The sequence below is a fragment of the Zavarzinella formosa DSM 19928 genome, assembly GCF_000255705.1.
GTDB lineage: Bacteria > Planctomycetota > Planctomycetia > Gemmatales > Gemmataceae > Zavarzinella > Zavarzinella formosa.
This window is the reverse complement of record NZ_JH636446.1, coordinates 101,731-159,401: the sequence shown is the minus strand read 5'-3', so window position 1 is coordinate 159,401 and position 57,671 is coordinate 101,731. Positions and strand designations below refer to the sequence as shown.

The window sequence follows — 57,671 nt, the reverse complement described above, 5'->3', positions numbered from 1 at the left end:
CTGGAACGTGCCTCATGGTTAAATGCGCAATTGTTTGATTGTTGATGTCCGCTTGCCTCCTTGCCTCGACACCCGCTTGCGTATTTCCAAAAAATCCAAACCCGGTGACAAACTTGGCGAGGGTTCTGTCCAACTGATTTTGTCGCCTTCCTGCAACCTGCTTTTGACAGTTTCTTCCCGGCGATTTGAATCCGTTGACTGTCTTTTTCACCGACTATTATTGAAGAGCTTCTCCCATGCTCACGATTCTTGACAAGGCATTCTCCCGGAACGGCCAAGCCGTCAGTCGGCGTGAATTCATGCGAATCGGTGGTTTGGGTCTCGGGCTGTCGGGACTGTCGCTGCCCGGATTACTGGAAACGCGTGCCCTGGCCGGGACGAGTCCGACGGTCGGCGACAAGGCGGTGGTGTTGCTTTTCCTTCAAGGCGGGCCGACACAACATGAAACGTGGGACCCGAAGCCGGAAGCGCCCAAAGAGTATCGAACCCAAGCCAACTGCATTCAAACAGCGCTGCCCGGCGTCTCGTTGACCTCTTACTTTCCGAAAATGGCCGCCGCCGCCAGCCAACTGGCGATTGTCCGGTCCTTTGCCTCGGGCAACGGTGGACATACCTATGAATCGGTCACCACCGGGGGCAATCTGGCGAAGGCGTCCATGAGCGCCGTGTACGGCCATCTGGCCGGCGCCACCCACCCGCTGACCGGTCTGCCCAGCAATATGCTCGTTCTTCCGGAGGCTGTTCAAGATGGCTTGAAACTTGGCAGCAATTTCGAGACCGGAGCCCTGCCGACGCTTACCCAAGCCGGCGCGCTCGGGCCGCAATACGAGGCATTCAGTCCCGCCGGGGGATCGCAACTCAAAAAATCCATGACGATGACGTTGCCCCGCGACCGTTTCGATGATCGCCGGGAATTGCTCTCCAGCTTCGACCATTTGCGTCGAAAAATGGATCGGACAGGTTCGCTGGCTCGTTCGGACAAATTCCAACAGCAAGCCTTCGACATCATCACTCGCGGCATCAAAGACGCCTTCGATCTGGGCAAGTAAGACCCGAAGACACTTGCCCGTTACGACACCAGCGGCCTGTTCAAGCTGGAGGACGCGACCCGTTGGTACGACATGAAGCGGGCATCGAACCAACTCGGCAAGCAAATGCTGCTGGCCCGGCGACTCTGCGAGGCGGGTTGCGGATTCGTCACCGTTTCCGATTGCGGCTGGGACATGCACGCCAACGAAAACAGCCCGAAGAACATGGAAGGGTTGAAGTGGCTGGCCCCGCAGGCGGATCACGCCATTGCGGCCTTCCTGGAAGACATCAAGCAACGCGGCCTGTCTGATCGCATTCTTTTGGTGGTCACGGGAGAGATGGGTCGGTCACCCCGAATAAACAAGAACGGCGGCCGCGAACACCACGGCGACCTGACTCCGCTGGTCATCGCCGGTGGCGGTTTGAAAATGGGCCAGGTCATCGGCCGGTCGGACGGGTTGGGCGCCCGCCCCGCGACGGACGTTTACAAACCGGCCCATCTGTTTGCCACGGTCATGCAATATCTCTTCGATGTCGGCCAGTTGCGGCTCCGTTCCGACATCAACCGCGAGTTGAAGAACGCCATTGAGAACACCGAAGGCATCAAGGAATTGTTCTGACGAATTCCTCAGATTTCCGAATAGGCCGCCGGCGTCAAAATCTTGTTGGTGATCTTCGAGACGATCTCCTTGTCCGCGTATTCCGGGATGGCTTTTAACTTGAGCCATTCCGGGGCCACCCGAAACGTGTCCCAGGCCGACTTTCTTCCGGCTTCGTCGGGGAAAACAAGCAGGTAGGTCAGGTTCGGCATGGCCGCCCCGACCAGTGAGGAAGCGAAAAACACCGGCGTCAGCCCGACCTTTTTGAAGATGGCCAATTCGCCTTTCTCGAACATTTCGACCTTCTTGGCCGCTCCCCGTTCATTGTGGCTCTCGTAGATCCGCAAATTGAGCAATCGCGGCTTGGTGGCATCCGGCTTTTCCAATTTGGGCATGCCGGAAATGGCGGTCAGCAACGAACTTTCGATCCGCTGATAAACCGGGTCGTCGGCTTTCGCGGCAAGATACGCGCTTGCCGCCTTCTGATACTCTTCGTCGGCCGTCAGTTTCGCGGGCAACGTGGCAACAGATTCAGCGGTTTTGTGAACAACGAGGACATAAACCCGAAGCAACTCCTTTTCGGGCGGTTCGACAAACACGCCCACCGGCCCGATGCCCAGTTTCTTCAACGCCGGCAAATAAGCCTTGGCGAGATAGTCATCGAGCAGTGGTTGTTTGCCCGGCTTCAGGGTGTACGTCCGCAACTCAAACAATTCGGGAGTCTCCGGCTTCGGTTCGGCGGCGAATCCGGCGGCCGTCGCGCAAAGGGTGGCCACCGAGGCTTGGACAAAGGTGCGTCGTTCCATGAACATCTCTCGGAAAAGTGACGGAAGTGATCTTGGCCGCAGTTTATGCGAGAACGGGATGATCGCAAGACTGATGTTTGAGATCGAGTTGTCGGCTTGCCGCGAAAGCTATTTGATCGTCATGACTTCTTCTGACCAACATAAAGAGTGGCGACTCCGAAGGTGAACGGTGTGTATGTCACCTCGATCAGTCCCGTTTTCCGCATATGGTCGGCCAGTTCTTCGCCATCCGGAAATTTCATGACGCTTTCCGGCAGGTAGGTGTAGGCGTTTTCATCGCTCTTGGAAAACATCTGGCCGACTCGCGGAAGCAAATACCGGAAATACCCGCGATACATTCGCCCCAAGAACCAATGCCGGGGCCTGGAAAATTCCAGAACCGCCACCTTCCCGCCCGGCCGGCAAACTCGCGTCATTTCCGCGAGCCCTCGCAACGGGTCCGTGACGTTCCGCAATCCAAAAGCGACCGTGACCACCTCGAACAGATCATCCGGAAATGGCAGATGCTGGGCGTCCGCCTGCACATAATGAACCACCCTGTCCGCCTGCTTCTTCACGGTCTTTTTGACGGCCAGTTCCAACATTTGCCCGGCGAAATCGGCCCCGATAATGGGGACCTTCCCGCCGGTCGCCCGAAAATATTCCAAAGCCAGATCGCCGGTGCCCGTGCACATGTCCAGCACCGGCCCGTTGGTGGCGGGGACCGTCTTCACGACCCGTTTGCGCCAAACCTTGTCGATGTTCAGGCTGAGCAGGTGATTCAGCAGATCGTATTTGGGGGCGATGCCGTCAAACATCCGGCGTATCCGCGCCTCACGACGGTCCAGCAGGTCATTCATCGTTCACTCGCGGGGCGGGCCATACACTCATCTTTACCGTGAAACCCGCCCTCCCGACAACGAGGGGGCGAACTTTTTCCTGATTCCACGACAGGGGCCGCACTCATGCTCACCGCCGACGGCTGCCGATCCCGCCGCCTTGCCCTGATCTCCCGGCTGAATCTTTCGACCGATTTGGTGTTGGCCGATCCAATTCACCTGAGATATTTCGCCAACTTTTACGTCGATCCGTTTAGCCTTGGCGCCGACTACGGGGCCGTGCTGGTGATCCGGCCCGATGGCCATGCCACCGTGTATCACGATAAGCGCCTTCCCGAAACCATTCAACAAGCCCGTGTGGATGAGCGGGTAATCCTCCCGTGGTACGACGGCCTTTCGGCCGGTCATGGCGACCGCCGGGCCGTGCTGCTTCCGGTGGTTCAAAACCACGGCGGCCGGGTGCATGACTCCCTCGGCGACCCGCTGGCCGCCAAGATTTACGAGGCAATGCATGACTTGCGGCGTGAAAAACACGCGGATGAAATCGACCAGTTGAAGGAGTGCATGCGCGTCGGCAAAGCCGGCCAGGACTGGGGACGCGCCAACGTGACCGCCGGAATGACCGAACTGGATGTCTACAACGGCATCTTCGCCGAATGCTCCCGGACAATTGGTCGGCCCCTGATTCTCTACGGCGATTTCGCCGTCTCGCCGGGATCGTCTCGCCGGGGAGGCATGGCCACCAGACAGGTGTTGAAGAACGGGGACATGCTGATTCTCGACTTCTCCGTGGTGATCCAAGGCTATCGAAGCGACTTCACGAACACCCTCGTCGTCGGAAAATCCCCGACCGCCGAACAAACCCGCCTCTACGAAGCGTGTGTGCGTGCAATGGCCGCCGGGGAAGCCATGTTGCGATCCGGTCAACAATGCCAGGCGGTCTACGATGCGGTGCGCGGATCGTTCGCCAAAGACAATCTGGCCGACCAGTTCCCCCATCACGCCGGTCACGGCTTGGGTATCGGCCACCCGGAAGCCCCCTATTTCGTCAAACAATCAAGCGAGACTCTGCGTGAGAACGACGTGGTGACCCTCGAACCCGGCGTTTACGTGGACAACCTCGGCGGCATCCGCATCGAACACAACTACCGCATCACCGCCACCGGCTTTGAACGATTAAGCCAGCACGAAATCACCCTGACATGACCCGCTTGCCACCGCGGCCATTCAAACGCCAGTCGTGTGAAGATCCTTCAAGCAGGTCTTCGCAAGACCCGGAAAACGGAATCGTGTGGTTTTCTTTGTCGGAGTTTCTTGAGTTTGGGCTTCGAGAGCCGCGGACGGACGGAATTGGTCCATTTGGGCCGCCAAGTTCCCCGGAGTCGTTGAGGCAGCCATGCTTGAAGCGCTTCCGGTCCGAGGGGCACAAGCAATTGCCCCGGATCGACGGAGGTGAGCAACCCCACGGAAGCGGTCAGTTCGGATCGCACGTCCCGGAACAGCATCTCTCTGGAGAGCGTCTCGGGTGGCCGGTCGTTGGCGACGGCCTCGCACTGGCACACCGTGCGAATCAGGTTGTAAACCACTAGGCGCAGGGACATCTGCAACAGCGTCGCCTCCGGGGTCGAGCCGATCAGCCGCTTCAAATCAAAGACCTCAGTGATTTCCTGAAACACCCCCTCAATGCCCCATCGCCGCCGGTAAACCTCCAGGAGTTCGGCCGCCGGGAAGGCGTCGGCGTCCGTCAGGTTGGTGATCACAATCAATTCATCGGCCTTGTCGAGCGGCAGGGAGATCCGGCGGACCCGGAGGCGCTCGCTTCGTTGCGGACCCCGGCAATTCCAGCCCGTCTCCTCCTCCCACGGCCGGCGGCATCAGCCCCCCGCCGGGATTCCACGGCCGGATCCCGCTCGAACACCGCCGAGCGGTTCAGCCAGACCACAAAATCCCCAGCCTCGGCGAACTGGCGGGCGTATTCCAGAAACTCGAACGCCCGGTCCGCCACGAACAACCGCTGACGGAGACAACCAGACCGTTGCCGAATACGCGCAGAAATGCGACGTGCATTCACCCAAGACATGGACCGAGGCTGAAATGACTGCGGGGAATCCCGTCAAATTCCAGTCCGGAACCATCGTCGCGACCGTGGGGGCGTCGAGCGTCGCGACCCGAGAGGAGATCACCAGACTCGTCCATCGCCACCTGTCACGAGATTGGGGCGACGTTGATGCGGCTGATGCGAAAGCCAACGAGCGTGCAGTGGCATGGCGAAAGCGTTTTGTCGAGTTATCGCGTGAAAGGTGAGAAGCTTTGGGCAATCACCGAGGCCGACAGATCTTCGACTTGCGTGCTGTCGCCGGAGGAATATTGACTTTGCAAGGCGACGGTTTACAGTTTCCGTTCCCATCCCTCACCGTGAGGATCGAATCGCTGCCCGCCCGGTTTTAGCGTTGATTCGTATGAGTCTTGGTTATCAGGCTTCATGTCCGGCTTGAGCGTATTACCCGGTACAATGTCGCCAATCTCAGCCTCGGCGGGATGAGCCACAAGCCAACGGATCTCAACCTGCACTCTGCACTTCCCGGTATTCTCTTCCACGGGGCCTTGTTTTCGGCGATCAATTTGAATGATGTAGCGCCTGCCATCGGTCAGAAACGCCAGATTCCCATGCAATGCCTTTGAGATGAGGTCGTTCTGAACTCCGACGGTGCCACCGCCTGCCAACAATTGCGCTGGGGTGTAATCGACGAAGGTTACATGCAGTGGCATGGGATGCGCTCCTCACATCTCGTTTAATCGAAACTATGTTTGGCAACCGCAAGCGTCTGCTGCCACTCCTCCGGAGTTACATCTTCACCGCTGTTTTCGTCGCGACCGGCTTGCCTTTTCCGGGCTGCCCCGAGTTCAGCAACGGCCAAATGCTTAGAGTCTTCTTGGTGAAACTTTGTGTGATCTTCGCGTCTTTGTGGCTAATGCCTTTTCTTCATTCCGCACCTGCCGAAGTGTCACTTCACCGGTTTCAGTGTCACCAATCGCACATCCATCACGGCGGCGGCCGTTTTCTTTTGCGGCTTGATCGCCAGCGTGTGGCGGCCTGCCTTGTCGATGGTCACCGTGCCGATCTCGCGGGGTTTGAAGTTTTGAAAGCCGCCGGTGTCTTCCACGATGAAGTTGAGCGTCTGCCCGCCGACTTCCACGTTCACGGAACTGCCGCCGTTGCCTTTGCCGCAACCTTGCAACACTTCGACGGTGAACTTGCCCGGCGTGGTGACGGTGAATTCCCACGATGCCCATTCTTGCGGATTCACCCAATAGCCCAGCGTGTTTTTGTGCGGCAACGGCTCATAGCGAAGCGTGACGCCATGCACTTCGGCCCAGCGGGCGGGCATTTGGATCATGCCGTCTTTGTCTTGCGGGTTCGGAGTATAGTTCGGATTTGGGGTCATCATCTTCGCCCCGACTTCCTTTTGCCAGGCAACCAGTTTCTCGTGCAGGTCCTTCACCACATCCGGCTTCTCGGCACTGAGGTTGCGGCCTTCGCCGGGGTCTTTTTTCAGGTCGAAAAGTTCCTGCCGTTGCAGGTCGAAGAATTCAATGAGTTTGTAATCGCCGACACGGATAGCCGCTCCCGGCCGGGCCGTTTGGTTGCTGTAGTGCGGGTAATGCCACACCAGCGTGTCCCGGCTTAGTTTCGTGCCATCGAAAACCGGGCGAATGTCCACACCATCCAAGAGAGTCGTCGGCTTTTGACCGGCAGCCGTTAGAAACGTCGGCAGAAAATCGAGGCAACTCACCGGCGTTTCGATCACCTGTCCGGCCTTGGAAACACCCGGCCAGCGCACGATCAGGGGCACACGAATGCCACCTTCGTATAGATGGCCTTTGCCTTCCCGCAACGGGCTGTTGATCGTCGGCGGCGTGCTCATTCCTTCCAACGTGGCCAGCCCGCCGTTGTCCGAGGTGAACACGACAATGGTGTTGTCGGCGAGTTTCAACTCATCAAGCGTGGCCAGAAGGACGCCGATGCCGTCGTCCAGGCTTTCGATCATCGCCGCATAGTTCGGGTTTCCTTGCTGGCCGGGTCCGCCCGCTTTGTATTTGGCAATTTTCTCGGGCTTGGCCTTGAGCGGCGTATGCGGAGCATAGTGGGCCAAATACAGAAAGAACGGCTTGTCCTTGCTCTCGGTGATGAACTTCTTGGCCTCGGCCGTCAGACGGTCCGTGAGATATTCCCCCTCGGGGGCGTTCTCCAAGCCCGGCATGACTTGAGCGCCTTTGGCCGCCTTGAACGGGGCGAAATAGCTCAGGGCCGTGCCGGTGTGATCGCCGCCGATGTTGACATCAAAGCCCCGGCTTTCCGGCGTGGCGTCTTTGCCGCCCAGATGCCATTTGCCCACCAAGGCCGTGCGATAACCGGCCTTTTTGAGCAAGCCCGGCAAGGTGGGAATGTCGGCTGGAAGATCGGCGACCAGCACGGGCCGCGAGAGCGGTTGATCCGGGCGATCCGGCCGGCCGGGAAGCCAGTCCGTGATGCCGACGCGGGCCGGATGCCGACCCGTCATAATGGCCGCTCGAGTCGGCGAGCAGACCGTCGAACCCGCATAGGCTTGGGTGAACCTGGCGCTATTCTTCGCCAACGCATCCAGATTCGGGGTCTTGTGATATCGGCTGCCATAACACCCAAGATCGGCCCAGCCGAGATCATCGGCCATGATGAACACCACATTAGGCGGCCGTTCCGCAGCCGTGGCCGCAAGGCCCAGAGAAATCGCCAGCAAGGAGAGAAGCCACTTCATCGGATGATCCCACAGGAAACCGGGTCAAGGAAACCAAGAGCATATCCGACCGGGGGGAAGACTCAAAGAAGGAAGTGGTTCCGGCAAGTTCAAAATCAAACCTTTGCCGGATGACGGATTCCAATGCGAAATCAAAGATTGGGATGGTGAAATTCCGACACTAATGCAAATATCGAATCATACTTTCGCCAAACTTTGCTGTTTAACATCAAAACAGGCGTAATCGCCTGATGAAGTGATGAATTGGACTGAGGATTCTTTGGAACACGGATATGTTCTGGACAGGCTTCCCGACGGCGGGTGGTGGCACATGCACTTCGGCCGGTCAGTTTGGACTTATCAGCGTGACTTGCTTGCCTGCCGGACCGATATCTTGGCGTGTGTGCGGCAGTTCGCCATCGGGGATGGGACGGTTGAGCAATGGCGTCAGGCAAAAGAGGGCTTCGACGATGGCGGTTTCAACGGGCATCGAGATTGTCGTCCGTGACTGTGCGGCCGAGCAGGTGTTGGTCTGGCTCGAAGCGGTTGCCGGTCCACTCACCGAGCCGCTGGATGGCGGCGGTGGCGAGGTGGTGTACGGCACCCGTCTGGGTACGTTGATCGTGCAACCCAACATGGAAGGCCCCGGCGGGATTGGCGTCTGGTTTAAGACGGCCGTGCTGCCGTGGGCGACGCCTGCGGCGTGCGCCCGGCAGGCCGCTCGTGAGTTGAATTGCGTCGTCTGGTGCGAACCTGGCGAGGATTACCCGGAGGTGCCTCCGCTCTCGCCCGTGTTTCTTGAGGTTGGCGGCGACAGAGAGCTATTGTTTGAGCCGCCCGAGACCTAACCATGCGCCGCATCTGAACCGGCTCACATTGGCGATTCCGGGAGTTCATTTCCCAGCGTGCCCGCCGGGCGGTGGCCGCAAAATTCCGCACGATGCCCGGCAAGCGATTCCTCATCCCCGACCAACAAGGGGCATTTTGGTGGCCATCACGGTCACGAACAGGACATTGGCGTCGAGAGGAAGGCCGGCCATGTGGATCACGGTGCGGGCCACGATGTCAACATCCATCGTGGGTTCGATCATGGTTTGGCCGTTGGCTTGGATGATGCCGGCCCGCATTTTGGCGGTCATTTCCGTGGCGGCGTTGCCGATATCGATTTGTCCGCAGGCGATGTCATATTTGCGCCCGTCGAGCGACGTGGATTTCGTCAAGCCGGTGATGGCGTGTTTGGTGGCGGTGTAAGGAGCGGAGTTCGGCCGGGGGGTCGTGGCCGAGATCGAGCCATTGTTGATGATTCGTCCCCCTCGGGGGGTTTGTTCTTTCATCAGGCGAAAAGCCGCCTGTGTGCAGAGGAACGGGCCGGTCAGGTTCACATCCACGACCTGCCGCCATTGTTCATAGGTCAGGTCTTCCAGCGGCACGCCGGGGGCGCCCATCCCGGCGTTATTGAATAGCAAGTCGAGCCGGCCAAAGGTCGCCTTGGTTTTCTCAAAAAGAGCCTCCACGGAAGCCGGATTACTCACGTCGGCCGGGACGACCAACGCCTTGGCCGTGTCCGGCCCCGCGAGTTTGGCAGTTTCCTCAAGCAGTTCCTGACGACGGCCGGCCAGAACGACCGAGTAGCCCTCCTTCAACAAGGCGATGGAAGTGGCCCGCCCGATGCCGGTTCCCGCTCCGGTGACAATGGCGATCTTTCCGCTGACGGTCATCATGTGCCCTCAAACAAAACTGGTTCAGATCGAGGATATGTGGTTTTTTCGCGGGGACGATCACGGATCAAAACGGGCGTCATTTCCGGTCTTGATTTTAAGTTCCCGGCGGGGAATCCTTGACCGTCGATTTCGTTTGCGGTACGATTCACATCTGATTGATCCCACCCGCCCGATTTCGCTCCTTTGCGACCTCCCACCGCAAAAAGTCATCCGCTCTCTTCCCGGAGAAGGTACATATGAGTCGGTTTCTCTGGTGCGTCGTCGCCTGTGCATTGACGACGGCCGCGATGGCCCAACAAAATCCCGGCTTGCCGTTGCCCCGGCTCGAAGTCGTCTCCCCGCCGGGGGCCAAGGCCGGAACGACCGTGGCCGAGGTCACGTTCACGGGAACCGATTTGGAGGAAACCGAATCGCTGATCTTCGGCCATCCGGGCATCACCGGCACGGTCATCATTCCTCCGGATCCCAAGGCGGACCCCAAGGTTGATCCGAAGACTCCGAAGATGCCCGCCCCGCCGCGACGGAAAGGGGGCGGCACCCCCACCGCCGTCAAGTTCAGCGTGAGCGTGGCCGCCAATGTGCCGGTCGGGCATTATGATGTCCGGGCCGTCAACAAATACGGGGTGAGCAATCCCCGCACGTTCGTGGTCGGCGACCTGCCCGAAGTGGCCGAAAAGGAACCGAACAACGACGTTCCCGAGGCCATGAAGATTGAGTTGAACACGACCGTCAACGGCACGTTTGGCGCTCCGGCCGACGTGGATTTGTTCATCATCACCGCGAAAAAAGGACAGCGAATCGTCCTGGCCTGCATGGCAGCCGTGCTGGATAGCAAGGCCCGGCCGCTGGTCGAAGTGTATGACCAGACCAACCGAAAGCTGGCCACCCAAAACGGGCCGGACGCGGTGACCGATTTCATCGCGCCGGCCGACGGGGAATACTTTGTGCGGGTGGCCGAGTTCACCTACACGGCCGGCAGTCCCCAGCATTTTTACCGGCTGACGGTGACCACCAACCCGTGGATCGATGCCGTGTTCCCCCCGATGGTCGAACCGGGCAAGCCGACGCCGGTGACCCTGTACGGCCGCAACCTCCCCGGCGGCCAGCCCGATCCGGGGACATTGATCAACGGCCGGCCCGTGGACAAACTGGTCGTGACCGTGAACGCCCCGAACACTCCGGACAAGCTGACCTTTCTCGGTCGCATTGATCCGCGTGTCGCCGGCGCGGATGGCTTCGAGTATCGACTGACCACGCCCACCGGTTCCTCAAATCCCGTGCTGATCGCCTTTGCCCAGGACAAAGTCGTCATTGAAAAGGAACCGAACGACAAACCCGAGCAGGCGATGGACGTTCCCGCCCCGTGTGAGATCGCCGGTCGCGTGGACAAGCGGAGCGACCGCGATTACTACGCGATCAACGCCAAGAAAGGGGAAACCTACCTCGTCGATTTGTGGTCGGACCGTCTCGGCGTGGACACCGATTTTCTCTTCACCGTCCGGGGGCCGAAGGCCACGACGGACATGATGGAAAAAGATGACACGGTCGAAACCCTCAGCACAACGCAGTTCTACACCCGGTCCTCCGATCCCGAACCATATAAGTTCACCGCCACGGAAGATGGCAAATATCTTGTGCAAGTGGCCAGCCGGGAATCAAGTTTCTTGTTTGGCCCCCACGTTTCCTACCGATTGCGGATCACCCCCGAAAAGCCGGATTTTCGGCTAGTGGTGATGCCGTCCAGCAAGAGCCAGCCGGATGTGACCGTGTTACGGGCCGACGGCGCCCAATACCTGGATGTCTTCGTGTTCCGGCAGGATGGTTTCACCGGCCCGGTGACTCTCACCGCCGAGGGACTGCCCGCCGGAGTGACGGCTCCCCCGCAAGTGGTCGGCAATGGCCAAAAAGCCGGCACGCTGGTGTTGCTCGCCGCCCCGACCGCCGCCACTTTTAACGGCACGTTCGTGGTGAAGGGAACGGCCGCCATCAACGGCAAGCAAGTGGTTCACGACGCCCGGCCGGCGACGATTGTTTGGGGAATGCAGCAACAAAACAACACCCCGACTATCACGCGGATGGATCAGGCGGTGATGCTGGCCGTGCGGGACAAGTCTTATTTCAAAGTCACGCTGCAACCGGAAAATGCGTTCGTCAAAATGGGGGAAAAGCTCCCCCAACCGCTGACGGCGAAGCCGGGCGAGAAGATCACCGTGCCGTTCACCGTCACGCGGATTTCCCCCGATGCCAAAGTGGCCATTAACCTGCAACAAATCGTCACCGGCGCCAACCCGCAGGCGATGCCGGTGACCGCCAACAACGGCCAGGCCCTCCCGGCCATCGCCCCGGACAAGGGAGATGGCACGATGGTGTTGGATGTCAAATCAACCGCCCTGCCGGGAACATATTGTGTGGTGTTGAAGGCCACCGCCACGATTCAATACGACAAAGATCCGATGGGCAAGGCCAAGAAACCGGTGACCGTGGAAACAGCCTCCACACCGTTGGTGCTGAAAGTACTTCCCCTGTCGCTCGCCAAAGTCACGGCTGTCCCGGCCGGGGCGCTCAAGGCGGGCATGACGGCCGAACTCGTCGTCAAAGTGGAACGCCAGTTCGACTACGCCGGGGACTTCAAAGTAAAGATCGTGCTTCCCCCGAACACGAAGGGCATCACGGTCGATGACGTGACCATTCCCGCCGGGGCGACGGAAGTGAAAGCCATCCTCAAGGCCGCCATTGATGTGCCGGCCGCCAATCTGCAGAGCATCGTCGTGACAGCCACCGGAACCTACGACGGCATCGCCATCCCGCAAGATGGCAAGTTCAACCTGAACGTGGAAAAGGCCCCGCCACCGCCCGTGAAAAAGGAAGAGCCGAAGAAGCCGGAGCCGAAGAAGGAAGAACCGAAAAAGAAGTGACACGGCAGGCGAAAAGACGACTTGGTGCTTCCATTACGCCCGAAAAGTAGGTCAGGCTTTCCAGCCTGACGGTTGGACTGACCGAGAGAGACGGCCGAAGCCCACGGGAAGGTTTGTCAGGCTGGAAAGCCTGACCTACTTTTCAGCCGCAATTGCATTTTGCCAAAATCATTTGGGAAGGCTTGGCAACCAAACCTTCGACCTTGGACTGGTGAATTTTTTCCGCATTCAAACGCTTTCATTGAGACACCCATATGCGTCGTTTAATATTGGCCATGCTTCTGGCGGCCCTGCCCGGCGGGTTGTTCGCCCAAGAGAAGAAGGACGCCAAACTGGAGCCGATCGCCGAGGTCAAGATTGATCGGAAAGACCCGGTTGTCTACGAAAAAGACATCGAGCCGATCTTTGCGAACAAGTGTTTCGTCTGCCATTCCGGCAAGGAAATCAACGGCAAGCTCGACCTGTCCACCTACGAGAAGCTGATGAAGGGGGGCAAGAAAGGCCCCCCCGTTGTCGCCGGGAAGTCGGCCGACAGCTATCTGTACAAGCTCTGCAGCCGGCAGCTCAAACCAATCATGCCGCCGAAGGATGAAACCCCGCTGACGCCGCCGGAACTGGCGCTCATCAAAATGTGGATCGATCAAGGGGCGAAGCCCCCCGTCGGCATGGGCATCCAGCGGCCGATGGTGGTGCTGTCCCAAATCCCGGCCATCGTGAAGCCGGTCCGGGCCGTCGGCATCAACGCGGACAAGTCCGTGGTGGCCGCCGGTCGCGGCAACCAGTTGCACTTCTACAAGGGCACGGGCGAGTTCATCAAAACCTTGATTGACCCGGCCCTGAAAACGACCGACGGCAAACCGGTTGTCGGCGCCCATCTGTCGCTGGTGGAGTCGCTGGCGTTCTCGCCGGACGGCAAGACGCTTGCCACGGGGAGCTATCGGGAAATGAAGCTCTGGGATGTGGACAAGGGCGAACTCAAGCAAACCATCACTGGCTTTGCGGATCGCGTTTATGCGATTGCGTATTCCAATGACGGCAAGTGGATCGCCACCGGCGGCGGGGCGGCCACGGAGGACGGCGAAGTGAAACTCTTCGACGCCGCCGGGAAATTGATTTTGGACATGAAGCCCACGCACAGCGATTCCGTCTTCGGCGTCAGCTTCAGCCCGGACAACACCAAACTCGCCACCTGCGGGGCGGACAAGTTCGTGAAGGTGTGGGAAATACCCTCTGGCAAACTCCTGAAGTCTTTCGAGGGGCACACCCACCATGTGTTGGATGTGGGCTGGAAGCCGGACGGCAAATTTCTGGCGAGCGGCAGCGCGGACAACAACGTGAAGGTGTGGGATTACGAAAAGGGCGAGCAAGCCCGGACGATCAACGCCCATCAGAAGCAAGTCACCCGGTTGGTGTTCGTCGGCAAGACCCCGACGTTCCTGACGGCCAGCGGCGACACCTCCGTGAAACTTTGGAACATCGACAACGGCGGCAACCAGCGAACCTTCTCGGGCGGCACGGACTTCCTGTACGCGGTGGCCGCGAGCACAGACGGCAAACTCGTCGCCACTGGCGGCGAGGATGGAATTGTCCGTCTCTACAACGGCGACACGGCGGCCCTCATCAAGCCCCTGCTTCCCCCCGGCGAAGAACCCAAGAAGGAAGAGCCGAAGAAAGAAGACCCGAAGACCAAGAAGAAGTAACCAGAGTTAGGAGTTTTTTGTCAAAACACACGTGAAGTGGACACGCCTCACGTGTGTTTTGACAAAAAAACTCAGCATATCCCTCACAAGTCCTAATCTATCGCTTGTTTCCCATTTTTCGTCTGAATTCTTCTTGTATTTGGCAATCACTCAGATTACGGTCAAACACATCTCATTTGTTCAAGTTTTGTGTCTTCAACTGTTGTCACTCTCCAGACAAATGTCATTCTTTCATTTTTGAATCAGGGGATATGCCATGCGACAGGTTCGGTCGAAACGTCGGGCGTTCACGCTCATTGAGTTGTTGGTGGTGATTGCGATCATCGCCATCCTCATCGGATTGCTTTTGCCCGCCGTGCAGAAGATCCGCGAGGCCGCCAACCGAATGAAATGCTCCAATAACCTGAAGCAACTCGGGCTGGCACTGCACAACTATCACGACGCCAACGGGTCGCTTCCGGCTGCCTTGCCGATGGGATATTTTTCAAGCACTTGGTATAGCGATGTCGGCGGCCGGGATAATGACCGCTCAGGATGGGTCGCCCCGATCCTGCCGTACATCGAACAGAATGCAATGGGGGCCCAAGTTCAGGCTTGGCTGACAACCCTGCCCGGTGTCACATGCGGCGCGCCCTTCTCAACGATTAAAATTCCGGGACTGATCTGCCCTTCCGACCCGAACGGCGGCAAGATCTCAAGTCTCGGCCAAGGTTTCCATTCCAGCTATGTGACCTGCCACGGCAACCAATACGCAACGGAAACCGCCGATCCTCGCGGGCTGAACCGCAATGGAATGTTTTACGGCATCTCGCAGGTGACCCTCGGCACCGTGACCGACGGATTGAGCAACACGGCGATGGTATCCGAACTTCTGCAATCGCCGGACACCACCACGCACGACATTCGCGGCCGGGTGTGGAATGCCATCCATGCCGGCATCACGTTCTCCACCATCTATCCGCCGAACTCCACGGTCGGCGACAACCCCGAGACGTATTGTAACCCTCTCCCGATGGCGCCGTGCGGCGCGCAATCCACTCTTTCGGCGTTTTCGCTGGCCCGGAGCATGCACACCGGCGGGGTGAATGTTTGTCTCGGCGACGGGTCTGTCCGGTTCGTCCGCAACACGATCACACCGGCCACCTGGCTGGCCCTCGGCAGTCGCAACGGTGGCGAAACCACTTCGGATTATTGATCGGCCACCGGGGCACACTTATGCGTCATTACTTGAGAAGGCTCGGAGCCATCCTCGCCTTGGGGGTGGTTGTCGCCCCGTTGACGGGATGTTCCGAGTCGATTTCCGAAGTTTCGGGAATCGTATTGATTGATGGAAAGCAACTCCCGGAGGGAGAGATCATCTTTGAGGCAACCGATGCCCAAACGACTCCCGCCGCCGGCCCGATCAAAGACGGGAAATACTCCGTCAAGATCGTGCCGGGATCAAAGAAGGTCCGGATCAACGCCTCCCGCCCGACGGCCAAACCGGACCCGGTGATGGGGACGGCGGCCCGCGAGTCGATGATTCGGCCCGAGTTCAACACTCGAACGCTACTGATCGCCGACTTGAAACCGGGGAAACAAGAGAATGTGAATTTCGAGGTGAAGGCGATTCCCTGATCAGAAGTTAAAAACAAGATTCATCGTCTTTTCAATCTCGCAAGCACCCGGCCAAAGACACCAATCCGGTGTCTTGAGGCCGCCTGTCCAACGGCGTTATTTTGCATTTATTTGCCAGCCCATGCTCCCGTTGACACTCTCGATTTTTTTGCGAGTAAATTTCTACTTGTGTTTGTTCGTCAGTCAGATTAATGTTAAATCTGTCTCATTTCTCACATGTTTTGTGTGACTGTTCCATCGCAAGCGCGTACGAATTTCATTTTTTATCCTTTGAATGAAGGAGTTGTGCCATGCTCTCCGTGGCTTCCAAACGACGCGGGTTCACGCTCATTGAATTGTTGGTGGTGATTGCGATCATCGCCATCCTGATCGGACTGTTGTTGCCGGCGGTGCAAAAAATCCGCGAGGCCGCGAACCGGATGAAATGCTCGAACAACCTCAAACAATGGGGCTTGGCGATGCATAACTACAACGACACCACTGGAGCGCTTCCCGCGTTCTCCACGTCAACCCCCAATCGTCAGACATGGGCTCCGATGGTGATGCCTTATCTGGAACAGGCAAATCTAGTGTCCTCCTACACAATGACCACGGACTGGTACAACCCGCCGAATCTGGCTTGTTCCCAAGTGCCGCTGGCCGTCCTTTATTGCCCCAGCGACCGCCCCGGCGGAATGTGGACGGACCAAAGCGGTTACCCGGCCGCTCGCGGCAATTACCTTGCTTGTTATGGCAATCTCACCTTCGGCGGCGGGGCCACCGGAACGGGTCGCGGCATCTTCGGCTGTTCGTCGATTGCCAACGCCGCCGGCAACCAGTTCACGGCTTATCAGACGGCGATCTCGCAGATCACGGACGGCACTTCAAACACGATCCTCATGTCCGAGATCATCATGGCCCGACAGGACAACAATCAAAACGGCGGTGGTGACTGGACAAAGGGGGACTTCCGGGGCCACATCTGGCACGATGCCTACATGGCCTCCCCGAGTCATTGCCCCAATATCTTCATGACGATCAACGGCCCCAACAGCTCCGTTCCGGACAATGCCCTGTGCGGAATTGTCGCGAACAACGACCCGAAAATGCCTTGCGCCGACAGCGGCACCACTTCGCGAGTCAACACCGCGAGAAGCCGGCACACCGGCGGCGTCAATGCGTTATATGGCGACGGTTCGATCCGTTTTGTCTCCAACACCATCACCACAAGCATCTGGCAGGCGATGGGGTCAATGGATGCCGGCGAGCCGATTTCGCAGTGATCCAACGCCCGTTTTCGTCCGGAAACGAGCCGCTCTTTTTCTCACGTTGGAAATCCTCTCCCATGAATCGCTTTGCGGGCGCCGCCCTCTGTTTGCTAATGTTCATCCTGCTCGCCGGTTGCGGCGATGACAAGGGAACGGTCGAGGGCACGGTGACCTTCGACGATCAACCGGTGAAAAGCGGAATCATCACTTTCGTGAAGTCCGACGGCGCCCTCGCCCGCGAAGGCGCGGTCATCAAGGACGGCAAGTTCAAAGCCAATGTCCCGCCGGGGCGATACAAGGTCGAACTCAGCGCCCAGCGAGTGGCCGGAACCAAGAAGCAAAAGGGTTTCGATGGCAAGCTGGAGGAGATTGAGATCACCGAAGAATTATTTCCCGAGCGGTTTAACACGAAATCCGAATTGAGCAAGGAGATCAAGCCCGGTTCAAATGAATTCAATTTGGATCTGAAGAGCAAGAAGTGATTGTGATCCCAAGCGGGCGAAGGCAATCATTCGCATATCGCTGATTGTTCTTGTAATCTCCGGGCGGGGCGATTACTGTTGGTTTTGTCTCATTTTTCAAATGTCATTTTTAGGCTGTTCCTGTCCGTTGTCGGATGTCATTTTTCCCTCTTTCTGTCTCAAGGAGACAAGTGATGAAACGTCGTTTGCAACATCGTCGGGCGTTCACGCTCATTGAGTTATTGGTGGTGATTGCGATCATCGCCATCCTGATCGGGCTGTTGTTGCCCGCTGTTCAAAAGATCCGCGAAGCCGCGAATCGGATGAAATGCACCAACAACATGAAGCAATTGGGCCTCGGGTTCCATAACCATCACGACACATACGGCACCCTGCCCGTCGGACAATACAACGATTTTTATTCCAATGACACCCCGTGGGTTCGCGGCTGTTGGGTTCAACCGCTGCTGCCGTTCATTGAGCAAAACAACCTTTACAACAATTATCTGGCCGAGCAAAGCCTCAACGGCCAGTGGGCCTTGCTGTGCGCTGACAAGCAAACCCTGATTCCATCACTGGTTTGCCCGTCCGACCTGAACAGCCCCAAAACGGACACAATCGACGGGAACACAGTCACCTACCCCAACGGGACCACGGCATCTCAGAAGCAGGGATTGCACACCAATTACGTGGTGTGCGCCGGCTCGACCACCTACGGCACCACGGGCAAGAATCTCAACGGGATGTTTTACGTCAAGTCCCAAACCCGCTTCGCCGACGTGACGGACGGGCTGTCGAACACGATCATGGCCGGTGAAATTTGCGTTTCCCGCGACACATCAGTCAATGACCTTCGCGGCCGATACAGCAACTCATGGGAAGGGAACAACTGGTTCAGTACGGCCAATCCTCCGAACACGTCCGTGACGGACGCGCAAACCTATCAAGGCGTCTCCATCCCCAAGGCCCCGATTACGACCATTGGCAACGACGGCACGCAGGCTCTCTACTCCCGAAGCTATCACACTGGCGGCGCCAACGCCCTGATGGGGGACGGCTCTTGCCGGTTCATGAAAAGCACGATCAACGCCGGAACATTCCAGGCTCTCGGCAGTCGCAACGGCGGGGAAGCCGTCACGCTTGATTGAGCCATTTGACAGAACCGAAAGCACAAGTTTACTAATCACCCACTGGCTGGAGGCGGCATGATTTGGCGAATTCAAACCATCATTGCGATGGCGATCATTTTGATGGCGGCAACAATAGGTTGTGATGACTCGGGAAAGGGCATGGTTCAAGTGGAGGGAGCGGTGAGCTTTGACGACGCTCCGTTGCCCGAGGGGGACATCATCTTTATCCCGTCGGACAAGCAATTCGGAGCGGAAGCCGGGAAGATCAAGGACGGGAAGTATTCGTTTAAAGCCCGGACCGGAGCCTCTAAAGTGGAGATCCGGGCCTCGCGGGAAGTCCCCGGCAAAAAAGGGCCAATGGGCGAACCGTTGATTGAGCCGTATGTCCCGGCCGCATACAACTCCAAATCCACGCTCACGGCCGATGTGAGCCCGGCCAAAAAGACTTTTGACTTTGCATTGAAATCCAAACCCTGACACATCATTGGTTGCAAAAAGCGAGGGAACCTGAGAGACCATCCACAAGATGGTCTCTCAGGTTCCCTCGCTTTTCATTACTGTCTGTTTAGTCTTCCAGCAATCGTTTCATCGAGAGGCGGGAGGCCGTCGTGTTGGCGTTGCCGGTGTAGAGGTATTTGCCGTCCGGGCTGAACGCCAGCGTTTGGATGGCGGCATCGAATTGACGGGCGACCGTGAGGCGGCCGGTCAGCACGTTCCACACGCGGATGGTGCAATCGTCGCTGGCCGAGACCAGCCAGCTACCATCCGGGCTAAAGGCCACGGCATTGACGCGGTCATGATGCCCCGGCAATTCAAACAGTTTTTCCTGAGTGTCGAAGTTCCACACGCCGACCGACACGCCCTTTTGGCTATAAATCCCGGCGGCGAGATACAGGCCGGTATAGTCGAAGGCCAGAGCGGTCACCCCGGCTTCGATGGTCAGGTGTTTGTCGCGGGCTTCCAAATCCCACACGCACAAGGCCCCGTCCGTGCCGGAGGTCGAAAGCCAGTCCAGCCCGCCAATGGCGACGAACTTGTTGTTTGGGTGGAAGGCGATGGCTTCCAGCGTGCTGTTGTCGGCGGCTTCCGGGATGACCAGAATGGCCTCGGGCACGCCGACCTTCCAGAGCCACATCAGGCCGTCGCTGCGGCTGGCGGTGGCGATCAGTTCCGAGTTCGCGGAAAACGTCGGCGACCCGATGGGGCCTTTCGTATGCGACAGCGTGGCCGCGGGCTTCTTGGCGGCGATGTCCCAAAGCGTCGCGTCGGGCGTCGCCCCGCTGGTGACAAGCCATTTGCCATTCGGGCTGACCGAAAGTTCGTTCGCGTCGCCGGTCACGGAGGCGGGCCAGTCTCGCTGGGAAGTCTCAGTGTTCCACGCCTGAAGCTGGCTGCCGGCCGTGCTGAAGAGGGTGTGACCGTTCAACACCACGCCGTGCCGGGCGCTGGGGTTCGGCCCGGCGACCAGCCGGCCCGTGGCCGTGTCCCAAATGTGGACGACGCGGTCGGCACCGGCCGAGGCCAGCCGGGTGCCGGAGGCATTGAAGGCCAGCGCGCGAATATCGTCCGTGTGCCCCCGAAGGGCGAAGTGGGCGGCGGCGTGACGGGGGTCGCCCCACAGGTGGATCGTGAAGTCCGAATCCGAACAGGCCAGCAAATGACCGGTCGGCGAGAACGCCAGCGTGTTCACTTGATCCGAATGAGCGTTGAGCAGCATGGTGGCGTCGTCACGCGACGGTTCCCACACACGGGCGGTCGTGTCCCAACCCACACTGATGAGAAATTCCCCGGCCGGATGCCAGGCCATCGCCGGAACACGGTCCGTGTGGCCACGCCACTCGCGGATTTGCTTTTTGGAGGTCAGATCCCAACCGTGGATCAGATGATCGTCCCCGGCGGTCGTGAGTTCGCGGCCGTCCGCGCTGAACGCGATGGACGAAACGGCGTCCTTGTGCGCGGTGAACTCGGCAATTAATTCCAGCTTGGGCAATTTCCAGAGTTTCACCATGCCGTCGTCGTGGCCACTGGCCAAGATGGAGGCCACGGGGGAAAACGCCAGACAATTGGCCCACGATTCGCCGGTGTGCCGAACCAACTCCTTCGCCTTGCCGGTGGACCAGAGGGCGATCTCGTTGGTGCCGGACGCGACCAAACTGGCGTCCGCGTTGAACACCCACACGTCCTCGGTGTCGCTCAGGAAATCCCGGTCGATCAACCGGCCGTCGCTCGTCCAGTGCCGCAGGATGCCGGCTTCTTCCATCGTCCAAAGCGTGTCGTCCGGGGCATAGCGCAGGGCGACCACCTCGCTGTCCGTGTGGAACAGCGGTTCGCCGTAGGTTTTGTCCACGAACGACGGCGGGACGGCGTAATCGGCAATCAGGGACGACAGAAGGGAGGCAGGTGAACTCATGGCATCTCAAGGCGAGAGAACCGGTGGCCGGGTGTGCGGATAATACCGGTCGCACGGAACAATCGGGTTTTGTTACCTTAACCCGCCAGTCGGGCTTTGGGAAGGAAACAATTCAGCTTAGTTCATCTTTTTGCCGTACGTGAATTCTTTGTGGAAAAGGGAGATTCGTCTTACATGAATCGGCCAACAGAAATTCCTGAAGTTGGCATGTGATTGTTGAGTTTGCCAATCATCGCTGAAAAATTGCCGCACTGCCGCCTAATTTGCCCGGCGTCGATCCTCTTAATTGTGCCAGAAAGTTGTTGCGGGTTGGGGACCCGGCCGATATCTTCGTGTGTTGCAACAGCTTAAGGTTTGCCCAAAATCCCACCCGCCAACAGTCGCCTGAACGCTTTGGTCTCTCCCTCCGTCGAAAACCCTCCCGTGGACCGTCTCATGATGGCACGTTTTTTCACCCCCGCCGTTCTCTTGATTGCTTGGGGCTTCGCCTCGCCAGCGGCGTTCGGGGCCGTCACCCTGCCGACCGGCGGCAAAATCCAACAAGTGGATTTCGAGCGGCACCTGATGGGGCTGTTCAGCAAGGCGGGTTGTAACAACGGATCGTGTCACGGGTCGTTCCAAGGCAAGAACGGTTTCCGACTCTCCCTGTTCGGATTGGACCCGGACAAGGACTTCGCCGCCCTCACCCGCGACATCCAAGGTCGCCGGGCCGATCCCATCGACCCGGACAACAGCCTTCTCCTCCTCAAAGCCACCGGGGCCATGAAGCATGATGGCGGCATCAAGTTCAGCCGCGATTCATGGCAATATGCCGTGATGCGGGAATGGATTAAGGACGGCATGCCCCGGCGCAAGGGAGCCGGGGAGATCAAGGGCATCGAAGTCAGCCCGAAAGATATGTTGTCCCTCAAGGCCGGGCAGAAGGCCCAGATTAAAGTGACCGCCACCTTCACCGATGAATCCAAAGAAGACATTACGCCGTTTTGCGATTTCCGGATGCAGGACGACGCGGTCGCCCGAGTGACCCCCTTCGGCGAAATCTCCGGCATCCGGCCGGGGGATTCCGGCTTCGTGGTGCTATATCGCGGCCAAGTCGCCTCGTTGCGAATCTTGGTGCCGACGCCGATGAAGCCCGGCTTCAAATACCCGAAGATCGAAGCCGTCAATTATGTGGACAAAGAAGTGTTCGCCAAGTTGAAAATGCTCAATGTCGTGCCGTCCGATCTCGCCGGGGACACCGAATTTCTGCGGCGGGTGACCATCGACACCACCGGCAGTCTCCCCACGCCTGACGAGATTCGCCAGTTCCTTGCCGACCAATCGCCGGACAAGCGAACCCGCAAGATCGACGACCTGCTGAAAACCTCCCGCCACGCGGCGTTGTGGGCCACCAAGTTTTCCGACATCACCGGAAACAACACGCTGGCCCTCGAACAGCCGCAAGGGGCCGCCCAGAACCTGAAGAGCCAGATGTGGCACGATTGGTTCCGCTCCCGCGTGGAGCAAAACATGCCCTACGACGAGATCGTCCGGGGCGTGATGACGGCCACCAGCCGGGATGGCAAGACGCCCGAGGAGTGGCTGGCCCATGTGAAGAAGATCGAGGAAGAGGGCAAGAAGTTCGACACGTCCGAATATGCCGGCCGGAAGACGCTGGATATGTTCTGGCGTCGGCAGGCTCAGGTGCCGAGCATCGAATGGAGCGAAAAGACGGCCGCCGCCTTCCTTGGCGTCCGTCTCGAATGTGCCCAATGCCACAAACACCCGACCGACCGCTGGACGCAGGCCGATTACCGGGCCTTCGCCAATCTGTTCACCAACATTAACTTCGCCGCCAACCAGTTTTCGTCGCCCGATGTGAAGAAAGTGATTGACGCGGAGAATGCCGAGCGGACGAGCAAAGTTGATGCGAAGAACAAGAACCAAGTCATGGTGATTCGGGAGATGTTCATCGCTCCGGAACCCCGTGGCAAGAACGTCCTGCTGACGCACCCGGAAACCAACGCCCCGTTGAAGCCCAAGGCTATCGCCGGGCCGGAATTCACCCCGGCGAAGGGCAAGGATCTTCGCGGCGAACTCTTCGAGTGGATGCGTTCCCCGGAAAACCCCTTCTTCGCCCGCAGTTTTGTCAACCGAGTCTGGGGCCATTACTTCGGGGCCGGTATTGTCGATCCGGTGGACGACTTCTCCCAAGCCAACCCGCCGACGAACACTCGTCTGTTGGATGCCTTGGCGAAAGACTTCATCGAAAGCAAGTACGACATCCGGCGATTGGAACGGACGATCTTGATGAGCCGGACGTATCAAAACTCCTCGACGCCGAACGACACGAATCGGCTCGACAAAAACAATTACGCCCGCAGCTACGTCAGGCCGATGCTGGCCGAGGTGGTGGTGGATGTGGTCAATGATGCCATCGGCACCACGGAAACTTTTGGCAACGACGCCCCGGCCGGCAAGCGGATGATCGAGATTGGCGCCAGCCGCATCAACAACGCCAATGTGGCCTATGCTCTCCGCATCTTTGGTCGTCCACCCCGGACGACGGCTTGTGATTGTGAACGGGCGATGGAACCCGCCTTGCCGCAGACGCTCTTCCGCATGACCGACCCGGCCTTGCTTCAGAAGATGAAATCGCCCGCGAACCGTTTCAACTTGCTGCTGAAGGATCGCAAGCGATCAGACGAGGCGATCTTTGAAGAAGTGTTTCTTGCCGCGATGAGCCGATTCCCGACGCCTCGGGAGTTGGACACCTTCTATCAACACCGCCTGACCAACACCGACCGGGCCGAGGCGTTCGCCGATGTGGTGTGGGCGTTGATTAACACCCGCGAGTTCATCCTGAATCACTAATCACTGACGAAATTCTGAACACAAAACCATTAATATTAACAAACGAACAAGCTGATTCAAACCCGAAAGGCCGACGACCATGTTCACGAAACGCGATTGCGAAGGTTTCCACCGCCGCGACTTCATGCAAATCGGCTCGGCCGGTTTCATCGGGTTGTCGCTGGCCAGCATGCTTCGCTCCGAAGCCACGGCCGCCAGCCGGACGACGGCGGCCGATGTCAAGGGGCCGAAGGCCAAGAGCGTCATCCTCGTGTGGCTCTCCGGCGGACCGGCGACCATCGACATGTGGGACAACAAGCCGGAAGCCCCCGAGGGGATTCGCGGCGAATTCAAATCGATCAACACCAAGGCCGCCGGGATGCAGGTCAGCGAGTGCCTGCCGAAGATGGCTTCGGTCGGGGACAAGATCAGCCTCGTTCGCAGTCTGGCCCACACGATCCCGTCCCACGGGCCGGGCACGGTGTTCATGACCACCGGCAACAAACCATCGGCCGCGTTGCAATACCCGTCGATGGGTTCGGTCTGCGCGAAAATGCTGAGCGTGGAAAAGGGCGTGCCACCTTACGTCAGCTTCTCCGAACTTCGCAATGGCTCGGCCGGGCTGGCCGGTTACCTCGGCACCGGTTACAACCCTTTCGGCGTCGAAGGGGGCGGTGGTGGCAAAGGTGACGCCAAGGGGGGCGGGACCAACATGCGGGTACGCGGCATCACACTGCCGCCGGGCTTCAGCCTCGAAGAACTGGAAACCCGGGACAAACTGCTCTCCGGTTTCGACCAAGGCTTTAAAGAACTCGACAACAACGGCAACTTGGTGGACGGGCTCGATTCCTTCCACAAGCAAGCCCTCGACATCCTCCGGTCGGACAAGACGAAGAAAGCCTTCAACCTCGCGGCCGAGAAGGAAACCACGCGGGAAGCCTACGGCACGACTCCCTTCGCCACCAGCGCGCTGGCGGCCCGGCGATTGGTCGAGGCGGGTGTGCGATTTGTGACCATCTCCACCGGCGGTTGGGACACGCACGGCCAAAACTTCACCAACCTGAAGACAAAGCTGCTTCCGCAACTTGACCAAACACTCTCCACGCTGATCCGCGATCTCGACGAACGTGGCATGTTGGACAGCACGATTGTGATGTGCGCCGGGGAATTCGGGCGGACGCCGAAGATCAACAAGAACGTCGGCCGGGATCACTGGGCTCGTTCGATGGCTTGCGTGCTGGCCGGCGGCGGCATCAAGCGTGGATACGTTCACGGCTCGACGGATGCCTCGGGCATGGCTCCGGCCACCGAACCGGTCACCCCGGATGATGTCTCTTCGACGATCTTCCAACAACTCGGCATCGACCCGCACACGGAAATGCAAACTCCGACCGGCCGGCCGGTGCAACTGTTCCGCGAAGGGCGTGTGATCGAGAAATTGGTCGGCTGATATCACCGACCCGATCATTATCCTTGCAGAACCCGCTCATTTTGAGCGGGTTCTTTTTTTGTAACAGGTCATCCGCCGGTCTATGTCTTCTTGTAACGGCAGTCCTTTCTATGTAGTGTGAAAAAGCGTTCTTCGGAACGAGCTCTCATTTCTCTCCAGAGGTTCTCATGCGTTTTCATTCTCCTCGGCGGGCATTCACGCTCATCGAACTCTTGGTGGTGATCGCCATCATCGCCATCCTGATTGGCCTCTTGCTGCCGGCGGTCCAAAAGATCCGTGAGGCTGCCAACCGGATGAAATGCTCCAACAACATCAAGCAATTCGGCCTCGCAGCCCACAACCACAACGACACCTACGGCAATATGCCCCCGCAGTATGGGTATTCCAACGGGACGTCTGGCAATTACGGCCCCCTGTTCTTTCATCTGCTGCCGTTCATGGAACAGGACAACGTCTTCAAACAGGCGACCACATCCGGAGGCTCAAGCTCCTGGAACGGCAACACATTCACCAAATTGGCTGGCGCCGATATTCGGAATAGCGGAATTGAAGGGACAAAAGTGGCCGGTTATATCTGCCCCACAGACCCCTCGGCGGTCCAAGTCAATCCGAACTGGGGTTGGTCCGGAGGATCATACGGCGGCAATTTCCGCGTGTTCGGCAATCTTCAGGGAACAACCACCGTGGGAGTCAGTGACGGCGTGGTTTCCGGGAACGTTGCCAACTGGCAGGGTCGGCCAAACATTCCGGCCACTTTCACGGACGGCACGGCCTCCACGATTTTGTTTGGAGAGAAAATCGGCCTGTGCAACACCACCGGTTCGTATCCCTCTGGCGCCGCCGACGGCGGGAACATGTGGACCCGTTGGGACTACTTGGACTACTGGCAGGCCACTTTTGGCGCCTTCATCACCGGGGCGGGGTCCAAGTTTCAGGACAATCCCACGCCGTACACCAATGGAGGAAGGTGCAATCCGCGACTGGCCCAGAGCCTGCATACCGGCGGCATGAACGTGGGCATGGGAGATGGCAGCAGCCGATTCCTCCGGGCCAGTCTCGACGCGAATGTCTGGTGGTCGCTTTGCACGCCGAACGGGGGCGAATCGAACACGGATTCTTGATCTTTTTCGTGTCCGTGATCTTCCCGCCATTCTCCCGGAGGCCGCCGATGAAGACGATGGCTCGACTATCAGGTTTGTTGGTGTTGTTCTCCGGCGTGATCGGGTGTGGTGATGACCGCACCTCTTTGGTCCGCGGATCAGTCTCCATCGACGGGGAACGCATCACTTTCGGGACCATTGCCTTCATCGGTCCCGATGGCCGCGTGGATTCCACAATGATCCGCGATGACGGAACCTATGAGATGTTGAAGGCCCCGCAAGGGAAGGTGTTGATCACGGTGCAAACCTATCCGTTGCCTCCCCAAGTCCGGCCGCCGGAAGCGATTCCGACGAAAGGGGACAAGGCGGCGGCAACACCAACGGGCGCCAGATATACTCTCCTTCCCGACTATTACAGCGACGAGAAAAAGTCCCCGCTGACTTATACCGTGGTTCCCGGTCCCCAAGAATATGACATCCAATTGAGCCGCCCGGCGAAGGGAGCCTCCCGTTGAGGGGGGAAATTTCCGGTGATTCGGCCGGCGTCATTCCTCTGCGACCGCCGGTGGTTCGATGCGATCCAAATTCTTCCGTTGCCTTACTGGTTGCCGTCCGTCTCAACTTGTCCCCCGGCCCTTTTCCGATTTCATCTTGCTTCCGCTTCCGCCTCGTGACAGTTCCATGATGGCTTGCCTGTCTCGCCGTGGGCTTGCTCCTTTGATGAAAATCGCCGATAGTTGTAGGCTACTGGTAGCATTAATCCCCTCATGGGATGGGTAGCATTCCAATGGCCAACAATATGGCGAATGTTGAAAACTCTCAACGAATCGTCGTCTTCGGCATGCCCGACGCGGGCAAAAGCTCTTTGCTGGGGGCGCTTGCCCAAGTCGGGTTGACGCAGTCTCGCTCGCTGGGCGGCCATCTTCATGAGGGGGGCGGGCTGGCCAACCTGCGGCATCAGGTTTATGAGGAACATACCCGCGAGACGCAGCAGGAAATCGTTTCCTATCCCATTCATATCGCCGGAACCGGGCCAAAACATCCGAGCCGGAATGCCGTGGTGATCGACTGCGACGGCCGGGCGGTCAACGATATCCTCACCAAGAAAAACTCGATCAACCAAAGCCAGAACGCAAAGCAACTCGCGGAAGCCATCCTCACGGCGGATTCGCTCGTCTTCGTCATCGACGCCGGAGCACCATACGACTTACAGGATCGGGATTTTCACGAATTTGCCCGATTTCTGAAGCATTTTGAATCCAAGAGGGCCAACGAACACGGCGTCGGCGGGCTGCCGGTGTTTCTGGTTCTGAGCAAATGTGACAAGATCGCCGGGCCGAACATGAACTCCGGCGAATGGCAGCGGATCATTGAAGCCCGTTGCAACGAGGCGGCCCATCGTTTTCGGGAGGTGCTGAAAGAAGAACCGACCGACGCGGATGATTACTGGAAATTCGGCAGCATCGATTTTCACGTCCGTCCGTGCGCGGTCAAACGTCCTCGTCTCACGGACTTCCCGGAACAGCCCCGCGAGCCTTATGGCGTCGCCGAGTTGTTCAACGAGGTTTTCGGAGACGCCGCCGGATATCGCGATCGCACGGAGAAATCGAAGAATTTGTTGTCATGGATTCTGGCTGGAATCAGCGGGTTGCTGGGCACGCTGGCGTTGTCCGGTTCGTTCCTGTTTCTCAATCCGGTGAGCGACACCACCCCCATCCACGGTCTTTCGTCCAAGGTGGACACGCTGCAAGCCTCCGAGGCACAAGGCGCCCCGGCCCGGCTGGCCGCCGATATTCTGCCCAAGCGGCTCAAGCTCTTTCAAGACATCCAGAACGATCCCGAATTTGACCGACTTTCCGAACTTCAAAAAAACTATGTCCGGCTGCGGCTGGACGAAGGCCAGGCGTATTTGAAGTTCTTGGAGGAACTGAACGCCGTGCCGCCGATGTCGAAGAGCCACAGTCTCGCCGAACTGAATGACATCGAAAAGCGGCTGAACAAAACGAGCGTTCCGGCCGCCTACCGCAGCGAATGGGTGGGCACCGATGCCGTGCTGCTCCGGGAGCGCCTGCTCACCAAGGATATCGTCCAACTCAAAGAAGCGGTTAACACGCTCATCAACCACTTCCAAGCCTTGAAAAACCGGGGCAGTGCCCTCCTCTTGGAAACCACCGAGCTTTCTCCCGAGTGGAAACGGAAGGGACAAGAATTAGTTGAAGAAGGTGAAAAATCCCGGCCGTTTCCCAAAGCCGATCCGTTGCTTGGCCCCGCTTATGTGTTTGATGAAGTGGTCTTCGCGGAAAATGACTGGCTGAAATTTCAACTGCGACTGGCCCATGTGCAAGACATGGCCACCGCCCTCGGCCTCCTCGGGAATATGGACGCGACGGCCCCGTTGGCCCCGGTAATGAATTCATCGGCCAAAGATGTTATTGTCACCGCAGCGACGCGATACGGAAACCTTAAAAACCAATACCCAGATTACAACCGTTGGACGCTCGCGGACATGCCGGACAAATTGAGGCACGATTTCCAAAGAGTATTGAAGAAAAGCAACGACGAACTCATCCGCGACGGTCAACGCCTGATGCTGACTAAATTGAAACCGACGGCAGGCGGAGAAACAACCGAACTGGCATCGAAGTGGCCCGGTGTGGTTGAATACATTCTCTCTGATCGGGAGGTTCAAGACTGGAAGAAACTCACTGACTTTATCTGCCGACTGTACGACCCTACAAACCCCACTATTGTGGAATCCACTGCTGAGTTTCTTGGCGAGAAAACTTTCAAATTTGAATTCAAACGTATGAGCGTCAAAATCCCGGACATTGTCTTGAACGGCGAAGCCCGTCCTGTCGGGGATTTGGTGATTTCCTGCCGGAAAACAGAAACAAGCGAGCCACAAAAAGTGACACTGTCTCGCGATGGAGAACCGAAGCGTGATAGCCAATCAAGTGTCTTCATGTTTACGACAAATGAGCCTGTTCTGAAGATCGACGCAGGAGACATCGTTTTTGCTGAATTGCTGGTGAAAAAGCCGGGGGGGACAGAACAAAAGCTCACATGGAACACGTTCCGAACGCCGACGTACCAATTTGAGTCGCTGAAAGCCCCGCCGAAACTGCATGATCCGAAAACACCGGCCGCCAAGGGAGTGATGGAAGATGGGGTAACACTCGACATCTTGGACGGCAAATACACACCTGTCCCGGCCATGCTGCCAAGTTTGCGTTGAACCGTAATTGATCGAAGCGGTTCTAATCCTGAATCGCGTCTTCCGGGTCCATCGCCGACGGGCGAATGAACAATCGGGGCCGGTTGTCCCCCTCGACCGGCGGGAGGGCTTCGCCGTAGGAACTTCCCTGAAGGCGAATCGTGCCGGAGTCGTTTGGCCGCAACAGGCTGGAATTCGCTGCGATCATGTCGGCAAGAATCAACCCATCCGACGGGCGTTCATCCGGGTTTTCCGAGAGGCAAGACATCAACAAACTGGCCTGTCCGTCAGTGAAGCCGTGCCGCCGTAATTCAGCAATCCAAGCCATGCCGTCCGGCATCCGGCAGGTGGGGTCTTGCTGGAGCAGTTGATACCAGATCATGCCGATGGCATAGACATCGTCCCGCGGGTCCGAAGGCTTGCCCGCTTTCATCTGCGGAGAGGCATATAATGCCGAATGGCTGCCCCGAAGGGACCGCCGCAGGGCTTGGGAAACATCCAAGTGCTGGTTCGCCAAGGGGGCGGTAATTTCCCCCCAGCCAATGTCAGACACCCAGACAGAAACCTTTCCCTCAGTGGTCGGGGAAAGCAGCACATTGGAGGGCTTCAAGCCCCGATGGATCATCGGTTTCGGCAGGTGATGCAACTTCCCGGTGATCCGGGCCAGTCTTCGGGCAATGGTGGCCGCCTGGTCGGGCCGGGGCCGGTCTCCCCTCCATCGGGCGTCGTGCATCAGGTTGGCGAGATCATAACCGTGAATCTGCACATACTCCAGACACGGCGGCCGGCTTTGCAAATAGGCCGAGCGAAGAGGGATCAGCCCTTGATAGACATCAAGGTCCAAGACCCGGCGAAGCAGCGGCTCATATTTGCGGAAACCAGCTTGCAAACGGGAATCATTGACGAATTTCAAGCATGCCGGGGAAAGTTCCGGTTGCTCGTCGTCGTAGCCTTCCCAAACCTCGGAATGCGGCCCGAGACCGCGAAGGGTTTCCACCCGCCAGTTATCCAAACCCGCCGGCAAATCGCCAGGGCGGAAGCTCGGCAAGCGATCCGGCAGAAACAGCAGCCAATCTTCGGCCCGCTTGATCTGGAACTGTTCCGGGACAGAGACGCCTTCCATGTCCCCCGGCCGCCGCAAGGCTTGCCGGGCGATTTCGGGGAGCAATTCCAGATAATGCAAAAGAGATTCCCGGAATTCCTCCGGGACTTCCGGCCGGATGCCGTAAATCGCGTCCTGAATGGCCAGTTCGACCGTTTCGGCCGGGGAGGAGACAATCTCCCGGATGGCCATGCGAATATCGGCCGGGCTGAGATGGGAGGTGTTCCGATAAGTGGCCTTGGCGACTTCGAGAAGGGCCGTCTCAAAGGGAACCAGACGAGCCAGCGCGGCCGTTGCGTATTCGCACAGCGACGCCCCGAGACATTCGACAAATTGTTGCAAACGTGCCATGACAACCCGAACTTCCGAAGCGGGAACAGGGAGATTCGGTCAGCCTAATTAAATCCCGATTCATCGTACCGTAGGTCGAATAATCGTTCAACGCAATAAATTCCCGGGCTTTTCCAGTGTGTGAATAATAGACAAACGGGCGATTGTCCGAACCACCCTCTTTTGCGGAGATTTTGCAATGGATGCCTACATCATTTCAGCCGTGCGAACTCCGGTGGGGAAATTTCTCGGCGGTCTCGCGGAAGTCCAGGCGGTTCGGCTGGCGGCGGGCCTTGTGCCGGAAACTCTTCGCCGGGCCGGGGTGACGCCCCCTCAAGTGGATGAAGCCATTTTCGGGCATGTGGTGCAGGCAGGTTGCGGGCAGAATCCCGCCCGGCAGGCCGCTTTGTTCGGCGGCTTGCCGGACACCATCCCCGCTCTCACGGTCAACAAGGTCTGCGGCTCCGGTCTAAAGGCGGTCATGCTCGGGGCGCAGGCCATCCGGGCCGGGGATGCGAACATCGTGCTGGCCGGTGGCATGGAAAGCATGAGCCGAACCCCGCATCTTGTGGAAGGAACGCGGGCGGGCCTCAAGTATGGCGACGTGCCGTTCGTCGATTCGCTGATTCGGGACGGCCTGTGGTGCCCCTTCGAGAACTGGCCGATGGGCAAGGCCGCCGAACACACGGCGAAGTCCTCCGGGGTCAACCGAGAGGATCAGGACCGGTTTTCCGTCGAAAGCCACCGGCGAGCCGCCGCCGCGTGGGAGAACGGAGCCTTCACGGCCGAAGTGTTTCCGGTGACCGTCGGCACGGGGGCCAAGGCCAAAACCGTTTCACGGGATGAAGGAATCCGCGCCGACTCCAACATGGAATCCCTCGGCAAACTGCGACCCGCCTTCGACCCCGCCGGGACGGTGACGGCCGGAAACGCCTCCCAACTATCGGACGGGGCGGCGGCGTTGATGCTTGCCTCATCGGGATCAGCCAATACGCTCCCCACGAAACCGCTGGCCCGCATTGTGGCTTACACCACCAGCGGCGTGGCCCCCAAGGATATTTTCATCGCTCCGGTCCCGGCCGTTCGGCAGGTGTTGGGCAAGGCCAGGTTGAAACTAAGCGACATCGATTTGTTCGAGATCAACGAAGCCTTTGCCGCCCAAATGCTGGCCTGTTGCCGGGAATTGACTTTGGACGCCACCCGCGTGAACGTCAATGGCGGGGCGATCGCCATCGGCCATCCCATCGGGGCCAGCGGCGCCCGGGTTCTGGTCACGTTGATTCACGCCCTCCACGCCCGGCAACTTCGCTACGGTCTCGCCGCCCTTTGTTTGGGAGGGGGCAACGCCGTCGCCATGATCGTCGAACGGATTTGATAAAATGGGCCAACGATATGATGATCTGTTGAAATTAAACGTCTAACCAATCAAATTTGGTTTGCAACGGGGCTTGGCCATCGATCCCCGTCATTAGACGAAAGAGAATTGTGCATGCGTGCCGTCGTTTTGCTGCTTCTCCTTGCATGTCCTCTTGCCGCCATCGAACCGTTGACGCCGGAACAGGAACGCAAGACGTTTCAAATGTTGCCGGGCTACCGGGCCGAGCTGGTGGCTGTCGAGCCGAACGTGGTCGATCCCGTGGCGATGGCGTTTGATGAAAAGGGAAGATTGTTCGTCTGCGAAATGATCGGCTATTCCAACGGCGGCCGGGGAACCGGCATCCAAACCGAAGGCCGGATTCGGCTGTTGACAGACAAAGATGGCGACGGGCTTTACGAAACCGCCACCGTGTATGCGGACAAGCTGCGGTTCCCCACCGGCGTGTTGCCGTGGAAAAAAGGCTTGCTCGTCGCGGTCGCCCCGGACATCGTTTATCTCGAAGACACAGACGGCGACGGCAAGGCCGATTCCACCTGCGTGTTGTACACCGGCTTCGGCGTGGACAACATTCAGCAGATGGTCAACAGCTTGCAATGGTCGGCCGATGGTTGGGTGTACGGCGTCGCCGGGAGCAACGGCGGGACGATCACCAGCCCGGAAAAACCCGCCATGCCGCCAGTGACGCTGCGAGGTCGCGGCATCCGATTCAAGCCTGATATTCCCGGCAGTCTGGAACCGACTTCCGGCGGCGGGCAATATGGCCTCACCAGCGATCTCGCCCAGCATTGGTTCGTTAACACGAACAGCCAACACCTTCGGCAAATCGTTCTGCCGGATCATTACCTGAAACGGAATCCCAATCTGATCGTCCCGGCAGTCGTTTCGGACATTCCCGAACACGGAGCGGCCTGCAAGTTGTTTCGTGTCAGCCCGTTCGAGGCTTGGCGGGTCGAACGCACCACTCGCCGCAAGGACGGCCCCGAGGCAAAGCAATTGCCGCCGAACGAACTCGTCCCCGGCGGATTCGTGACCAGCGGTTGCTCTCCGCTTTACTATGACGACCCCTTGTTTCCCGAAGACGTCCGCAAGACGGTGCTTTTTTGCGACCCGGCCAACAACCTTGTCTCGCGGGATCGACTTCAACAAAACGGCTCGCTTTACAAGGCCACGCGAGCCGACGAGGGGAAAGAATTTCTGGCCTCCACCGACAACTGGTTCCGGCCGGTGAGCCTCACCACCGGGCCGGACGGGGCCATCTATGTGCTGGACTTTTACCGCGAGGTGATCGAAACGCCCCTCTCCCTGCCGGACGACATCAAGGCCAAGGTAGAACTCCAAAGCCGGGGCCGGGGCCGGATCTGGCGAATCGTCCCGGAGAACGCGAAACCGTTGGCGAAAATCACGCTCGATCCCGCCAAACCAGAAACACTCGTGGAAGGGTTGACCGATGGCCGTGCGTGGGTGCGAAACACCGCCAGCCGGCTCTTGTTTGAAACGAAACCAAAAGAGGCCGGGAAACTTCTCGTCGCCAAACTGCCAGGGGCAACCCCTTCGGCGACCGTGGCCTTGTTGTGGGCCATCGCCATGACTGGAGAACTCACTCCCGCCCAAGTCGGGGCCGTCCTCGCCCATCCAGACCCAGCCGTGCGGGAACATGCCTTGCGGCTCAGCGAGCGTTTTCCCCCGGCCGAAATTGACGTGCCCGCCATTGTGTTGATGGTCGGTGACAAAGACCCGTTCGTGCGGCTTCAACTGGCCTTCACCGCCGGCGGCCTCCCCGCCGAAGTGACGGCCGACATCCTGACGGCGCTCGCCACCAGCGGCAAGATCGATTCGTGGATGCAAACCGCCATCCTCAGTTCCGCGTCTCATTGCGGCCCCGAATTGGTGGCCAAGCTGATGACCGCTCTCCGGACAGACGTCACGCTTCCGTTGGTGGCTCGCTTACTGGCGATGGTTGGTTCCACGTCGGACACCAAAAAGATCGCCGATGTTTTCAAACTCATCTCTCGGCTCGGGCCGGCCGATCAATTAGTCCTGTTGGATGGTCTTGGCCAAGGTATGCGAAACACCGCCCAGCCGCTGAACACCCTTTGGGCCAATCCCCCGGCCGAGTTGAAAAAACCGCTCGCCGGATTGCGCGAGGCGTTTACAAAACGGGCCAACGATGCGACCGACGAGAAACTTCCTTTGCCAACGCGATTGGCCGCTGTCCGGTTCTTGGGCGTCGGGCCGTTTGATGTGGCCAAAGAACCGCTGGCGAAATTGCTGACTCCGCAAAACCCCGGCGAATTGCAATCGGCCGCCGTGCAAGCCTTGAACACCTTTGCCGAACCGGAGGTGGCGACGATCATCCTCGCCGGGTGGGAGGCCCACGGGCCAACGCTTCGCCGTGAAATCTTGGAAACGCTGACTGCCCGCAAAGACCGGCTTCCCGTGCTGCTCAACGCCATCGAGAAAAAAAACATTCTCCCGGTTCACTTGGACGCCAGCCGGGTGGCTCTGCTACGGGATCATGCCGATCCGGCCATCCGGGAGCGGGCGAGGAAACTGCTGGTTGACACCGGAAATGCCGACCGCAAGAAAGTGATCGACCAATATCAAACCTCCCTGACCCTCAAGGGAGATGCCGGTCGCGGCCGGGAGATTTTCCGCAAGAACTGCACGGCCTGCCACCGGTTGGAAAACACAGGCCATGAAGTGGGCGCCAACCTGACCGCCGCCCTCCGGAACAAAACGCGGGAAACGCTGATCCTCGACATCCTCGACCCGAGCCGGGAAGTGGACACTCGTTTTGTGAACTACAAAGTGACTACCACGGCCGGACGAACCATCACGGGAATCCTCGCCGTCGAAACCCCGACGAGCGTGACACTCCGACGCGGGGAAAACACCGAGGACACGGTGCTGCGTTCGCAAATCGACGAAATCAGGGCGACCACCAAGTCCCTGATGCCGGAGGAATTCGAGAAACAGATCACCCCCGCCCAACTGGCCGACCTGTTTGAATACCTGCTGGGACCGGGCCGGGACTCGCCGGGGAAGTGACTGTCAAACATGCTTGGTGAATTTTGCCTCCGAATCGGAACGCGAGGCAAAAGCCGATGATATCATGGCCGGATGCCAGAGATTCAAACTTCCGAACCAGTCAATCGTCTTCCCGGCTGGATGATCGCGGATGACATCCCCGGCCACTTTCTCCGGCTGGTGTGGAGTGGTGAACGACCCGGCAAATGGTTGCGGCGAATTTCCTCGCTGTTGATAGCCATCTTGTTGGTCTTCTGGATCAACTTGGTCCTTTACGTCATCGACGCTCTTGGGGGAAACGCCCCGCCGAAACGCGATGATGTCCTGATGCCGGGCGTCATGGCCTTCATGAGCCTGATCCTCCTGTACTACGGGGCCTCGTTCGCCGGACTCATCAACGGATACTGGCACGAATTCGCTTGGGATGCCGCCAACGCCAGTTTCACCGCCCGGCGCCGAGGCTGGCTTTTCTGGGGAAATAAGTCCGTTCTTCTCCCGTTCGACAAGATTCGTTGGTTCTCGCTGGATTTCGGCCCCGAGGGCCAATTCCCGCTTCCGGCGAAGTTACAAATCAGTGCCGGGGAACCGCTTCACCTTTCGTATGATCTTTCTTCGCTCAACCTGACTCAACGCAGTGATGGCGAACAATTACTCTTTTCCCTCGCTCGCGTGATGAACGCGGAAGGTTATCGCATTCATGCGAACACGGCGAGAGAACTTTCCCTGCAAGTCTGGAGAAAACACTCCGACTATGCAGGGACCGACGAACCCAACGACGATGAGGAAGACGAAACAAGCGAGCAAACGGATTTTCGGCCAATTCCCGATCCGCACGCTTCCATCACCGTTGAACCAATCCGCAAACCGCGTGTCGAGGACACTGTTCGTGCCTCTGGGCCGGTGGATTTGCCAACAGTCGAGAAGACGTTGGACATTGTCCGCATCGACACGTGGCGGCCCGGCGAACTGGTGCGCATTATTCGGCCAAGGGCGCCTTGGTTTGTGTACGCGCTGGTTCTCGTCATTGCGCTGGTTCCCGCCGGTTTGCTCGGCCGGGCGTTTGTCTTCAACATCCTTCGCAGTTTCTTCGGGTTGGAAGAAACCCACCGGCAGATCGTGGCAGGGTTCACGGTGCTGTTGACGGGTTGTGCAATTGGCTTTTTGCTGTGGAACAACCTGAAAGTCCGCGAAGTGATTTTCGACTGGTCTCGGAATCGCCTCACCCTGCGATACGGGTCAACACTGCGGCACTGGCCTTTCGCCGCCGTGCAAGAATTGTTGCTGGCCGAAAAGACTCATGGCGAAAGCTTCGCCGACGCCGAGGACAACACCCCGGCCAAACCGCCGGATGGTTACAAGGCGGGCCTTCATCTGTTGTTGCCCGAAGAAGACATTTTGGTGATCGAAACCGAAAAATGGGAACCGCTAGCGGCCGTGGCCCGGCAAACACTGGCCCCGATGGGCTCCGCGTTGGCGGCCGCCTTGCGGATGAGATATTCACGTGGAAACCCAAAGGGCCGCCCCGGAAAAGAAGCAGCCGATGCCCTGAGAATGAGCCGCCCGCAATTGCTGACACTCGCCCTGATCGGCTTGGTGGCGGCGAGTTTGCTCGGTTCGGTGGCAGTGCGTGATTACGGCATCCGCCGAACCGTGGCCCAATTAAAGGAATTGGGAGTGGACGCGGTGTTCATGGGCAGTTACGGGCACAATCGGCACATCGTCTTGGAGAACTTCGTCAACATCCGCATGACGGACAACAAACTGCTGGCCGCCCACGGCGAAGAAATCAACCGACTGCTGGCCACCCTTCCCAAAGTGGGCCTCGATCTTCGGGAATCATCACTGACGGATGCCGACTTGGAACCGTTCCGGGGCGTGAAGCTCCACATGGTCCGGATCGCCAAGTCGCCCGTCACCGACGACGGCCTCGCCCTCCTGGCATCCGGCGACGACCTTGTGTTCGTTGACGCCGACGAAACAACTATCAGCGACAATTGCGTTCCCGCGTTGAAACGCCTGCCCAATCTGCGGTTCATGTTCTTCCGACAAACCCGCATCACGTTCCGAGGCTCGGCCCAACTTCACGCGATGCCCGCCATGTTGATTGCCGAACCTTGAACAACCAGTGAATCGGACCTCTGTATACAAAAAAGGGTGAAAGAGGAACCCAATGCCCGCTGATCTTCCCAAGCCTGCCGCTGCCGTCAAACGCCGGGCCACCCGGATTCGGGCTGAGTTGGCGAAACTCTATCCTGATGCGTTTTGTGCGTTGAATCACGACGGGCCGTTGCAATTGCTGGTGGCGACCATTCTCTCGGCCCAATGCACCGATGCCCGCGTCAATCTGGTCACGCCGGCCCTGTTTGCCAAGTATCCCCACGCCAAGGATTATGCCGAGGCCGATCCGGCCGAACTGGAGGGATACATCGCGTCCACCGGATTCTTCCGCAACAAGGCGAAGAATATCCGAGAGTGTTGCCGGTTGATCGTGGAGCGGCATGGCGGCGAAGTCCCGCAGACGCTTGATGAATTGGTGCTGCTTCCCGGCGTCGGCCGAAAAACGGCCAACGTCGTCTTGGGGGATTGCTTCGACATCCCCGGCATCACGGTGGACACCCACGTCGGCCGTCTCAGCCGCCGGTTGGGGCTGACGGAAAACGATGATCCGGTCAAGGTGGAACTCGATCTGATGGCCGTCATCCCGCAGCCTGAATGGACGACATTTTCCCACCGCATGATCTTCCACGGCCGTCAGGTTTGCCACTCTCGCAATCCCAATTGTGCCGCCTGTACGATGGAGGGGTTTTGTCCGAAGATCGGCGTGAACGACAAAGAAGGCGCAACGTCCTAAAAGTTCGAGTTGGCCCGGTCAGCCGGAAATCCCAAACTAGACACCAGACACCAACCCCTCATGGATGTGACATGCTTCTTCGCGCGACCCTTTTCGCCGGTTTCATCGCCCTGGCCTTGATGGCCGCTGACGAACCCCCCAAGCCATTCCATGTCGAGAGAGTGGACGGCGGGGCAATGGACGCGGCCTTGGTGACACCCGCCATCCGGTTGAAGACGCCCATCGGCAGTCAGGAAATCGAAACGACGTTCATCAAACGACTGACCTTCGCCACGGCGGAAGAACCCGCCAGCGTTGATGTGGTGGAATTGAAGGACAAGGAAACCATTCGCGGCAAGCTGCTTCAGCCGACGCTCGACTTTCAAATTGGCGACAAGACGGAGACCATCGTCGTCAAGGAACTACGGGAAATCAAGGCAATCAACACGGCCAAGCCGGGGTTGGTCGCCTTGATCATCGGGTTGTTTACACTGGCGGCGATGGAGATTGTTCTCGGGATCGACAACATCATCTTCCTGGCCATCGTCGCCGAGAAATTGCCTGAGAAACAGCAACCGCGAGCCCGCCGGCTCGGGCTGGTGGCCGCGTTGGGAACCCGGTTGTTGCTGCTGGCTTCGTTGTCCTTCCTGCTTGGATTGACCAAGCCGGTGTTCACCATCCCCGACCTGCCATTTTTCCATGATTTGGAAGCCCGCGAGGTCTCCCTTCGGGATTTGATTCTGCTGGTTGGCGGAATGTTCTTGATCGGCAAAAGCGTCCACGAGATGCACTCCAAGTTGGAAGCCGACGAGGAAACCGAAAAGAAGCAAGCCACGTCCAATGTGTCCTTTGGCGGGGTGCTGATTCAAATCGCCATTCTGGACATCGTCTTCTCGCTGGACTCGGTCATCACGGCCGTTGGCATGGTGGAAGAGTTGTGGGTGATGATTACCGCCATGATTATCGCCATGCTGGTGATGATGCTCTTCGCCGGAACGATCAGCGAATTCGTGGAAAAACATCCGACCATCAAAGTGCTGGCGTTGGCGTTCCTTATCCTCATCGGCGTGATGCTGGTGGCCGAGAGTTTGGGTCAGCACATCGACAAAGGGTATATCTATTTCGCGATGGCCTTCGGCGTGGCCGTGGAAATGGTTAACCTGCGGATCTCCCGAAAACAGGCGGCCGTGAAATACTGATGTTCATGCTTCCCGCAGAATCTCACGGATCACATGCCCGTGAACATCTGTCAGACGTCGCGGAATCCCGTTTTGGTAGAAGGTCAGTTTCTCATGATCCAACCCCAGCAAATGCAGGGCGGTGGCATGAAGATCATAACTGTAACTCGGCTTCTCGGCGGCCTTGAATCCGAATTCATCGCTGGAACCGTAGCCGACGCCTCCTTTGATCCCGCCGCCGGCGAGCCAGGAAGTAAACACGCCGGGGTTGTGATCCCGGCCCTTTTGTTTCCCCTGCATGAAGGGCTGACGGCCAAATTCCGTCGTGCAAATCACCAGTGTGGAGTCGAGGAGGCCGGTTCGCTTGAGGTCGCTCAACAAGGCACTGGCTCCCGTGTCGAGAATGCGGCCCCAGTAGCCATGATCGCGAACGATGTCCTCGTGCGAATCCCAGTTTGGCCGAATCTTCTTTGAATTGGTGTTCTCCGCTCCGCAGAAGATTTGCACGAACCGAACCTTTCGTTCCACCAACCTCCGGGCGAGCAAACATTGTCGGCCGAACGGGCCAATATCCTCATCGGTGAGTTGATAAAGCTCGTGAACTAATTTTGATTCCCGGCTCAAATCCACGGTTTCAGGCGCGCTCAATTGCAACTTCGCGGCCAGTTCGTAATTGGCGATCCGGGCTTCGAGCAGAGTGTCCCCGGTCCGCGATTCCGCGTGCCGGCGGTTGAGCGATTGAAGAAACTCCCGCCCGTCTTTCTCAGCCTCGGCAGATGCCTTGATCGTTGGAAAAAGATTGGCAATCGGGTCTTTGCCGCTCGCGGTTTCCAGCACCGTCCCCTGATGCACGGCCGGGAGGAAACCGGCGCCCCAGTTGATGATGCCACCGGGAGGCAGGCCGCGCACATCCGGCAACACCACGAACGATGGCAAATTCTCGTTCATGCTTCCCAATCCGTAATTCACCCAGGCGCCCATGCTCGGGAAACCCGGCCGGATGAAGCCGCTGTTCATCATGAACATGGCCGGGCCATGCAGGGCTGACTTGTTCTGCATGGAGTAAATAAACGCCATCTCATCCACATGCTTCGAGAGCTTGGGGAAGAGATCGCTTATCCATCGTCCCGACTGGCCGTGTTGCTTGAACTTCCAAAAACTCTTGCCGTAGTTCCCGGCGTAGCCCGCGAAGGTCTGCTTGCCGAGTTCGGTGTCAAACGTCTTGCCATCGGCCTTTTCAAGTTCCGGCCGATAGTCGAAGGTGTCAACCTGGCTCATCCCGCCGGGACAAAAAATCTGAATCACCGAAGCGGCCTTCGCCGGGTGATGCGTCCTGGCTTTTTCGGCGCCTTGGGATTCCGAGTGCAACAGCGAGGCGAAGGCCATCGCCCCGAAACCGCTGCCCACATGGGAAAGAAAATCGCGGCGGTTGGAAATGGTCATGAGAAACCTCGTTCATTCATCGTTTCGGGCGAAACCATGTGTGGCCGCGAGACTCAATCAATCGTCACGAATTCGTTTGCATTGAGCAGGAACCGACAGAATTGCGCCAGTCCGTGTTTGGCCGCCAGAGATTCAGCCCCTTTCAATTCCGCAGCAGCGGGAGGCCGGCCAAGGGCCAGCTCAAAAGCCAGGCGAATCTGTTTCTCGCGGCTTGATCCGGCTTCTTTCTCCAATCGCGCGGCAAGATAGCCAGCCTGCTTCAACATGAATTCATCGTTGAGCATGGCCAAGGATTGCAGGGCGGTGGTTGTCACCGTGCGGGCGGGGGAAAGATTCGCGGGATTCGGACAATCCAGCGTTGTCAGGAACTGTTGGGGAGTCGTGCGGACCACAAAACGGTAAATACTTCGTCGCCATAGTTCGCTTCGGTCGGCGGTGACATAGGTGTAAACCGGGGCGTATTCTTCCTTGTATTCAAAATCCCGATAACCCGGCCCGCCCATCACCGGATTCAGTTTGCCGCTGATGCTTAACACGCCGTCCCGAAGCGATTCGGCATCGACCCGGCGCGTGTTTTGCCTCCAAAGCAGGCGGTTATTCCCGTCGATCTTTTCGCCTCCCTTGGCGATCGATGTTTGGCGATACGCCCGGCTCAGACAAATATGCCTGTGCATGGCCTTCAAGGACCATTTCTCTTCCCGCAGCTTTTCGGCCAGCCAGTCCAGCAACTCCGGATGCGACGGCAACCCGCCCCCCAGACCGAAATCACTCGGGGTGTCCACCAGGCCGGCGCCGAAATGATGATGCCAGAGACGATTGACAATCACCCGCCCGGTCAGCGGATTGTCCGGATGGGTCACCCAATTGGCAAAGGCCAGCCGTCGTTCGCCATCTCCAAGGCTGGTGTTTCCAAATTCCGGTTTAAACTTGGACACGCACGCAATCGCTCCCGGCGAGACTGTTTCTTTTGGGTCTTCCGTGTTGCCTCGGTGCAGTCGTTTCACCTCCGGGGGCGTCTCGCTCAGAATGCCATAAACCCTCGCCGGCTCCGGGATTGCCGCCAGTTGTTTCTGCAAGGTGTCGCGTTCGTCCTTCAATTCCGGCTTCGCTTTGATCTCGGCCAGCCGCTTTTCAAGCGGCGCCCGCTTCGCGTTGTACTCCTTCTCCTCTTGGGTGGACAACGCCCGGTTGCCCCGTTTCACCCCGGCGAAGACCGACAACAATTGGTAATATTCTTTCTGAGAAATGGGGTCGAGTTTGTGGTCGTGACAGCGGGCGCAGTTGATCGTCACTCCGCAAGCGGCCGTGAGAACCTGTGTCACCATGTCATCGAGATCATCGGCTCGGGCGAGACGCTTCAAGACCAAACTCGGCGTCTCGGCCTGACCGACGAAATCCCACGGCCCGGCCGCCAGAAAGCCCGTCGCGGTCAATCCGTCGGGACTATTCGGGTGGATCACATCTCCGGCAATTTGATCCCGCAAAAAGGCATCATAAGGTTGATCCTGATTCAACGCCTTGATGACCCAATCTCGGTATCGCCAGGCATGGTCTCGCCGCTGATCGCGTTCAAAGCCATGCGTGTCGGCATAGTGGGCGATATCGAGCCAGTGTCTGGCCCAACGCTCGCCGTACTGCGGGGAGGCGAGGAATCGATCAACGAGTTTCTCATATGCCTTCGGGTCGGCTTCGGAAAGAAACGCTTGCACCGCCTCGGGAGAGGGAGGCAGCCCCGTCAAATCATAAGAGAGCCGCCGGATGAGCGTTCGTCGGTCGGCTTCGGCGGCGAGCGTCAGCCCCTTCTCCCGTAGTTTCGCCAGGATGAACCGATCAATGTCGTTGCCAATCGCCGGGTCGCTGACATTCGGGACCGGGACTTTCACCACAGGTTGCCAGGCCCAATGGTCGAGTCGTTTGTCTCGGGCGGCCTCGCGGTCCGCCTTGGTTTCCGGCCAGTCGGCCCCGGCATCGATCCATCGTTTCAACAATTCGATCTGCGCGGGCGTGAGTGAGTTTTTGCCGGGTGGCATTCGTTTGCCAGCATCCGGGTGTGTCACCCGGCGAAACAATTCGCTCTCGGAGCTCTTTTTCGGCGCCAGTGCAATCCCATTGTCTCCCCCCTTGAAGGCCGCGCTCTTTGAATCAAGCCGCAAGCCGTTTTTTTGCTTCGTCGGCCCGTGACAGCTCACGCATTGTTCTTGAAACAACGGACGGATTTGCGTTTCAAAATCGACATGCCCGGCAGCGGGAATAAGTGGGGAAAAGAGAAACATTGAAACAAGATGAATCATGTCCGGCTCGATTCGGGAAGATTTCGATGATGTCCGGCGGCGGGAAACAATATCCGGGGAAGTCCCCGTTTATTGATACACCTTCCCGAACATATTTTCATTTCGGAGGAGTGGCGGGCTTCAGGAAGGACTCAAAGAACTGACATAGCAGATCGTTGGACTCGTCGGTCGGGTCGTGGGTCGGACGGTTGGTCATGCCGACCCGGTTCTCGGCCCCGAGCAATTTATTGACCGCCACCGCGTGGTTGAGAGCCTTCCACCGCTCAGGCGGGTCTTCGGCACCGCCGGACACCAGAAACGGCCGCGGGGCCATCAGGGCGTGGAGTTCATGCAAGTCCCGGTTGTCGGCCATCATCTTCTTGTAAGGTCCCATGCGGGGGTTTTCGTTCGTCGGCAAGCCGGGCTTGCGGTCTTTCCCCGGCTCGAAGCCGAGATACCACGGTTCCCAATAGTTGACATTGCTTCGCTTCTCGTCGAACACAATGCCGGGGTCCGACCAAGCCGCGCAGGCAAATGACTCATGCAGGCAGGCGGCGAACAAAGCCCATTTGCCTCCATAGGAGTGGCCGGTCACGCCGATTCGTTTGGGGTCAACCATTGGCAGATTCGCCAGCAGACTGGCGCAGTTGGCGGCCTCATACGCATGAAAAGAGAGCGGTTGAATCTTGCATGTTTCCTTGGTCGGGTAAAACGTGGTCGGGCTGCCACCCAAAGACAGTGTCACAAAGCCGCGTTTGGCGAGTTGCAAGGCAAAATCACGATGGGTTGACTTGCCGAGGCCGATGGCGGTCTTTGCCTCGTAGAAGACGACCAGCACGGCGGGAAACGGCCCGGCACCATCGGGGACAAGCAGAAACGCATCCTCCGTCAACCGGCCGGGGGCCGTTTCAATTTTGACATGATGTTGGGTGATCCCCTCGCGGCGAACCTTCTCCAAATACTCGATCTTGGGCTTCTCGATCAGGGCCGGCCATTCTCCCATCAGCCCGTGCCAATACTTCTTGATCTCGGCTCGTCGCTTCGCCCAATCTTCGGCCGTGCGAACCAGCGTGCCGTCGTCGAAGGTCAGCGGGGAACGGTAATCGCCGAGATCAGTCGCATACTTGGCCGGAGGCTTGAAATACGGAGCCAATTTTTCACTCGGGTCTGCCGCGTTCACCCCGGCCGATCCGATCAACATTACCAGCAACAGACGGACAGTCATTCGATGGCCCCGTTGGGATGATTGGTCGGCGAAGTCACGTCTCCACCTAGCCGCATTCATTTCTTGGGTGGCGAGCATTGATCCAGAAGTCCGAAGACGGTTCGTTGGAATGTTTCGGGGTCTACGAACCTCACGCCCATATGGCCGGCCTGATCGACAACAACGAGTTCCGCATTTTCTCCGATGGCGTTGGCAATCGCCCTGGCCTCTTCCGGCGTCGCCCGGTTATCCGCGCCGCCGGCCATCACCAACACACGGGCCGACTTGGAAACATTGGCGGCGGCCTTCAACGGAGAAATGTCGTCCGTGTGCGGTAACACCAACGGGGCGACGGTTGACAGCCCCGCGTAAGCGACATACTCCAAGCCCGGCGGGAGAACTCTTCGGGTGCGGTTTCTCGTCGCGATATGAAGATCTTGATATGGGCATTCCAAGATGAAGCCGCTCACTTGGTCGCCCAAGTCTCCCGCCGCGAACAGAGCGGCCGCCGATCCCATCGACCGGCCCCAAATCACAACGGGTCGGCCGGGATGCCGCTCGTGAAGCCATTCGACGGCCGCGATCACGTCGTGCCGCCCGCCGTATCCGAAGTCGTTCAATTCACCGGTGGAATCCCCGTGCGCCCGGAAAGAAATCATCAGGACCGGGCTTCCCGTTTTTGCAATATATTCCGCCTCCGGCAGGCAAATGGACCGATTTCCCCCATTGCCATGAAGGATCAGGACCAACGGCCGGTCGGCGCGTCCCTCGAAGTACCACGCCCCAAGTTCCTGGCCGTCTTTGGAGGTAAGCCGCAATGGCTCAATCTTGCCCCAGGCGATTGAAGGAACAGGCTCCTCTCGGATTGACGCAACCCGCCGGGTGAGTTGACGGACCGCAAGATAAGAAACGATCAACCAAGCAACGATGCCGAACCCGGTAAGAGCCAGCAACCGGCCGAGGCGGTTTCGCCATGTTCGCTTGGGGACGGGAGTGGTCGTCGCGGATTCCATTTCGCCAAGTCCCCTTGTCAATCGCCATCGGGTGGTTACGATTCTATTCAACAACAGTCCCTCGGGACTCAAACCGGTTTGGCCATGAGCCACCCAAACCAACACTCAGCGGCTCACGTTCATGATCCCTCTTGATGAATGGCCGATGTTCCCGGCCACTCCTTGCCAGCCTGTTTCTAACTTCAATCACCCGGCCGATGCTAACCGCATCGCTTGGGGCTGACCCCGTTCACTCCTGTTCGGAGTGTGTTTGTCCCGTTCTCGCGTCGAGACGGGGCGTTTGGCTGACTCACCCCCATTATGGGGGTTACAAACCTCTCGGGAACTGAGCCACCCCGGAGGCACCTCACGGCTCAATCTCATGTATCGTTGCCAGAAGTGTCATCGGGTGATGCCTGCGGGCACCCCCTCACGCCGTGTCGTCTTGGAACGACGGGACCGTGAGTATCCGTTCCGGTCCAAGGCCAATGTCGTCGTCCTGCCTCCGAAAACCCCCTCCAGCAAAAAATCCCGGAGGCATCACCACGACGACCCCGGCGGGCGAGGGAAGCAGATCGTTCGGGAAAGTTGCATGTGTCCGGCGTGTGCCGATTCCCTCGGCCAATCATAACGTGAGTCTGGCCGCGTCGGCGAATATGCCGACGCGGCTATCTATTCCACCACATGTGTGATACCGAATCGCATTGATTACTGACGAAAGGTCACAGTCTGGAAGACTCCTTCCGACTCCACCTTGGCAAATAATCAGTGCAATTTGGCATTATTCCTTGTGATGGTCGCCTGCGGCATCCGGTTCGAACACCTTCGCATGCCTCGCCGCTGAAACGATCATTTTCGTGGCCGTCACTCGGCACCTTCTTGCTCAAGGACCGCTACCAAGTCATGGATCAGGGCAACATCCGCAGAAAACTGCTTTCGCCTCGCGAATTGACGGCGGCCCAACAATGGTAACAGTTCACGACCCATTAATTCAGGCCGCTTGAGTCCGTGGTTCCAAGGCGACCAGTCTCGGCAACGGACGCCCGGCTTGGGCGGCGTCGAAGCAGTCGGCGAGGAAGTCCCAAGCCTTTCGACCCTGCTGACGGCAGGTCTCCACGACGCTCCAGATGTTGGCCAGGTATTTCGCCCCGGACTCGCTCTTCGGACCGTGGCTTTGCTTGCGCCAGATGACGCCGTGACGGATCGCCCGCTCGGCGGCGTTGTTGGTCGGTTCCACCCCGTCGTTGAAGGCGAAGCGGAACAACGAGACCTCCTGCTCCGCGAGTCGGGCGCATGTGCCGCTCGTCTTGGCGCAGCCGCTCGCCACGCCCCGTTCCAACGCGGCGTTGAAGCGGGTGCGGAACACGCCCCGGCGGGACATCTTCGAGGCGAAGGCGGACTTGGTCAGCTTCCCGTCCCGCACCCGCTTCCACAAGTCGAACAACTCGTCCGACAACTTCAACAACTCCCGGCCGATGACTGACCCGTCGTTGTTCCGGTCGCTCATTGCCTGAAAATCCCGCCGCAAATGAGCCCAACAGTATTGATGGTCGCCGGGCGGCACCCGGGAATAGAGGCTGTGCCGGTCGCTGGTCAGGACGCGGACATACGTCTCGCCGATCAATTTCAACAATTCTTCGCGGTTCCGGCCGGAGACGATCTGGAAGGCCGTGCCGACGGCCGTGACCATCACCCACAGCCAGCGGCCCTTGCCCATCGACGTCTCGTCAATGTTCGACGCCGACTGGCGGGCGGCCCGGAGAATCTCGTCGGCGACCGGCTGCAACACCCGGCCCGCCCCGGCCTCAATGGAACAGACCTGGCCGGCCGACAGCGACACCCCGAACAGGTCGCCCATCAAGTTCGCCGCGTTCTCCTTGCTCAGCCGATACCGTCCGGTCAGCAACACCGCGCAGCCACGCAACCGCGGCCCGTCCTGGCCGGTCACCCCGGCCGGCAACGGGCCGCAGGTCGAAAACCCGCAGGAACAATCGAGCCGGTGGCGTTGATATTCCGTGACATTGGGCTTCACCGGCGGCAGTTCGGTCACTTGAAATCGCAACGGGTTCGGATCGTTTCCCGTCAGCGGCTTCGAGCAGTGGCGGCAGGCGGCGGGGAAACAGGGGATCACGCGATGGCATTGGGCGGCCGGGATCAGCGTCCGGGATTGTTTCGGATGCCCCGGCTGGCCGCCCGGTTTCTTTCCGGAGGCCGGTTTCGGGGGAGCCGGCTTGACGGCCGGCCCGTCGCTCGACGGCGGCTTCGAGGAATTGTGCGAGTTCTTGTTCAGCTTCTCCTCAAGGTCCGCGATCTTCGCCAGCAACAGTTGAATGAAAACGACCGCCTCCGGCGGCCACGCCGCCATCATCTCCGGAGTCAGCTTCGGCACGTCCATGCGCCATACGCTACCATAGGTTCACGGAAAACGAAACCTCGGGTCGTGAACCCCTACCAACAATGTGACAGGAGAATCGCCTTCTCGCTCTCCGACGACATCAATCATTATCTCGGCATCCCCGCGAACGCAGCGCAACTTGATAAGGGTGTCAGGTTCTGCCCCGCCCGCCGTCTCATATATGTCGGCCCCGCATTGTTTAAACACATTGGCCAGCGAATCGTACACAACCCAAGAACAACACAGAAGGAAGCCAGGCTCCGGCCAAGCCAGTTCGCCGGGCGGATAGTCGCTTGCCCAGCAAGCCAAGTGTCCGGAGACAATCCCCGCAGTCAGCCAAGGCGGTGAAAGGCTTTTGTCCCACCCAACCACCGCGAGATCAGAATCGGCCACCGCATCGAGATAGCGCAGGCCGCCCGCTTCCAGTTCCGAGACAAAGCCCCACGCCTCGGCAGTGCTCATAAAGCTGACACGTAACAGATGGTCGTCCTCGGTGAGATTGCTCAGGTCTTGGCGTGCGAAACCATCGAGTCCACCGCGGAATCTCGCCTCCACTGCGGGCTTCCGCACAATGACATTGACGAACTCGACGGTTACCGCCAAAAGATGCTCTCCCCTCGTCGAATTGTCATTTTGCCGATTCCGAGCATGAAACGGAATCGATTCTATTATCAATCCGTCAATAGTGGACAAGGATGCCTCTCAATCCCCGTCGCGAAGTTCCCTCGCCGTTACAAAGGCTCCGTCAGGTTGTGATGGACTGCCGCGCATGCCCGGACACTGATGGCTCGCCTGCCGCCACGGAAAGCGACCGGAAAGGGGGCCAGTCATGAAAAGACAGGTGCCGACACGGCGATCTTCAAATCTCACCTCCCGATATTGGAATAAGCCCCTTCCCACAATTGAGTCATACCGAATCGCTCACAGGTTCCCAATCACCGATGGCGTGCTCAAGCCAATTTCTGCTTGACAAGTTCTTGCGGGCACGCGACGATACCAATCATCTATTGCCTGCCTTCGCCGGTCAAACAGTCTGGGTTCGTCCGGCTTCTCCTTCCTTCGTCAGACTTCGGGACCATCCACATGGGCTCCCTCCGGTGTCGCCTTCTGGCGGCTTTTAATGCGTGTCTCGCCCTTTTTGTCGCCCCGGTGTGCGCGGAAGAATCGCTGCATCAACGCATCGACCAAAAAATTGCCGCCGGACTGGCGAATTACGATCAACTGGCCGCCCCGCTGGCCGGGGATGCCGAGTTCCTGAGACGGATCACCCTTGATCTCACCGGCCGCATTCCACCCGCCGCCGAGACACGGGCCTTTCTGGCCGACAAGTCGTCCGACAAGCGAACGAAACTGATCGACAAACTCTTGGCCAGCCCGGAATACGCCCGCCGGATGCAGGAATATTTCGACGTGATGCTGATGGATCGTCGACGCGATGCGAAGGTTCCCGGCGCCGCTTGGGAAGAGTTTCTGCGAACGTCATTTGCCGCAAACAAGCCTTACGATCAACTCGTCCGCGAAATTCTCTCGAACGACGGCGCCGACCCGAAGACCCGCGCGGCCGCGAAGTTCTTCCTTGAACGGGATCTCGAACCCACCATCGTCACACGGGACATTTCGCGGCTGTTCTTGGGCCAAAATTTGCAATGCGCCCAATGCCACGATCATCCGCTGGTGGACGATTACCATCAGGAACATTTCTACGGCATCCAAGCCTTCTTCAACCGGGCGTTTTTGTTCCCGGATGCGAAGGATGCGAAGGCAGTCATCGCCGAGAAAGCCGAGGGAGAAGTCAGCTTTATCAGCGTCTTCGATCCGAAAAAGGCCCAGAAATCCACGCCCCCGGCCGTGCCGGGTTGGAAGCCAATTGGCGACCCGAAACTGGAGAAGGGGAAGGAATATACAATGGCCCCGGCGAAGAACGTCAAGCCGGTGCCCGCTTATAGTCGCCTGTCGAAACTGGCGGCCGCGATCACGGCGAATGAAAACATCGCTTTTCGCCGCACGGCCGCAAACCGGCTCTGGGCGATGATGCTGGGCCGGGGGTTGGTGCAACCGCTCGACTTCGACCACTCGAACAACCCGCCGTCTCATCCGCAATTGATGACGATGCTCGCCGACGAATTCGCCGGGCATCATTACGACGTGAAATGGCTGCTCCGCGAAATTGCCCTCAGCAGCACCTATCAACGCTCTAGCGAAGGATCACCGAAATCGCAAAACATCCCGGAACACCGGTATGCGGTGGCGATTCTCAAACCCCTCTCTCCCGAACAAATTGGCTACTCGATGATGCAAGCGACCGGGTTGACCGACGTGTATCGGAACGAACTCGCCAAAACTCTGACCGAGCCAACGCTTCAAACGAAACTCGCCCCGAATCTCGGCCCGTTCCGGCAACTCTATGGTGCCCAACCGGGAGAGCCGGAGGATGGTTTTGCCTCGACCCTTGACCAAACGCTCTTCGTGAAACACGGCAATCATGTGAGAAACCTGATCGCCCCGCGAACCGGGAGTTTGGTGGAACGGGCCGCCAAACTCGCCGAGCCAAGCCTGATTGCGGAAGAACTCTTCCTCACCGTTTACAGCCGTTTGCCGGCCGACGACGAACGACGGGAACTGGCCGAACTTCTTCGCCCGGCCGCCAACCGCACCAACACCCTGACCGAAGTGGTGTGGGCGATGCTCGCCAGCGCGGAGTTTCGATTCAACCATTGATTCAATAACGATCCACCGCGGGGCCAAGTCATGAAACATTGTCCATACGCCTGCCACACGAGCGACCATCTGGTGAACCGGCGCCTCTTCCTCGGCGGCGCGGCCGCCGGGTTCGCGGGGCTGACGAACCCCGCCGCCGCCCGTGAGCTGGCGGCCAGCCAGAAGCGGATGCTCGTCATCTTTCTGAGCGGCGGGGTGAGCCAGCTTGAAACATGGGACCCCAAGCCGAACACGGACACCGGCGGGCCGTTTCGGGCGATTTCCACCAGCGTTCCGGGGGTTCACATTTCGGAACTGCTGCCACTCGCGGCGAAACGAATGCACCTGCTAACGCTCGTTCGCGGCATCAACACCGCCGAGGACGAACACGGCCGGGGAGCCACCATCATGCTCACCGGCCGACGGACGGAACCGGGGTTGAAGTATCCGGAGGTCGGCGCGGTCGCGGCCAAGTTGCTCAACACCACCACGCCGGAACTTCCCGGCCACGTCCAAATCACCCCCGGCGGCGGCAGCGGATTCAACAAGGAAGATGCGGCGTTTCTGGGGCCGAAGTTCGCTTCTGTAACGCTTGCGGATGGCAAGCCACCGGCCGACTTGCCCCGCCCCGCCATCCTGACGACCGACGCCGACCGCGAGCGGGAAGCCTTTCGCCAGAAGTTGAACGCGAAGTTCGCCCAATCCCGGCGATCCGCTCAAACAGAAGCCTACACCGAATCTTTTGAACAAGCCTCGAAAGTGGTGGCAAAGGCCAACGCCTTTGACGCCTCCCGCGAAGACCCCAAAGCCGCCGACCGCTACGGCCGGCACGATTTCGGCCGGCACATGCTGCTTGCCCGGCGACTGCTGGAACAAGGGGTTTCATTCGTCAAGGTATCGCATACCAACTACGACACGCACCATGAAAACTTCGATTTTCACATCGAACAACTCGGCGAGTTCGACCGGCCGTTCTCGATGTTGCTGGATGACCTTTCCGACCGCGGAATGCTGGAATCGACGCTCGTGGTGGTGATGTCCGAATTTGGCCGCACGCCCCGCATCAATGATCGCTACGGTCGCGATCACTGGTCGAAGGCTTGGTCGGTGGCGATGGCCGGTTGCGGGTTGAAAGCCGGGGCGGTCGTCGGCAAGACGAACGCGAACGGAACAGCCGTGACGGATCGGGAAGTCAATGGCGGTCACTTGTTCCACACCTATTTCCGAGCGTTGGGCCTCGACCCGACCAAGAACTTTCATCCCGCCGGCCGGCCGATTCCGATTGCCGATCCGAAAACGAGCGCCATCACCGAACTCTTGGTGTGAGAACCGACCATGCCCGCGACAACCATTGACCCGACGAAAACGCGCGTATTGAAGGAACTCAAACACGTCCGGCCTCTAATTGGTTGCCGGTTCGATCCCTCCGGCCGGTACTTGTTCGCCAGCGCCGAAGACGACACCATTCAACGCTTCGATCTGCTCACCGGCGGCAAAACGGCCCTCATCGGCCATCAAAGTTGGGTCCGCGGCCTGGCTTCTGTGCCCGTCAAAAACACCCCGGTTGTTTCGCATGACAACGTGCCAACCAGTGCGATCTTTCGCGGCGTTGCGGCGGTTCACAAGCCGACAGTATTTACGCTTCTCTCCGGCGATTATCACGGCAAATTGCTTTGGTGGAACGGTGCCGACGCCACGCCAAAACCGATCAAGACTGTCGAAGCTCATGACGGCTGGATACGCGCGGTGGCCGTCTCACCTGATGGCACGATGGTGGCCACCTGCGGAAACGATCAACTGGTGAAGCTATGGAACACCGCCGACGGTCGGCCGATTCGCACTTTTGAAGGGCACACGTCCCACGTTTACAACGTTGCCTTCCACCCGAATGGTCAGCGAATTGTCTCGGCCGATTTGAAAGGGAACATCCGGGATTGGGAGATCACGACCGGCAAACTCGTCCGCGAACTGGATGCGAAGATTCTCCACAAGTACGACACCGGCTTTGGCGCTGACATCGGCGGGATTCGCGGCATCGCTTTCAACTCAGCCGGGACCCAACTGGCCTGCATCGGCATCACCAATGTTTCAAACGCCTTCGCAGGCGTCGGCAATCCGCTGGTGGTGTTGTTTGATTGGAACGACGGCAAGCCGAAACAACTTAAGCCGAAGGATGCTTTTCAAGGAACTGGCTGGGGCGTGGGCATTCACGAAAGTGGAATCATCATCGGGGCTGGCGGTGGCGGTCAGGGCCGCATCTGGTTTTGGAACCCGGCCGATGGCACCAACACCCACACGGTCAACGTGCCGACCAACGCCCGCGACATGGCCATTCATCCAGACGGCGCCGCCCTCGCCCTCGCCGGGGCCAACGGCACGAGTTACCTCTACACCACGACCCCGACCCCGGCGGTTTCTCCGTCACCGGCCCCGGCCAAGAAACCTTGATTCTAAAGGTTACAGGCCGGGGAATCTTATCACGCCGGTTTGACGCCCGGCTTGTCGGCTTCGACGACAAAGCTGGCCTTGGTGATGGCCGCCCCGCCCGGTTTCAACACTTCTTCCACCACTTGATAATCGCTCTTCCAAGCGGTCGGCGTCACGGTGCAGCGGACGTAGCCCCGTTGCCGATTGTGGAACTTCACGAAGGGGTTTTCGGCCAGCAGGGTGTCGAGTCCCTTCGGCTCTTTCACGCCGTTGCCGCCGCTGGTGATCGACGTGCCGACGAATTCGGCGGCCACCACCGGCAGGGTCATGTCGCGGTCGTCCGTTCGCAGGTCATTCACCCAGTTGGAGTGGATGTCCCCGCTCAACACCACGGGATTCGGAATCCGACGGTCGGCGATGAATTTCATCAACCGCATCCGCTCATGGGCATAGCCGGGCCATTGGTCCATCGAATACTTGTGGGCCGCGCCGGCGGCAATGTCGGCCATTCCCATCATCACTTGCTGGGCCAGCACGTTCCAAGTGGCCTGCGATTCGAGCAACGCCCCCTTGAGCCAGCCGGCTTGTTTGTGGCCGAGAATCGTCTGGGACGGGCTGAGGGCTTCCATGTTCAGGTCGGAAGCCTTGTCGTCGTTGGGTTGGTCCGAACGATATTGCCGGGTGTCGAGAACTTGGAAAGTCGCCAGCCGGCCGAAACTCACGGTGCGGTACAACTTCATGTCCGGCCCGTGCGGCACCGATTTCCGGCGAAGCGGCATCATTTCGTAATAGGACTGATAAGCGTTGGCCCGTTGCTCAAGGAAGTCAACCGGGTTAATCTCCATCTTTTCGATGACGGCCGGCTCGGCCTCCTTTTGATCGGCCAGCGACTTCGGGGCCGTCTTGGGAACGTAACGCTTCTCCGGGACATCGTTCGCGTAGTTGTTCTCGAACTCGTGGTCGTCCCACGTCACCAGCCACGGACACAGGGCGTGCATCCCGTTCAAGAGCGGGTCGCTGCGATATTGGGCATGCCGAATGCGGTAATCTTCCAGCGACTTGATCTTGCGGCCAACATGCTTGCGGACCAGTTTGTCCCGCCCGGCGTATTCGTAAATGTAATCGCCGAGGTGGATCACCATGTCGAGGTTGTCCTTCGCCATGTGTTCGTAGGCGGTGTACCACCCCTGTTCAAAATGCTGGCAGGAGGCGAAGGCAAACTTCAACTGCTCCGGCTTGACGGTCGCTTCTGGGAACGTGCGGGTGCGGCCGACCACGCTTTCGGCATCCCCGGCCCGGAAGCGGTAAAAGTACCAGCGATCCGGCTTCAGCCCCTCGACTTCGACGTGAACCGAGTGCCCCAGTTGCGGCGTGGCGACGGTTTCGCCCTTTTTCACCACGTCCTTGAACTTGTCATCCGTCGCCACTTCCCAAGACACATCGAAAGCCTCGACCGGAAGCCCGCCCCCTTCTTCCAGAGGTTTGGGAGCCAACCGGGTCCAGATCACCACGCCGGTGTCCGTCGGTTCTCCGGAGGCCACGCCCAAGGTGAAGGGGTTCGAGGCAAAAACGGCCTTCGCCCGTGCCGATGTGCGCAGGCCCAACAGTGGAACGGCCGAGAGGGCCGAACCGTAGGCAAGGAACAGCCGCCGGGAGACGCCTCCCTCGTATCGGATAGCGGAACGGAGATTGGAAAGATCAAGCATGGGGCACCTTTGGTGAAGCCGTGACAGCTACTGTCCAAAGCTAAACACCCACCACTCAGGGTCAAGAGAAAGTTTGGTGAAGAGAAGCGAACCTCTCTCATCAATCAACCGGTCTGTGGTTGTGTGTCACAAAAACCGGGATATTTCACCAATAATACCGGTTACAATAACAAAAATGACAGATCGGGATATTCATCATGAAGGCTGAAACATTCGGCTCATTTCCGGCAGCACAAATCCTCGTGTCACGGTTGGAGAAACTCAATAACCCTCTGGTCACCAAGAAGGTTTCCCGGTTTCTCCAAGATTACAACGAGGGTCTCAAGCATCTCAACGCCATCAAACATGCCGGTTATCGCAAGCGTTGCGTGCTGCTCTGGCGGGACGACTTTTTGAAACGCCTCGCCATCGACCCGTTCGTGGACAAGTTCGTCAGCAACCTGATTTGCACCTACGGTAAAGACGCCAGCCCGCCGGATGTGGTGTGAGGTTTCTCGATTCCGGCGGTGCTCATATTTTCACAGGCTTCCGGCTAATCACCGATTCACATTCTTTTTGACACATCACCAGCGCATCTCGGGCCAATTGGCCCGAGAGCAAATCGGGCATCTGGCCCGTGGTCACGGCATCGACGGCCGTTTGGATTTCCTCGGCGAACGCCGTGATTTCGTCCCCGCCGCCGGGCAGGGTCACCACTTCGGATTTCCCGGCCGTGATGCGCGTGATGGGGCTTCCCGCTTCGTATACCAGCGTGGCTTTCTCCAAATAGAGTTCGTAGCCGTGGGTAAACGGTCGGCCGCTCATCGCCAGGGCGCCGCTGGAACAAGTGATTGACGGGCCATTTGGTCCATAATCGTAACTCGTCGTGAGATGCTGGACGACGCCATTCTCGACAACCCCGGTGGCAAACACACTTTCAGGCACCCCGGCGATCAGGCCGATGAAATGTGTGTCGTGGATGTGCAGGTCCACGGCCGGGCCGCCGGTCTTGGCGGCATCGCCGATATCGGCCGACCAGTCCGGCCGGGAGATCACCCGTCGGAAATGGGCCGAGAGAAGTTTGCCATCGGCGCCGGACTTGACAACCTCGGCGGCATACTTGAATTCCGGGAAAAACGGCAACACATGGGCCACCATCAATAACTTGCCGGACGCCTTGGAGGCGGCCACCATCGCGTCGGCTTCGGCCGTCGTCAGGGCGATGGCCTTTTCCACCAGCACATGCTTGCCCGCCTTCAACGCGGCAATGGCCGTTTCCGGGTGCAGATGGGTCGGATTGCAAACATCAATCAGATCAATGTCCGGGTCGGCGGCCATTTCCTCAATCGCGCGAAACTTCTTCACGCCGGAGAGGTCAACCTGTTCGCCGGGAGGTCCAAAGTTGCCGCGAATGCTTTTCCAATCCCCGGACAGTTTCCCGGCATCCCGGCTGCACACACCCGCCAGCACGGCCCCGCGCAGGCGGCGGTACGCCAGAAAGTGAATCCAGCCCATGAACCCTATCCCTACTAATCCGATTCGCACCATTGGCGTTTTCTCCTTGTTTTACAGGGGTTTCCGCTTTCCACGGCTCCCTTGGCCCCACGTTTTCCACCCGTTACCGGCCATTCCTTGCGCCATTCTTTGCGCGGCTTCGAGGCGGGTTGGGCACGCTCGGCGGTTACATCCCGATCATCTTACTTGCCGGCAGGTTACCCCGACAGCGGCCTCGCATGACTGTTTTGAGGGTGCGCGGTTACCGGAAACCTCATCGTCATCGGGCGGTAACCCTGATCGTTCACGACCCCAGTTCGATGCTCGAAAACAGTTCTGCGTCCTGGCAGGACACCTTCCCGTCCGTGACGGTTAAAGAGGCTAACAAGCCGCCTGCGATGGAGTCATCGCTCATGACCGAGCAGAGCATGTCGTACTTCATGCGGGTCTTGTCGTCGGTCATCCCCATGCGATGGCAGATCGCGTTCAGGGTCAGGTTCGACAGCAGGTCGGCGGCTTGAATGAGGTGGCTGGACTTCGAGTTGATGTGGTTGAAACTCGCAACCTCGGGGAACGCCCGTGTGGTTGGCAGCGCCTTCAAACGGCGTGTGGTTTCGGTTCCAATGTCCGGCCGCCGCCCCAAACCAAGACATGATTTCTTCGGGACAGAGGGATTCTGTCCGGCGAGCGCAGTAGAGTTCATTTCTCTGTTTGACTCACATCCATCCGGTATCGTCACTGAATGTGGATTCAAATTCCCATCTCGAATATTATTTCGTAAATCATTGATTTTATGTTGTTTACGATGATTTTCTTGTTTGATTTGATCGCAGAATGCACCACAGTTCCACACAATCTCATAAAATATTTACTATAGTCATCGAAATAGTAGCGAACAATGTCTGCCATTGGATCGATTTCGCCTGAAGCGGAACCGATTTGTGAATTCCAGCTCTGGCTGATTGGTTGCGTCGCAATGGCTTCCCCCTCTTGACTCAAGGAGCCCAAGATATGTCGGACAGTTTGTTGCAGCGGAGCGTGACGACGTCGGTGGCGCGGAATCTGGCGAACACGTCGAAGACGACGCCGAAGATGATGTCGATCACCCCGCGTTGGGTGCTCAGTTTGCTGCCGTGGGTCCAGGTCGAGGGGGGGACGTATCGCGTCAACCGCACCAAGATCGAACTCAAGAAGGCCGAACGCATCGGAATTGACGTGATCGCGGGGCAGGCCGTTTTCGCCCCCGAGGCCCTGCGGGCGGTGCCGTTGTTCTCCCGCCTGCCGGACGCCATCATCGGCCAGATGGCCTCCCGGTTCAAGACCGAGGAGGTGTCGCTGGGCAACCGGCTGATCGTCGAGGGGGAGGACCAGAGCAAGTTTTTCATCATCGCCCAC

41 protein-coding genes and 3 pseudogenes are annotated in these 57,671 nt (G+C 58.7%); 27 read left to right on the top strand and 17 right to left on the bottom strand.

Annotated elements, in window-relative coordinates; all coding sequences use genetic code 11:
• Nucleotides 1-236: 236 nt before the first annotated feature.
• Nucleotides 237-1,649: pseudogene (locus BGIM_RS67450) on the top strand (DUF1501 domain-containing protein).
• Nucleotides 1,650-1,657: 8 nt separating this feature from the next.
• Here the strand turns inward: BGIM_RS67450 and BGIM_RS0135100 are convergent.
• Together BGIM_RS0135100 and ubiE are read right to left on the bottom strand one after the other, a co-directional pair.
• Complete coding sequence (locus BGIM_RS0135100; protein ID WP_020474336.1) at nt 1,658-2,434, bottom strand: NIPSNAP family protein; 777 nt, start codon at nt 2,432-2,434, stop codon at nt 1,658-1,660.
• 119 nt (nt 2,435-2,553) lie between these two features.
• Nucleotides 2,554-3,273, bottom strand: coding sequence for a bifunctional demethylmenaquinone methyltransferase/2-methoxy-6-polyprenyl-1,4-benzoquinol methylase UbiE (gene ubiE, locus BGIM_RS0135095; RefSeq protein ID WP_029631245.1), 720 nt, complete (start codon nt 3,271-3,273; stop codon nt 2,554-2,556).
• Between the two features lie 105 nt (nt 3,274-3,378).
• Here ubiE and BGIM_RS0135090 point away from each other — a divergent pair, with 105 nt between their 5' ends.
• Nucleotides 3,379-4,458 (top strand): M24 family metallopeptidase, encoded by a 1,080-nt coding sequence (locus tag BGIM_RS0135090; RefSeq protein ID WP_020474334.1) that lies wholly within the window; start codon nt 3,379-3,381, stop codon nt 4,456-4,458.
• 47 nt (nt 4,459-4,505) lie between these two features.
• On the opposite strand, the pseudogene BGIM_RS0135085 reads toward BGIM_RS0135090, so the two are convergent.
• From BGIM_RS0135085 to BGIM_RS0135065, 3 genes and pseudogenes are all read right to left on the bottom strand, one after another.
• A pseudogene (locus BGIM_RS0135085) lies at nt 4,506-5,090 on the bottom strand (transposase); the annotation flags it as partial.
• 550 nt (nt 5,091-5,640) lie between these two features.
• On the bottom strand, nt 5,641-6,021 hold the full coding sequence (locus BGIM_RS0135070) for a hypothetical protein (RefSeq protein WP_020474331.1): 381 nt from the start codon (nt 6,019-6,021) through the stop codon (nt 5,641-5,643).
• A 236-nt stretch (nt 6,022-6,257) separates the two neighbouring features.
• Nucleotides 6,258-8,048 carry a sulfatase-like hydrolase/transferase gene (locus BGIM_RS0135065; RefSeq protein ID WP_020474330.1) on the bottom strand — a complete coding sequence of 597 codons (1,791 nt, stop codon included), beginning with the start codon at nt 8,046-8,048 and terminating at the stop codon, nt 6,258-6,260.
• Between the two features lie 238 nt (nt 8,049-8,286).
• Between BGIM_RS0135065 and BGIM_RS65135 the strand changes: the two genes are divergently transcribed.
• A complete protein-coding gene (locus tag BGIM_RS65135; RefSeq protein ID WP_162136317.1) occupies nt 8,287-8,535 on the top strand; it encodes a hypothetical protein in 249 nt (82 codons plus the stop codon).
• A complete protein-coding gene (locus BGIM_RS0135060; protein WP_020474329.1) occupies nt 8,498-8,875 on the top strand; it encodes a hypothetical protein in 378 nt (125 codons plus the stop codon). Before BGIM_RS65135 ends, BGIM_RS0135060 begins: the two co-directional genes overlap by 38 nt.
• 111 nt (nt 8,876-8,986) lie before the next feature.
• Here BGIM_RS0135060 and BGIM_RS0135055 read toward each other — a convergent pair whose 3' ends face one another.
• Complete coding sequence (locus BGIM_RS0135055) at nt 8,987-9,745, bottom strand: SDR family oxidoreductase (RefSeq protein WP_029631242.1); 759 nt, start codon at nt 9,743-9,745, stop codon at nt 8,987-8,989.
• Between the two features lie 239 nt (nt 9,746-9,984).
• Here BGIM_RS0135055 and BGIM_RS0135050 point away from each other — a divergent pair, with 239 nt between their 5' ends.
• From BGIM_RS0135050 to BGIM_RS53970, 8 genes are all read left to right on the top strand, one after another.
• Nucleotides 9,985-12,663: a hypothetical protein gene (locus BGIM_RS0135050; protein WP_020474327.1), complete on the top strand. Its 2,679-nt coding sequence runs from the start codon at nt 9,985-9,987 to the stop codon at nt 12,661-12,663.
• Nucleotides 12,664-12,917: 254 nt separating this feature from the next.
• Complete coding sequence (locus BGIM_RS0135045; RefSeq protein WP_157369657.1) at nt 12,918-14,363, top strand: WD40 domain-containing protein; 1,446 nt, start codon at nt 12,918-12,920, stop codon at nt 14,361-14,363.
• 256 nt (nt 14,364-14,619) lie between these two features.
• Nucleotides 14,620-15,558: a DUF1559 domain-containing protein gene (locus BGIM_RS0135040; protein WP_020474325.1), complete on the top strand. Its 939-nt coding sequence runs from the start codon at nt 14,620-14,622 to the stop codon at nt 15,556-15,558.
• A gap of 20 nt (nt 15,559-15,578) precedes the next feature.
• Complete coding sequence (locus tag BGIM_RS0135035) at nt 15,579-15,980, top strand: hypothetical protein (protein ID WP_020474324.1); 402 nt, start codon at nt 15,579-15,581, stop codon at nt 15,978-15,980.
• A 290-nt stretch (nt 15,981-16,270) separates the two neighbouring features.
• Nucleotides 16,271-17,242 carry a DUF1559 domain-containing protein gene (locus tag BGIM_RS0135030; protein WP_020474323.1) on the top strand — a complete coding sequence of 324 codons (972 nt, stop codon included), beginning with the start codon at nt 16,271-16,273 and terminating at the stop codon, nt 17,240-17,242.
• 62 nt (nt 17,243-17,304) lie between these two features.
• A complete protein-coding gene (locus BGIM_RS0135025) occupies nt 17,305-17,709 on the top strand; it encodes a peptidase associated/transthyretin-like domain-containing protein (protein ID WP_020474322.1) in 405 nt (134 codons plus the stop codon).
• 173 nt (nt 17,710-17,882) lie between these two features.
• Nucleotides 17,883-18,836, top strand: a complete 954-nt coding sequence (locus BGIM_RS0135020; protein ID WP_020474321.1) for a DUF1559 domain-containing protein — start codon at nt 17,883-17,885, stop codon at nt 18,834-18,836.
• Between the two features lie 57 nt (nt 18,837-18,893).
• Nucleotides 18,894-19,295 (top strand): hypothetical protein, encoded by a 402-nt coding sequence (locus BGIM_RS53970; protein ID WP_020474320.1) that lies wholly within the window; start codon nt 18,894-18,896, stop codon nt 19,293-19,295.
• Nucleotides 19,296-19,383: 88 nt separating this feature from the next.
• On the opposite strand, the gene BGIM_RS0135010 is transcribed toward BGIM_RS53970, so the two are convergent.
• Nucleotides 19,384-21,228, bottom strand: coding sequence for a hypothetical protein (locus tag BGIM_RS0135010; protein ID WP_020474319.1), 1,845 nt, complete (start codon nt 21,226-21,228; stop codon nt 19,384-19,386).
• A gap of 435 nt (nt 21,229-21,663) precedes the next feature.
• Here BGIM_RS0135010 and BGIM_RS0135000 point away from each other — a divergent pair, with 435 nt between their 5' ends.
• The 5 genes from BGIM_RS0135000 (at nt 21,664) to BGIM_RS0134980 (ending at nt 29,845) form a co-directional block, all read left to right on the top strand.
• Nucleotides 21,664-24,081: a DUF1549 and DUF1553 domain-containing protein gene (locus BGIM_RS0135000; RefSeq protein WP_157369656.1), complete on the top strand. Its 2,418-nt coding sequence runs from the start codon at nt 21,664-21,666 to the stop codon at nt 24,079-24,081.
• Between the two features lie 79 nt (nt 24,082-24,160).
• Complete coding sequence (locus BGIM_RS0134995) at nt 24,161-25,510, top strand: DUF1501 domain-containing protein (RefSeq protein ID WP_020474317.1); 1,350 nt, start codon at nt 24,161-24,163, stop codon at nt 25,508-25,510.
• Between the two features lie 167 nt (nt 25,511-25,677).
• Nucleotides 25,678-26,631: a DUF1559 family PulG-like putative transporter gene (locus tag BGIM_RS53965; protein ID WP_020474316.1), complete on the top strand. Its 954-nt coding sequence runs from the start codon at nt 25,678-25,680 to the stop codon at nt 26,629-26,631.
• Nucleotides 26,632-26,678: 47 nt separating this feature from the next.
• Nucleotides 26,679-27,125: a hypothetical protein gene (locus BGIM_RS0134985; RefSeq protein ID WP_020474315.1), complete on the top strand. Its 447-nt coding sequence runs from the start codon at nt 26,679-26,681 to the stop codon at nt 27,123-27,125.
• Nucleotides 27,126-27,397: 272 nt separating this feature from the next.
• The gene (locus BGIM_RS0134980; protein ID WP_020474313.1) at nt 27,398-29,845 is read left to right on the top strand and encodes a GTPase domain-containing protein; all 2,448 of its coding nucleotides are present in this window, start codon (nt 27,398-27,400) and stop codon (nt 29,843-29,845) included.
• 22 nt (nt 29,846-29,867) lie between these two features.
• Here BGIM_RS0134980 and BGIM_RS0134975 read toward each other — a convergent pair whose 3' ends face one another.
• A complete protein-coding gene (locus BGIM_RS0134975; RefSeq protein WP_020474312.1) occupies nt 29,868-31,277 on the bottom strand; it encodes a serine/threonine-protein kinase in 1,410 nt (469 codons plus the stop codon).
• A gap of 178 nt (nt 31,278-31,455) precedes the next feature.
• Between BGIM_RS0134975 and BGIM_RS0134970 the strand changes: the two genes are divergently transcribed.
• The 5 genes from BGIM_RS0134970 (at nt 31,456) to BGIM_RS53960 (ending at nt 39,690) form a co-directional block, all read left to right on the top strand.
• Nucleotides 31,456-32,631 carry a thiolase family protein gene (locus tag BGIM_RS0134970; protein WP_020474311.1) on the top strand — a complete coding sequence of 392 codons (1,176 nt, stop codon included), beginning with the start codon at nt 31,456-31,458 and terminating at the stop codon, nt 32,629-32,631.
• Nucleotides 32,632-32,745: 114 nt separating this feature from the next.
• Nucleotides 32,746-35,682: a PVC-type heme-binding CxxCH protein gene (locus BGIM_RS0134965; protein WP_020474310.1), complete on the top strand. Its 2,937-nt coding sequence runs from the start codon at nt 32,746-32,748 to the stop codon at nt 35,680-35,682.
• A 72-nt stretch (nt 35,683-35,754) separates the two neighbouring features.
• Nucleotides 35,755-37,779, top strand: a complete 2,025-nt coding sequence (locus BGIM_RS0134960) for a hypothetical protein (protein ID WP_020474309.1) — start codon at nt 35,755-35,757, stop codon at nt 37,777-37,779.
• Between the two features lie 52 nt (nt 37,780-37,831).
• Nucleotides 37,832-38,512 (top strand): endonuclease III, encoded by a 681-nt coding sequence (gene nth / locus BGIM_RS0134955; RefSeq protein WP_020474308.1) that lies wholly within the window; start codon nt 37,832-37,834, stop codon nt 38,510-38,512.
• Between the two features lie 71 nt (nt 38,513-38,583).
• Complete coding sequence (locus tag BGIM_RS53960; protein WP_020474307.1) at nt 38,584-39,690, top strand: TerC family protein; 1,107 nt, start codon at nt 38,584-38,586, stop codon at nt 39,688-39,690.
• Between the two features lie 3 nt (nt 39,691-39,693).
• Here BGIM_RS53960 and BGIM_RS0134945 read toward each other — a convergent pair whose 3' ends face one another.
• The 6 genes from BGIM_RS0134945 to BGIM_RS0134915 all read right to left on the bottom strand — a co-directional run bounded on the left by BGIM_RS0134945 (nt 39,694) and on the right by BGIM_RS0134915 (nt 48,576).
• A complete protein-coding gene (locus BGIM_RS0134945) occupies nt 39,694-41,112 on the bottom strand; it encodes a DUF1501 domain-containing protein (RefSeq protein WP_020474306.1) in 1,419 nt (472 codons plus the stop codon).
• 53 nt (nt 41,113-41,165) lie between these two features.
• Complete coding sequence (locus BGIM_RS0134940; protein ID WP_020474305.1) at nt 41,166-43,403, bottom strand: PSD1 and planctomycete cytochrome C domain-containing protein; 2,238 nt, start codon at nt 43,401-43,403, stop codon at nt 41,166-41,168.
• Nucleotides 43,404-43,500: 97 nt separating this feature from the next.
• A complete protein-coding gene (locus BGIM_RS0134935) occupies nt 43,501-44,607 on the bottom strand; it encodes an alpha/beta fold hydrolase (protein ID WP_020474304.1) in 1,107 nt (368 codons plus the stop codon).
• Between the two features lie 56 nt (nt 44,608-44,663).
• Nucleotides 44,664-45,599: an alpha/beta hydrolase gene (locus tag BGIM_RS0134930; protein WP_020474303.1), complete on the bottom strand. Its 936-nt coding sequence runs from the start codon at nt 45,597-45,599 to the stop codon at nt 44,664-44,666.
• 970 nt (nt 45,600-46,569) lie between these two features.
• The gene (tnpC, locus tag BGIM_RS0134920) at nt 46,570-47,973 is read right to left on the bottom strand and encodes an IS66 family transposase (RefSeq protein ID WP_020474301.1); all 1,404 of its coding nucleotides are present in this window, start codon (nt 47,971-47,973) and stop codon (nt 46,570-46,572) included.
• A 21-nt stretch (nt 47,974-47,994) separates the two neighbouring features.
• Complete coding sequence (locus BGIM_RS0134915) at nt 47,995-48,576, bottom strand: hypothetical protein (RefSeq protein WP_157369655.1); 582 nt, start codon at nt 48,574-48,576, stop codon at nt 47,995-47,997.
• Between the two features lie 480 nt (nt 48,577-49,056).
• On the opposite strand from BGIM_RS0134915, the gene BGIM_RS0134905 reads away from it, so the two are divergent.
• Genes BGIM_RS0134905 through BGIM_RS0134895 form a run of 3 tightly spaced genes read left to right on the top strand, consistent with a single transcriptional unit; the run spans nt 49,057 to nt 53,118 of the window.
• Nucleotides 49,057-50,691: a DUF1549 domain-containing protein gene (locus tag BGIM_RS0134905; RefSeq protein WP_020474298.1), complete on the top strand. Its 1,635-nt coding sequence runs from the start codon at nt 49,057-49,059 to the stop codon at nt 50,689-50,691.
• Between the two features lie 30 nt (nt 50,692-50,721).
• A complete protein-coding gene (locus BGIM_RS0134900; protein ID WP_020474297.1) occupies nt 50,722-51,996 on the top strand; it encodes a DUF1501 domain-containing protein in 1,275 nt (424 codons plus the stop codon).
• A gap of 9 nt (nt 51,997-52,005) precedes the next feature.
• Entirely contained in the window at nt 52,006-53,118 is a 1,113-nt protein-coding gene (locus tag BGIM_RS0134895) for a WD40 repeat domain-containing protein (protein ID WP_020474296.1), read from the top strand.
• Nucleotides 53,119-53,147: 29 nt separating this feature from the next.
• Here the strand turns inward: BGIM_RS0134895 and BGIM_RS0134890 are convergent, their stop codons facing one another.
• The gene (locus tag BGIM_RS0134890) at nt 53,148-54,803 is read right to left on the bottom strand and encodes an alkaline phosphatase D family protein (RefSeq protein ID WP_020474295.1); all 1,656 of its coding nucleotides are present in this window, start codon (nt 54,801-54,803) and stop codon (nt 53,148-53,150) included.
• A gap of 197 nt (nt 54,804-55,000) precedes the next feature.
• On the opposite strand from BGIM_RS0134890, the gene BGIM_RS0134885 reads away from it, so the two are divergent.
• Nucleotides 55,001-55,291, top strand: a complete 291-nt coding sequence (locus tag BGIM_RS0134885; protein ID WP_020474294.1) for a hypothetical protein — start codon at nt 55,001-55,003, stop codon at nt 55,289-55,291.
• Nucleotides 55,292-55,313: 22 nt separating this feature from the next.
• Here BGIM_RS0134885 and BGIM_RS0134880 read toward each other — a convergent pair whose 3' ends face one another.
• Both BGIM_RS0134880 and BGIM_RS0134875 read right to left on the bottom strand, forming a co-directional pair.
• Nucleotides 55,314-56,330 carry a Gfo/Idh/MocA family protein gene (locus BGIM_RS0134880; protein WP_029631227.1) on the bottom strand — a complete coding sequence of 339 codons (1,017 nt, stop codon included), beginning with the start codon at nt 56,328-56,330 and terminating at the stop codon, nt 55,314-55,316.
• 250 nt (nt 56,331-56,580) lie between these two features.
• The gene (locus BGIM_RS0134875; protein ID WP_157369654.1) at nt 56,581-56,979 is read right to left on the bottom strand and encodes a hypothetical protein; all 399 of its coding nucleotides are present in this window, start codon (nt 56,977-56,979) and stop codon (nt 56,581-56,583) included.
• Between the two features lie 308 nt (nt 56,980-57,287).
• Between BGIM_RS0134875 and BGIM_RS65130 the strand changes: the two are divergent.
• Nucleotides 57,288-57,671, top strand: a pseudogene (locus BGIM_RS65130) (Crp/Fnr family transcriptional regulator); the annotation flags it as partial.

Coding starts and splice junctions, on each gene's coding strand:
- BGIM_RS0135100 (WP_020474336.1), bottom strand. CDS start 2,434: ATGGAACGACGCACCTTTGTCCAAGCCTCGGTGGCCACCCTTTGCGCG.
- ubiE (WP_029631245.1), bottom strand. CDS start 3,273: ATGAATGACCTGCTGGACCGTCGTGAGGCGCGGATACGCCGGATGTTT.
- BGIM_RS0135090 (WP_020474334.1), top strand. CDS start 3,379: ATGCTCACCGCCGACGGCTGCCGATCCCGCCGCCTTGCCCTGATCTCC.
- BGIM_RS0135070 (WP_020474331.1), bottom strand. CDS start 6,021: ATGCCACTGCATGTAACCTTCGTCGATTACACCCCAGCGCAATTGTTG.
- BGIM_RS0135065 (WP_020474330.1), bottom strand. CDS start 8,048: ATGAAGTGGCTTCTCTCCTTGCTGGCGATTTCTCTGGGCCTTGCGGCC.
- BGIM_RS65135 (WP_162136317.1), top strand. CDS start 8,287: ATGAATTGGACTGAGGATTCTTTGGAACACGGATATGTTCTGGACAGG.
- BGIM_RS0135060 (WP_020474329.1), top strand. CDS start 8,498: ATGGCGGTTTCAACGGGCATCGAGATTGTCGTCCGTGACTGTGCGGCC.
- BGIM_RS0135055 (WP_029631242.1), bottom strand. CDS start 9,745: ATGACCGTCAGCGGAAAGATCGCCATTGTCACCGGAGCGGGAACCGGC.
- BGIM_RS0135050 (WP_020474327.1), top strand. CDS start 9,985: ATGAGTCGGTTTCTCTGGTGCGTCGTCGCCTGTGCATTGACGACGGCC.
- BGIM_RS0135045 (WP_157369657.1), top strand. CDS start 12,918: ATGCGTCGTTTAATATTGGCCATGCTTCTGGCGGCCCTGCCCGGCGGG.
- BGIM_RS0135040 (WP_020474325.1), top strand. CDS start 14,620: ATGCGACAGGTTCGGTCGAAACGTCGGGCGTTCACGCTCATTGAGTTG.
- BGIM_RS0135035 (WP_020474324.1), top strand. CDS start 15,579: ATGCGTCATTACTTGAGAAGGCTCGGAGCCATCCTCGCCTTGGGGGTG.
- BGIM_RS0135030 (WP_020474323.1), top strand. CDS start 16,271: ATGCTCTCCGTGGCTTCCAAACGACGCGGGTTCACGCTCATTGAATTG.
- BGIM_RS0135025 (WP_020474322.1), top strand. CDS start 17,305: ATGAATCGCTTTGCGGGCGCCGCCCTCTGTTTGCTAATGTTCATCCTG.
- BGIM_RS0135020 (WP_020474321.1), top strand. CDS start 17,883: ATGAAACGTCGTTTGCAACATCGTCGGGCGTTCACGCTCATTGAGTTA.
- BGIM_RS53970 (WP_020474320.1), top strand. CDS start 18,894: ATGATTTGGCGAATTCAAACCATCATTGCGATGGCGATCATTTTGATG.
- BGIM_RS0135010 (WP_020474319.1), bottom strand. CDS start 21,228: ATGAGTTCACCTGCCTCCCTTCTGTCGTCCCTGATTGCCGATTACGCC.
- BGIM_RS0135000 (WP_157369656.1), top strand. CDS start 21,664: ATGATGGCACGTTTTTTCACCCCCGCCGTTCTCTTGATTGCTTGGGGC.
- BGIM_RS0134995 (WP_020474317.1), top strand. CDS start 24,161: ATGTTCACGAAACGCGATTGCGAAGGTTTCCACCGCCGCGACTTCATG.
- BGIM_RS53965 (WP_020474316.1), top strand. CDS start 25,678: ATGCGTTTTCATTCTCCTCGGCGGGCATTCACGCTCATCGAACTCTTG.
- BGIM_RS0134985 (WP_020474315.1), top strand. CDS start 26,679: ATGAAGACGATGGCTCGACTATCAGGTTTGTTGGTGTTGTTCTCCGGC.
- BGIM_RS0134980 (WP_020474313.1), top strand. CDS start 27,398: ATGGCCAACAATATGGCGAATGTTGAAAACTCTCAACGAATCGTCGTC.
- BGIM_RS0134975 (WP_020474312.1), bottom strand. CDS start 31,277: ATGGCACGTTTGCAACAATTTGTCGAATGTCTCGGGGCGTCGCTGTGC.
- BGIM_RS0134970 (WP_020474311.1), top strand. CDS start 31,456: ATGGATGCCTACATCATTTCAGCCGTGCGAACTCCGGTGGGGAAATTT.
- BGIM_RS0134965 (WP_020474310.1), top strand. CDS start 32,746: ATGCGTGCCGTCGTTTTGCTGCTTCTCCTTGCATGTCCTCTTGCCGCC.
- BGIM_RS0134960 (WP_020474309.1), top strand. CDS start 35,755: ATGCCAGAGATTCAAACTTCCGAACCAGTCAATCGTCTTCCCGGCTGG.
- nth (WP_020474308.1), top strand. CDS start 37,832: ATGCCCGCTGATCTTCCCAAGCCTGCCGCTGCCGTCAAACGCCGGGCC.
- BGIM_RS53960 (WP_020474307.1), top strand. CDS start 38,584: ATGCTTCTTCGCGCGACCCTTTTCGCCGGTTTCATCGCCCTGGCCTTG.
- BGIM_RS0134945 (WP_020474306.1), bottom strand. CDS start 41,112: ATGACCATTTCCAACCGCCGCGATTTTCTTTCCCATGTGGGCAGCGGT.
- BGIM_RS0134940 (WP_020474305.1), bottom strand. CDS start 43,403: ATGATTCATCTTGTTTCAATGTTTCTCTTTTCCCCACTTATTCCCGCT.
- BGIM_RS0134935 (WP_020474304.1), bottom strand. CDS start 44,607: ATGACTGTCCGTCTGTTGCTGGTAATGTTGATCGGATCGGCCGGGGTG.
- BGIM_RS0134930 (WP_020474303.1), bottom strand. CDS start 45,599: ATGGAATCCGCGACGACCACTCCCGTCCCCAAGCGAACATGGCGAAAC.
- tnpC (WP_020474301.1), bottom strand. CDS start 47,973: ATGGACGTGCCGAAGCTGACTCCGGAGATGATGGCGGCGTGGCCGCCG.
- BGIM_RS0134905 (WP_020474298.1), top strand. CDS start 49,057: ATGGGCTCCCTCCGGTGTCGCCTTCTGGCGGCTTTTAATGCGTGTCTC.
- BGIM_RS0134900 (WP_020474297.1), top strand. CDS start 50,722: ATGAAACATTGTCCATACGCCTGCCACACGAGCGACCATCTGGTGAAC.
- BGIM_RS0134895 (WP_020474296.1), top strand. CDS start 52,006: ATGCCCGCGACAACCATTGACCCGACGAAAACGCGCGTATTGAAGGAA.
- BGIM_RS0134890 (WP_020474295.1), bottom strand. CDS start 54,803: ATGCTTGATCTTTCCAATCTCCGTTCCGCTATCCGATACGAGGGAGGC.
- BGIM_RS0134885 (WP_020474294.1), top strand. CDS start 55,001: ATGAAGGCTGAAACATTCGGCTCATTTCCGGCAGCACAAATCCTCGTG.
- BGIM_RS0134880 (WP_029631227.1), bottom strand. CDS start 56,330: ATGGTGCGAATCGGATTAGTAGGGATAGGGTTCATGGGCTGGATTCAC.
- BGIM_RS0134875 (WP_157369654.1), bottom strand. CDS start 56,979: ATGAACTCTACTGCGCTCGCCGGACAGAATCCCTCTGTCCCGAAGAAA.